Below are 50,467 nucleotides of genomic sequence, written 5' to 3'. Positions count from 1 at the left end.
GCAAAAATATTGACACTTACGTTAAGAAAATAAAACTAGAAAAAAGGCTGGTTAGCACGTAAAATAGAAATAGAGTCAAAGTCTAGTGCAACTGCGCATAAAATAAAGCAGTATCGATGGGATGCTGCTTGTTTTGGTTAAAAAATAGAGAATATGCTTGTAGCCCTTTTCGTAAATAGCGTTAATGTTGTAAAATGGAAAGTGCATTAAGTTTATTAATGAGAAAATTGATGTATTATTGCAAAAAAGGCCGTAATGGCCCTTTTTGTTGTGAAAAAACTAAAAGAATATAGGATTGGAAATGCCAGGAATAGTAGAGCAAACATTATTAGAACAACAAAATATTGATTTAAATGAAATGGTAACAATGAATCAAATGATTGATCAATTGTTGCCTAATGCAAGTAAAGAATTACAACAAAAACTAAAGATTAAAATTTATAACTTTGTGCGTACACGTAAACAACCAAGTATTACTGTGCGAAGAAGAAAATATTTTAAGCCGGCTGTTGCTAAATTAATTATTGGTAATGTACAAGATTACGCAGATGCAATTGAACGTCGTGCTAAGGAAGCCCCAGCTAAAGAGGATGCTACTGATAAGAAGCCAGTTTCTAAATCTAAGCGGGTTAAGACAATTACTAAGCGTAAGATTTTAGCTAAAGTTATAAAGAATGATAAGATTGATAAATCTATTCAAAAGAAATTAGAAGATAAGATTGCTTCAATTGTGAAGACCAACTTTATTAAGCCAGTTAACAAGCGGGGAAGTTTTTCGGTTGAAGATGGTGAAAAAGTTATAGCTGAACTTAGTCCTTTTTATCAAAATATCAAGATTGATCAAAAGTATCGCAAGAATGCTGAAAAAGCGGCTGAAAATAAGGAAACAGAAACTAAAGAAAAGCCTGAGCAACATTCTAAGGATCAGAATGAAAGTCATGAAGGTCAATCTAAGGACTTTGAGCGTAAGAATAATCAGAAGAATAGCAATAATCGAAATAATAATCAAACGCAAAATCAACGTAAGCGACAAAATAAGCATCCTTTTGAGATCAGAAGAGAAAATAATAACCGCTCACGTAATAATCAGTCTAACCGCCGCTATAATAATCGAAATAATTATGAATTTGATGAAGCTAGCGGTTTGCGTGAACGCTACAATACAGTAATCAGAAATTACAATCAACTGGAGCAAAGATATAATGCTTTGCAAGATAAATATAATCAGGCTTTAGATGATAAAGCTAGATTGATCGAAGAAATGGGTAAGAAGAACGAAGACTTACGTCGTGTATTGATCGACGTTTTGCGAAAAATATAGTTTTTGGTAAAGAAAGAGACTAGTAGTCAATTTGAATTGATTACTAGTCTTATTTTATGTTTATGAAATATGATTTAGCTTAAAAATTAAAAAAATATGTTTAAAAAATTATTTTTGTGTAGTAATATTAAAGGACGATAAATATTTTTATTAATGATTAATGGAGGAGAAGTATGAGTTTAAAAGAGCTATTTAAAAGCAATGTGTTTCGAGCCTGCATTATTATCTTATTGTATGTTTTATACGCATTATTTGGGAGTTTTAGTGAATATTTATTTAAATATGCTCTGAATTCAATTACTGCTGGTAATTTTAATACATATGTTTATTGGCAAATAATGCAGTTTGTTTTAGCATTATTCACTTCGTTGCTTTTACCAATTACTACCGTTGTTTTCACTAGGCAGACGCAAAACTATCTGCATAAAATTCGGCAAGAAATCATGCATCATTACTATGATGAAAAAAGTGATGAAAAAGTCTCTAGTATGCAGAACCGATTAACAGCCAATTTAAAAATCTTATCAGATGATTATGCTACACCTTGGATTACTATTTTAAGTGGGATTTTAGAGATTGTGATTGCTATTGTTTTACTAGCAAGCATGAACTGGATTCTAATTTTGGTTACTGCCATTTTAGCTGTGATTACACTTTTTGCTCCTAAAATTATGGAGAAGAAAACATCAGCTGCCACAGATAAAGTAAATAAAAAGAATGAAAAGCTGTTAAATACAATTGCTCATTGGCTTGGTGGATTGCAGGAACTACGTCGTTATAGTGCATACAGTCGTTTGGTTAAGCAAATTCATCGATCAAGTAGTGATTATGTGGACGCAAGTAAGGGTAGTGCAAAATTAAGAAGTGTAAGTTATTTGATTAATGCTTTTAGCAATTCAATTGCACAAATTGGTATGAGCTTTATTGCTGGAATCATGTTTTTGCTTAATATGATTTCATTCGGTGATTTTGCAGTTGCTAGTGGTTTTGCATTTACGATTTTTTCAGCAATTTGGAATATTACTCAGTCGTTAACGCAAGTTAAGTCAACTAAGGCTTTACGCGAACAGATTACCGATTTAAGAAAGCAAGTTCCTGATGAAAATAAAGATAAAGTATCAGCCTACGGTCTTAAAGTTTCAGGCTTGTCTGTAAAATACGATCAGGGGGAAACAATTTTTTATCCTGATTTTACAATAAAAAAAGGGCAGAAAGTTTTGCTTACTGGCGATTCAGGAACAGGAAAATCAACCTTGTTTAATGTTTTGTTAGGTAAGCTAAAACCTGAATCTGGTACGGTGACCTATCTAGATGAAAATGAAACTATCATTCCTGAAGGAAAAGCTAGAATTGGCAATATGCCGCAAAATCCAGTAGTTTTTCCCGCAACGATCAAAGAGAACATTACAATGTTTAACGAAAATTTGCAGGATAAGCTTCAAGATGTTGTTCAAGCAGTTCAACTCCAATCCGACTTAGCCAAAATGCCAGATGGTGTTAATACAACAATTGATCTAAAAAGTGAAAATTTGTCTGGTGGACAACGGCAAAAAGTTGTTTTAGCGCGAACGGAAATACACGAGCAATCGTTTGTTTTAATGGATGAAGTAACTAGTGCGATCGATCAAAAAGCTACCGAAAAAATCATTGATGAATTGCTCAAAACAGATCAAACTATTTTGATGATTGCTCACAACTTTACGCCAGAATTAAAAGCAAAATTTGATCAAGAAATTAAATTAAAAAGTAAGAAAGGGGATAAAGTAAGATGAATTTGAAAGCTTTTATTAAAACCAATCCAGTTCGTTTCTGGTTAACTGCAATTGGTTGGATTATTATTCCTGCTTTATCAATTACCAATACTTACGTTGTACAAGAAGAGACGAATATCCTTTTAAGTCGTAATTGGACTAAGTTTATTTTAATCGATGTTCTTGCTTTTCTGATTATGTTAGTTGACTATGGTGTGAGTGCTTTAGTTGATTATCAGCAGCAGGCTCAGGTACAAGACTTAAATAATCAAGTTAGAGATAAAATTGTTAAGCGATATTATTATGACGGGAAAAAGCATACTGTTGCACAGATGCAAAATCGTTTGACTAATGATTTACAAATGCTTAACAATAACTACTTTATTAATGTCTTCTTATTGATTTATGGTGTGTCAACGATCGTTTTTGTTTTAATTTATCTTATTTTATTGAGTTGGCAATTATTGTTGGCTATTTGTTTGATGGTAGCTATTTCTCTTTTGCTGCCAAAGTTAACAGAAAAGCCGTTACAAAAAGCAACAGAATTAATTTCTGACAGCAATCAAAAATATTTAGATACATTAAATGATTGGTTATCTGGTCTGGATCAACTTCAACAATTTTTAGCTGGAGCTAAACTATTTTCCGTAATAGAAAAAACATCAAAAAAATTAGAAGATGCTAATGTTAAGCAAACGGCTTATATTAAACTGCTTAATGCTGTAAATGGAATTGTTTCCGCGGCTTTTGGTTTAGCATTGTTTGTGCTTGCTGGTTGGTTGGTTAAAAATCATCAAATTCCAATTGGTGCCTTATTGGTAGTCGGTAATTTTCGGTATTACTTAAATGGAGGAATTGATACACTTACTAACGGGTTAGGAGCAATGAAAGGTAGTAAAAAATTACTTGCCGAAGTTGATAAATCTGCTAGTGATATTCCGATGCAAGCTGAAAAAGATGTAGTTATGCCTAATGTAATTAAAACAAAAGATCTAGTTTTAAAGTTCCCTAATGGAGAAAAATTGACTTATCCTGATCTGGAGATTAAGCAAGGCGAAAAGATTTTATTAACTGGCGATTCTGGTGCAGGTAAGTCTACTTTGTTTAAACTAATTTTAGGTGAACTTAAGCCTAGTGCAGGTAAAGTTGTTTATGAGGATAAGGCTGGTAAGAAAATTAATCCTGATTTGAGTAAGATAGGTTATTTACCGCAAGATCCAGTAGTTTTTCCAGCATCGATTGAAGAAAATATTACGATGTTTAATGAAAAACTGAATGGAAAAGTTAAACAAGTAATAAATGAAGTGAACTTTACTGATGATATCGCTAAGTTTACTGAAGGACTAGATGAAAAGATTAATCTTGATAAGCTGAATATTTCCGGAGGTCAAAGACAAAAAATTGTATTGGCTAGAGCAAAAGTTCACAATAGTGATATTATCTTGATTGATGAGGGAACTAGTGCAATTGATCAGAAAGCTACAATGTCGATTTTGAAGAATTTATTGAAAAGCAAAACGACGATTGTTTTTATTGCCCATAACTTTAATGAAGGAATGCATCAGTTGTTTGATCGAGAGATTCATTTGGTAAAAGAATAGTTGAAGAAAGACACCGCATTTTTAGGGATGCAGTGTCTTTACTTTAGTTTGGAAAGATGGCTTTAAACCTTTTATAGTTATTTCTAGGTAACTTCAAGGCACTTGAAAACGCTTTATAATATTATGTAGAAAGACAATAAGAAGGTGAGCACAATGAAAGACAGAATTATTGGTGGAACTCCTATTAAATTAAGTCACGTCTTAATTGGCATGATTGTAGTGATTTTTCTTTCACTGTTTTTAGCAGAATTTGGTTATCAACCTTGGTGGCTATTTCTTATTGTACTAATTTTAGGCGTATTTTTAACTTTACCTACCTGTTTTAGTTCATATTGGCAAATTGATAGTAAGAATATCACATCTATCACTTATGATAGCAACGATGCACTAAAATTGCTCCAGTTACTTGGTTTGCGTAAAAAAGATAAGCAAATCATTAATTTGTCAGAGATAAAGAATGCTTCTGTTGTTTATCTTAAAAATTTGCGTCTCAGTCCTATTGATTTTGATCTCGATTATCTAGATTTAATCTTAGATCTAAATAAAGGAACGAAGGTTACCTTATCACTTGGAAGTATTGAATATCACAAACTAGATTCTATTCTAACTTTGACGAAATAATTTCAGTAAAAGAATATCAATCTAAATCTCAACATTATTATCCATATAGCAAATAAGACTTCAAGTCATGATAGGTTAGAAGCCTTATTTTGAATGATACAATCTAATTTCTATGGAAGAGATTACCAAACCAACTATGGTTCTTTTTAGCCTCTTCTTTTCGTCGTTGTTCACGATCTTCTAACATTGCCTTAGCCAGCATATCAACTGTTTGAGTTAATTGTGCTTGATTGTCTCGTTGTTGCTTATCTCTAAATGAACTACTATTTTGATACTTATTCATTAACGTATCATCATCAAGCCATTTATCAAAGTTTTCCACGTCAAGGATAAAACCGGTGCTAGTTTGTTGTGATGCAATGTGATATTTTCTAGGCAAATATTTAAAGTAACGATCAAGCATAATAGAGCCGCTGTTTTTCGCCGTTTGATCAGAGATTTTATTGAAAAGCTCTTTATTGATTTGAGCTTTTAGCCGGTCATCTTGTTTAATGAATAAGATATCGCTTCCGATTTTCGCTTGATTGATTAACATTCCCCAATCATTTCGACCAACGAATAGGGAATAATCGTAATTTTCTTCAAAATACTTGCTGACTTGGTTATACATATCAAATTTATCAAGTGCAGTTTTTAAAACATGCTTGATTGGATATAAGAAGTCTTTTTCAATCTTCTGTGCGTCTTCAACACTAACGTTAGTAAAGAATTTTGCTAATTCAACTTGACAATATTTAAAAAGATCATCATTTGCACGACTAAATAAGCTAGTTAATGCTGCATTACGTTGATCACTTTCACCTGAAAAAGTAGATTCAAAGCTTAAGTACCATAAACGACGCATAATTTCAGGCTTTAGAGAAAATTGTGATTTAATAGAGCTTTCTTGTCTATTCATCGTGAAAATGAATGCTGGTGAGGGATGAGTTAAATTACGATTGTTAGTAACTTCCTTGATGAATCTTTCAAAGTAAGTACGGGTTGTAAGCTCGGGACTGACATCATCAATCATTAATGGACTTACAGGACCATTTGTATATACATAGTCACTTAGCGTGTTGGTAATTGTCATATTGATATTACTCTTGCCAAAGGCATAATTCTTTGGATCCATCATTCCACTATCTAAGAAATTATGAGCACCAATTAATTTAGCGGCTAGTCTTTTCCCTAGGGTGGACTTACCAGTTCGACCTTGTCCGATTAGTGCTGTAGCAATAGGCACGTCCTCTCTAGATACGTTGCTTCCAGATAATTCATATAAATTGCGGATTTTCCAAAGCCATGGTGATTCATACAGAAACAACATAAAGTCACAAGCTTGCCAGCCTTCACCAACTTCTTTGTAAGTATTATATTCATGAGTGATATCACAGAAAAGCTGGAGTGCATTTTTTAATTGCGCTTCAGTTAAACCAGAAGTAATAGCTTTGGAAGGGATGTTATCCCCAATTTTAGAGGCTTGGAATAATTGACCATTGTTGTAGAACTGAACAGGAGCAGGGAAGAGATCTTCTTCTTTTTCAATTTGTGATGTACCTTCTTTTTTCTTTTTGTTTTGACGAATAATGTGCTGAGTCAAACTATATAAATCTTGTCCAATTGTATCTAACTTACGTCTTTTATTGCCACCTTCACCAAATAAAGTAACTGTTTGGGAAGCAACAAGTTTTTCTTTTTCAGATAATTTCTTTAATTCATCATCTTTGCTGTAATGGTCACGATACTTTTTGATCTCTTCAGCTGGAAGAATGATGATGTCTTTACCAGTTGAATTAGGACTATTTTTAATTTCTAGAGAAGAATCCTGCATCACATGAATGCGTAGCTCTTCTTTATCTTTGTCTTTTAAATAACCAGATAATTTTTTAGCATCAATGTATGTTGCAGCTTGATCAAGGTTATCCTGAAACATTTGTTGGTAGCAATTGAACAATGGATCAGAAGTATTGCCGTAGTCCCAAACTAATTGCTCCATATTTTTATTAACAGCCGCATCGGTAAGATTCATTGAACCCGAAAAGACGGAGTACTTGCTTTGATTTCTCATTAAATAAAGCTTAGTGTGAATCAAATTCTGTTTGGTGAAGAAAAGTTGTAAACTACCATCTAAAATGCGTTTAGTGAAGGTACTATCTTGGTGCTCGTAACTATATTCAATCAAATCACGACGCTTATTTAAAATTTGGTCAATTCTTTTGCCAATTGAATTTGATCCATTATCAGTTAGTCCAAGAATTAGTGTGATCTGGTCAAAACGTGGTAGAAGATTTTTCTCAATAAATTTAATGTTGGAAACAAAGGAAATACCTTTAAACTCAGAGAATTTATTTGATTCTCTTTGAAAATCAACTAATTGCCAAAAATCGGCATTGGAAATTAATTTTTGATCAGTATGATTGAGTATTTCTAATCCCATATGAAATCCTTTCGTGAGTATACAAATATTTGCTTTTAGTGTATCGTGAAAAATTGAATTAGAGCAAGGAAAAATTAAATTATCATTGAATTTATAAATTGGATTAAGTAAAATTTGATTCAAATAACGGTAGTAAAAAAATATATAATATGTTATTGCTTGGGGACAATTATGACAACAGTATATTTTGTAAGACATGCTCAACCTGATTTATCAGTTCATGATGATTTAACACGTCCTTTGACAGAAAAGGGGTTGCAAGATAGAAAAAAAGTAACTGATTACTTTAGAGATAAACACATCGACCAAGCTTTTTCTAGTCCATTCAAGCGTGCAATTGATACAATTCAACCAGTTATAGACGAGAAGGAACTAACATTATCATCTATTTCTGACTTTAGAGAAAGAAAAATTGGTGATGAGTGGATTTCTAATTTTCATGAATATTGTAAAAGACAGTGGGAAGATTTTGATTATAAGCTAAAAAATGGCGAATCTTTAAAAGAGACGCAGAAGAGAAATGTTGCAGCTTTGAAGCTAGTTTTGTCCAAATATCAAGATCAAACTATGATTATTGGTGGACATGGTACAGCAATTGGATCAGTAATTAATTACTATGATCCAAACTTTAAATATGAAGCCTTTGCTATGATCCAGCCAAAGAACCCATTTATTGTGAAAATGAACTTTGATGGAGAAAAATATTTGGAGTATAAAGTAGTTACTTTTTAGTAAAAAGATAATCTCATAAAGTAAAAATGGTAAATCAAGGTACTAATAACCAGATTTACCATTTTTTTATTTGTTATATTATAGCTTATGTTAAATTTTATCCTGAGCAATGAAATTATCATAAATGGTTTTGATAACTACTTCTTCATCTTGCCGTCTGGTACCAATCATAATTGAGATTTGGGATGCACCCTGGTTAATCATTTGAATGGAGATGTTCTTTTTACCAAGAGGGTAAAGCAGGCTAGCACATAAAGTCAGCTTGTCCTTCATCCCTTCACCTACCACCATTGTGATCGCATAATCATCAATCCACTGCATTTGATCAGGATTTAGACTAGTTTGAATTTCATTACAGATAACATCAATTAACTGATCAGTTAGGACATCTTTTTTGAAAATAATGGTAATATCATCAATTCCAGATGGCATATGTTCATATGAAACGTGATGTTTTTGCAAAATTTCCATTAACTTCAAGGTGAAACCAGCACCTTTATTTAACATATATTTTCTTAAATAAAGGGCCGCGAAGTTTTTGCCTCCGGCAATACCTGTGATTGTGTGTTTAGGTATAAAGCCGTCCTCTGGTACGATCATTGTCCCAGGTTTTTCTGGAGCATTAGTATTTTTAACATTGACAGGAATTTCGCCTTGAATAGCAGGAATTAAGGCTTCATCGTGAAAGACGGAAAATCCCGCATAAGATAGTTCCCGCATTTCTTGATAAGTCATTCTTTTAATTGGCTTGGGCTGATCAACGATATGGGGATTGGCTGAAAAAATAGCATCGACATCGGTGAAGTTTTCATAAAGATCAGCGTTTAACCCCCTAGCTAGAATAGCACCGGTAATGTCAGAACCACCGCGAGAAAAAGTAGCAATATGTCCTGATGGTGTAATGCCATAGAAGCCAGGAAAAATGATCTTTTCATCTTTTGCAGCCTTAATTCTTTTTAAGTTCACATAAGTTTCAGGATTGACTTCAGCATTATTAGAAGTGCCAGTGACAATTAAACCTACATCTTTTGGCTCTAAAAATCGTGCTTTAATTCCTTGATGATTTAAAATTTTAGCAATCAAAATTGCATTAAGACGTTCTCCGTGTGCTTTAAAGGTTGCCATGCGGTAGTCATTATTAGGGTAACTTAGCTTCGGCAATGTAAGTAGAAGCTGCTTAATATCCTCTAATTCTGCTTCAGGCAGCTCAAAATATTGGGCAATTAATTCATAACGCTTAAAAATACGGGTAGCGATGTCTTGATAATTATTACTCCTCAAGCTCATATATGCGTAAGTGATCATTAGATCGGTTACTTTAATATCATCCTCAGTTCTTTTGCCCGGTGCTGAGACTACAACGACTTGTCTTTCGGGATCGGCATTAATAATACTTAGGGCCTTATCTACGCTATTACCTGAGGCTAGGGAAGAACCTCCAAATTTAACAACTTTCATATCTATTTTTCCTTAACTATTATTTCAAATCTAAAATTGAACTGATTTCTTTTTCCATATCATTTGGTTCAATAATTTTTTCGGTCTTGGGTTCACGATCAAAAAGGGCACGCACACCGATTGATAATTGACCGCCTAATTCATCATGCAATTCTTTAATTGCACCGACGCCAGTTTGCATACTAGGACCACCAGTGATGGCTTCATACACCGTTTCTGGGAACTTATATGGACTGGCTGTTGAAACAATGACCATTGGGGTTTGATCGCCGGTCTTCTTTTGATATTGATTTGCTACAAAAGAGCCAACAGCAGTATGTGGATCAATTACATAGCGGTCATAATTGTAGACCCGTTTGATTTCTGATTTAACCTCTTCTTCTGTTGCAAAACCAGCTGCAAAATTTTTTTGTAATTTAGTGAAAACTTCACCGCTAACTTGATAATGACCGCGTTGAGTCAATTGATTCATTAAACTAGCGACTTCATAGTTATTTTCGTCATAAAGGTCAAATAAAAGTCGTTCCAAATTGCTGGAAACTAGGATATCCATTGCTGGTGCATTGGTTAAATGGAACTTACGTCGCTTATCGTAGACACCATTATTAAAGAAATCAGTCAATACATTGTTTTCATTAGATGCACAAATCAACTTTTTAATAGGCAAACCTAATTTCTTAGCATAATATCCAGCTAGGATGTCACCAAAGTTACCTGTTGGCACAGCAAAGTTAACTTCGTCTCCTAGTTTAATTTCTTGTCTGCGTACTAATTGTCCATAGGTGTAGAGGTAGTAAGAAATTTGCGGAACCAGACGACCAATATTCATCGAATTAGCTGAAGAAAATTGATAGCCATTAGCATTAAGTCGGTTTTTGAAAGAATCATCGTTGAAGATTTTTTTAACTTCAGTTTGAGCATCGTCAAAGTTACCTTTGATTGCAATTGCACGCAAATTGTTGCCGCGTTGGCTGAGCATTTGCTTAAGTTGAACAGGACTAACGCCACCTTCAGGATAAAAGACTATGACATCGGTACCCTTTTGATTAGCAAAGCCACGCATTGATGCCGTACCAGTATCGCCAGAAGTAGCGGTTAAAATAATAATATCTTTAGCAATCTTTTCAATTTGAACAGCTCTGGTCATTAATTGTGGCAACATTTGCAAAGCTATATCTTTGAAGGCAAGGGTAGGACCGTGAAAAAGCTCCATGTAAAAACGGTTATCGTGCTTTTCGATTGGAACAATGCTGCGATCATCCCATTGTTCACTATAAGCGCTTTGAACTGCAGTGGTGATTTGCTCCTTAGTAAAGTCATCAAAGAATAAGCTAATAACCATGGCAGCGATTTGCTTGTAGGAAAGTTTGAATAAATCTTCTAACTTAAAATTAGCTTGAGGAAAGGCAACAGGCACGTAAAGCCCACCGTCTTGAGCTAAGCCTTGAATAATTGCTTGAGGTGCAGTTAAAGTGTTTTCTTTTGAACCTCTAGTACTACGATATTGCATAAACAATCTTCCTATCTTGTGAAATATTAATATTATAACTATTGTACCTTGATTAGCAGCTATGATACAATCGTAAAAATAAGAAAATCATTAAAAAGAGGATAAGATCAAATGGCCATCAAAATTGCATTGCTTGGATTAGGAACAGTTGGTTCAGGTGTTTTAAAAATAATTAAAAATAATAAAAAGAAGATTAGACAAACAAGTGGTGAAGAAATCATCATTGAAAAAGCTCTAGTACGTAATCCAGAAAAACATCGTAATTTAGCTAACGAAGTGATGCTAACTACAGATTTCGATTCGATTTTGCAAGATCCCGAAATTAAAATTGTAGTTGAATTAATAGGTGGGCTTCATCCTGCTAAGGAATATATTACTGCAGCAATCAATGCTGGAAAAAATGTAGTTACGGCCAATAAAGACTTAATGGCAACTTTTGGTTCAGAATTGATTAATTTAGCTGCAAGTAAAAAGTGTGATTTAATGTATGATGCTAGCGTTGCAGGCGGGATCCCTATTTTGCGGACCTTGGCTACCTCTTATTCCAGTGACATTATTTCCGAAATTCAAGGAATTATTAATGGTACGACGAATTATATTTTGTCACAAATGGGGGAAAAGGGACTAAGCTACGAGGAAGCGCTGAAAAATGCTCAAGAGCTGGGCTTTGCGGAGGCTGATCCCACTAACGATGTTACAGGTAAGGATGCAGCATACAAGATTGTAATTTTAAGCAAGTTTGCTTTTGGTACTAAGATTAGTATTGATGATTTTACTATTCAAGGGATTAATAATCTAAAGGATTTTGACATTAAACAGGCTCAGAAGTTAGGCTATGTCATTAAGCTGACTGGGATTGCCAAAAATATTAATGGTAAATTATTTGTAGAAGTTGCTCCATGTTTGTTGCCAGAAAATGCGATTATGGCGCATATTAAAAATGAACTAAATGCTTTACAAATTAAGAGCCAAAGCCTAGGAACAGCAGTATTCACAGGCCCTGGTGCGGGTAGCTCTGCAACGGCTAATTCAGTCATGAGTGATGTGATTACTGAAATAAAAAACGTAGTGAAAAAGACCACCGGTCAGCCATTTAGTAATTTCTCCCATGTTATGCAATTAACAAGTTCGGAGGATGTGAAGTATTCCTATTATTTATCTTTCGAAGCAGAAGAGACCTTGTTTGATTTGAGTAAATTACTCTCTGATTTGGAAATTCCGGTTCGTGAGATTAAACAAGTACAATCAAGAATTGTAGTTGTAACCGAAAATATTAGTCGACAACAGCTCCAAGATTTAGCAATTCAAGATCAATATTTAAAAGCTAGCTATAAGATTTTACAGTAAAGGAAGGGAGAAAAAATGATTATTAAAGCACCAGCTTCAACGGCAAATTTGGGCCCTGGCTTTGATTCACTTGGCATGGCTGTTTCACTTTATTTGGAAGTAGAAGTTTTAAGCTTAGCCGATCGCTTTCAGGTGGATCATGTGATGAAAGGAATTCCACATGATGAGAATAATTTAATTGTTAAGACTGCACTAACAGTTTATCCAGGTTTACAACCGCTTCATTTACGCGTCAAAAGCAATATTCCGTTGGCTCATGGTTTAGGCAGCAGTTCAAGTGCTATTGCTGCCGGAATTGAATTGGCTAATCAAATTGGTAAGCTGGGACTATCAGATGAAGAAAAGGTTCAATTAGGAGCTAAAATCGAGGGACATCCTGATAATATTGCACCGACTATTTTGGGCGGCTTGGTTGTTGGGGCTGAAGTTAACCATCATTTTGATGCAGTTGAAGCACCACTTCCTCCATATGCGTTGGTGGCTTATGTACCCGATTATAATTTGGAAACTAAGACAGCTAGAGCAGTTTTGCCTAAAGAATTAGCTTTTGGCGTAGCTACGCATGGCTCAGCAGTTGCTAATACTTTAATTGCTAGTTTGTTTGCTCAAGACTACCCTAAAGCAGGAGAATTAATGGAACAAGATGTATTCCATGAAGTTTACCGAGAAAAACTAGTGCCAGAACTTGTAAAAGTGCGGGAGGTAGCTCATTCAAAACATGCCTTGGCAACTTATTTGAGCGGCGCAGGTTCAACTATTATGACGTGGATTGAAGATAAACATGTAGCTGGATTTTTGTCGGGCTTACGTAAACATGATTTAAAAGATGAGACATTGATCTTACATCCTGATGAACAAGGTGTCCAAGTTATCCAATAAAAAAGACTGACCAAACGGTCAGTTTTTTAGTCATCAAAGGTTGCGGCAAAACTATCACCATCAACTAGCATTCTTTTAGCATTGACAGCATACCAATAAGGAATAACCTCAGTGCCATTTTCTTGCTCGAATTCGCAGTCGGCCATTTTTAAAATTTGATCTAAATTTTTAGCACTGACGTTAGGGTAGAGCTTCAGCAAAGCTTCTTGAGTAATGCCACTTTGCGTAAAGCCACTAGCGGGATAGTTGGCAGAAAAAATATCAGAAAAATCATCTAAGTCATATCTAGGCTTAAATTCTTCATCAAAGTATTTGATTTCGATGTTTTCAATTTCCATAAAGGCACCAAGCTGTTTTGCCATGTAAGGGAACTTATTAGCTAGTTGTTCAACAGTAAACCCATTATTTGCTTTAGCTTGTGCATTTGGATGCAATTTAAGCCAAGCTTCACGTATATTATGACTATCTTTTCTTTCAGTAAGAAGGTCTTTGACTTTTTGAATAGCTGCATTGTGTCTGTTCAAGGCTTTTTGCCAGTCTAGTCGATTAGGATATAGTTGTCTATAGCGTACAGACAAAGGATGGTTGATTGCGTTGTAGATAAAATTCAGCTTGTCAGTGGTATAAGAGGTTAGCTCATCGTCACGCCACATTAATTCATAGTAAGAACTCATGGAAAGACCCCTTTCTATCTGGTTAGACTAATTAATAATTTAACTGAATAGTATCATTTTTGGCTCCATTTAACAAAAGTGATAAAAATGTCTATTTAGATTGGTCAGAAGCAAAACTTTTGTTAAAATTAATGTGTTTATTATTAGTATTCGCTCAAAGGACTTGACAAACTATGGATCAACTTGATAAGTTCAATCGACGCTACAATTTTCTTTCAAAATTGTCAGCTGCCTTCTTTTATTCAATTGCGGTTGCAGTTGCCCTGAACTTTTTTTGGACGCCGGGACATATGTACTCGTCAGGAATCACGGGTTTTGCGCAATTAATTAATACTGTAAGTGAAAGATATCTACCGTTTACATTATCAACATCAATGATGTACTTTCTTTTGAACTTTCCTTTATTTATATTGGCTTGGTTCAAGATAGGACATAAATTTACTTTCTTCACCATCGTTGCTGTTGTTCTAGGTTCTATCATGATGCACGCTATTCAACTTTGGCAGATGCACCTGGATCCACTGGTTTGTGCGATTTTTGGTGCTTCGATCAACGGTGTTGGAACTGGGATGGCATTAAAGAACGGTATTTCAACTGGTGGACTGGACATTATTGGTATTGTAATTAGGCAAAAAACGGGCATTAGTTACGGAAAATTTAATATTTTTATTAATTTGATTATTATCGCTGCTGCGGGATACATGTTTGGTTGGACACGTGCTCTTTATTCCGCTTTAACTATTTTTATTAATGGGCGAGTAATCGATGCGGTTTACACCCAACACCAGAAGATGCAAGTAATGATTGTTACTCAGCACCCACAGCATATTATCGATGGAATTCAGAATCGAATGCATCGTGGAATCACTATTTTGCACGATGCTGAAGGTGCATATAGTCATATTGAAAAGACAGTTTTGATTACCATTATTGATCGATATGATATGTATGATATTCGCCAAATCGTGCAAGGAGCAGATCCGTATGCTTTCATGAGTGTTAGTGAAGTTGAAAAAGTATATGGCCGCTTCAAGGAGCAAGAAATCGTTTAATGGATAGCCCTTAAACCTTGATATATAAGGATTTATAAATGAAATTTGAATCCTAGGGGCACTTTGGGAGCAAAACTATTCAAAAAGAAGCAGAAATGCTTCTTTTTTATTTGGAGTGGCTTTTTGTAATTATGGCTTTATTATTGGTCTTTGTTAAAAGTGATTAAAAATGATATTATTTCGATTGAGCGATGCTGATATATTGTGGATCATTTAGTATTCTCCACGTATGTGGAGGTCATCCCAGTTTAGGTACCATTTTTTGACGATCAAAATCGTATTCTCCACGAGTGTGGAGGTGATCCTGACAAGGTTGACCAAGCCGTTAAGACCATGCAAGTATTCTCCACGAGTGTGGAGGTGATCCTTAAAATAATTAAGGAGGGAACTCCAAATATCGGTATTCTCCACGAGTGTGGAGGTGATCCCAATTTCTTCCTTCGACATGTCCTTAAGAGCATGTATTCTCCACACATGTGGAGGTGATCCTGACAGCTCTGCTGTAGTGATCGAATCAGACAAGTATTCTCCACACATGTGGAGGTGATCCTCCGACGGGGTACCCCGCGGCTGTCCATCATCGTATTCTCCACACATGTGGAGGCTAAATAGCTGCTCTGAAAAATATGTTCTATAGAGTGACTGTTTTTGTATATTATTTAAAAATATTGTTGATGGTGCACGGAGATTGCGTTCACTTATATAGTGAAAAGATGCTAAGAAATCTAAAATAGAATCGAGATGAATTGGTAATCTGGTAATCGTAAGAAGGACTTAGCTACTAATCGTTGTATTCAATTTTGATAACAAATTAGTTAAAGAGCAAAAAATATGAAGAATTATAAATTTAATAAGTTTATGTAAAAACAGTGTCATTAAGTTAGGCTATTGATTTTGGTGAAAAAACAATTAAAGCATCATTTGGCTTTAGACGGCCAGATTGATGCCTTTTTGGCATATTTTTCTAAATATCATTCGCGTTACACGTAAAAGCGTGTGTTGTATATAGTGAAAGGAGGCTAAGAGAATCGGAGCTAAGAGGTGACAAATATGCCGAAAGCCCAATTGCAAAGTGCAAAATAAAAAACCACAAATCAAAGTTTACTTCAAGTTAAACCTTTGGATCCTGGTTTTTGAAATTTCCATTAATTTGGAATGAATAATTGAAGAGGGGGACCGGAACTCCCTTCCTTTTCTATATTTTCATTTTAGTAAATTGAAAGTATTTTTACAAATGAAAAATATAAAATTAACTCATACTGGCAAAAATACTAAATGGTCATTAAAGTTCTATCCTAAAAGAGCTTTGTTAACTGGTGTTTTGATTGTGATTGCTATAGCATTATGGAAAGTGATTTTTAATGGCTAAATATACAGAAGTAAATAAAAAGTGGAATGATAAAAATGAGGCCTGTAAGCTTTACATTAATAAGAGGTCAACGACGAAAAACTTTATTTTAAATCTTGCTATCGAAGATGATTTAGAACAGATTGAAAAGTATATTGAAGAAAGACACAATAATTTGTAAAGAAATAAAATGGGATGCATCAGGTAATAAAAAGTGCATCTCATTTTTATTTGTATATAATACTAGTTAACTTAAAAAAACAATAAAATTCAAATAAAATGGAGGTATTTCAAAGAATGACAGAGAATAATAAACAAGCCGAAGGCACTGATACCAAGGCAAAAACCAATTACGACACAGCAATCTTCGCTGGCGGTTGTTTTTGGTGCATGGTCGAACCTTTCGATACAGTTGACGGAGTAGAAAAAGTAGTTTCTGGTTATACTGGTGGTCATGTTGCTAATCCAACATATGAGCAAGTCTGTTCAGGTACGACTGGCCATACTGAAGCTGTTGAGATTACCTTTGATCCAGCAAAAATATCGTATGATCAATTGCTAAACTATTATTGGCAAGTAACTGATCCAACAGATGCGATGGGGCAATTCCAAGACCGTGGTGATAATTATCGACCAGTAATTTTTTATAATTCACCTGCTCAAAAAGAAGCAGCTGAAAAATCTAAGCAAAGATTACAAGCTAGTGGCAGATTTGATAAACCAATCGTAACTAAAATTGAACCAGCTAAGCCATTTTATCCAGCTGAGGAATATCACCAAGATTTTTATAAAAAAGATCCACTTAGATATGCAATGGAAGAAGCTGGTGGAAGAGCTAAGTTTATCAAGGAACATTGGGATTAATAAAAAGCAGATCATAACTGTTATAAGCTGTGACCTGCTTTTTTACTTTCAATATTTTAGATTATGTTAACTATTTCTTTAAGTTGCTTTTGATAACCTCGATTGGATTGAGCCAAGTTCCGTTGTTAACGTTCCAATTCTTACATGGAAAACCATATTTGTTTATGTAATCTTTATTTGTTTGAGTAACGCCAAGGTGTAAGTGTGAGCCAGTTAGCTTACCGATCTTTTGACCTAATTTAATCTTTTGACCAGTCTTAACATAAATGTCTTTTTTCTTATTAAAGCCTTCTTGGTAAACTTCAACGTAATTATCAGGACTAATAACCCAGATGAACCAGCCAAGGCCGTTGCCATAAGCAACCTTTTTAACAGTACCTTGATGAATTGCATATACGTTAGAATGCCCAACTTCTGAAAAACCAAAATCCCAACCATCATGGAAGTAGGAAGGGGGTGTAGTAGAACGCATATAGTTAGTTATGCCAAAAGTTTGTGCATTATACATTGGACGAACACCATTTTTCTTGTTGGCTTTAAACGGATAAGCCCACTTGAGATTCTTGGGTTGAACTTCAGTTGTATTTTGTGAGTCATCAAGCGTATCAGCAGAAGCAGTGGTAGTTGATAAACCAACGCTTGAAGTTAATAATGCAGTACCTAACAAAGAAATTATTAATTTACGAAATTTCATTATAAAAACAAACCAGATAAGATCTGATTTTGTCTCCTCTCTTAATTCACCTAAGCTATTGTAGCTCAGCAGTTTTACGAGAAAGTTACAATTAAATTTCGATTAATAACAAAAAGTTAGTATGAGTATATGTGAATATGCTTTTGATTAGGCTAGTTAAAAGCGGATGATAAAGCAGTGTCATGGCTAAAGTGTTTGGGTGAAATTCTTAATTGTGAGTAAGAAAGATTGGCAGACAAATAATATTTTTGTTTATTTGTTTAGGAGGAATCATAGCAGAATGATATTATGATTCCTCTTTTTATTTGAATATTATGTCCAGCAGATATTGTCTATTTAATAAAAATCGATATACTTGGTAGTAGGATCAAAGTGATGAAAAAATGGTGTTTGCGTATTTTCATTTGGCGCTATAAAGGGATTTGTTTACTGTATTCTCCACGTATGTGGAGGTGATCCCATACGGGATTCCTCTTTTCCATTTATCTTTAGGTATTCTCCACGTATGTGGAGGTGATCCGTAAAACCACGTGCGCCAGATAAGCCAGCTATTGTATTCTCCACGTATGTGGAGGTGATCCCTAGACGTTTCTTGCATAGATCTAAAAAATCGTGTATTCTCCACGTATGTGGAGGTGATCCTTAACAGGTGGTGCGTCTTATTTTTGGAAAGAAGTATTCTCCACGTATGTGGAGGTGATCCTAAAATAGACGTTAACCTAGTCCCAAACATTTGGTATTCTCCACGTATGTGGAGGTGATCCTAAGACAGTTATCACAAAAGCATCTTCTTATTAGTATTCTCCACGTATGTGGAGGTGATCCTATTTTGGGATTTAGCTTTACATTTTCCATATAGTATTCTCCACGTATGTGGAGGTGATCCTCTTCGCCAGCATAAACGTTTAATCCTAGTCCGGTATTCTCCACGTATGTGGAGGTGATCCCATAGCGCCTTACTCGACCAGTATTGGTCAAAGGTATTCTCCACGTATGTGGAGGTGATCCTCACTCATTTTTTGTTGTTGATAAATCATGAGTAGTATTCTCCACGTATGTGGAGGTGATCCCTTTCTGAGTTCCACAGTGTCGTAATTATCATAGTATTCTCCACGTATGTGGAGGTGATCCTGTCCTAAGCCGTTTGCTCTGGTGTCTTCTGCAGTATTCTCCACGTATGTGGAGGTGATCCCATCTGGGTCGATTCAATCGGCTTAGTAGCAGGGTATTCTCCACGTATGTGGAGGTGATCCTGTTGGTGCTGTTCGTGCTGGTAAAACTTACATGTATTCTCCACGTATGTGGAGGTGATCCTATCCGTCATGACAAGCTTATGGAAGAAATAGTGTATTCTCCACGTATGTGGAGGTGATCCCACGCCAAAGCAACAAGAGCAACCAACGCAACAGTATTCTCCACGTATGTGGAGGTGATCCTTTGGGTGCTATTAATGTAAACCCAGAAAATAGGTATTCTCCACGTATGTGGAGGTGATCCCATAACGCCTTACTCGACCAGTATTGGTCAAAGGTATTCTCCACGTATGTGGAGGTGATCCCCACTTTGACCTTTAGAAAGCCCTGCGGCTAACGTATTCTCCACGTATGTGGAGGTGATCCCATACATTGCGTTGGCTCTATGAATGTCTCCAAGTATTCTCCACGTATGTGGAGGTGATCCCCACAACCAGTCCAACCAGAAACTAAAAAATTTGTATTCTCCACGTATGTGGAGGTGATCCTCAGCACTTAGTAGTATTATCTGACTTTGCAAGGTATTCTCCACGTATGTGGAGGTGATCCTGTCCCAGCACTTAATTTTAATCAAACACTTACGTATTCTCCACGTATGTGGAGGTGATCCTATTTATTTATGGGATTAATTTAAAGAATTGTTGTATTCTCCACGTATGTGGAGGTGATCCTATCTTTCTTTTGTTTTTTAGTTACGTGTGTGTAGTATTCTCCACACATGTGGAGGTGATCCTTGTTGCCAAGCAAACGTCAGCAGATTTTCAATGTATTCTCCACACATGTGGAGGTGATCCCAATCTAGTTTATGATACAATAAACACAGATATGTATTCTCCACACATGTTGAGAGTGTTACTGTCCTTGAGCGCACAGATAAATAGCCTGTAAACGCCGGTATGCCAGTATTTTTGATAGATGAAAAGTGTACTAATTCCTCTTTTGGTGATTGGAATTAGTACACTTTTTGCTTGTTGAGCTAGAGGGTCGAGTGGATAACGTGCTGGATTTTTAGGTTGTATAGATAAGTGTCCGTTTTGGGGAGTTGAGTTGGTTAAGTTGATGAGAGAAGCAGTAATGGTTGATATGACGATAAGATAATGGATGTTAATTATTAAAGATATTTATAATCAAAGATTTAATCAATTTTTGTAAAATGCTTTTATGCTAGATTTATATCGCAATAATCAAATGGAAGGATTAGAAATATGGTTGACTATATTGCAAAAATTAAACCAATAAATGCGGATAAAATTGAAACACAGGCGCATGGAATAGCAACATTCAGTGAAAATGGTAATAGCCTTCATATTCATGTGGAAATGTTTGATACGCCTGCCAATATTAAACATTGGGAACATTTCCATGGATTTCCAGATGGGAAACAAGCTCATGTTCCGACGCTAATGCAGGACGTGAATCATGATGGCTTTATTGATTTACTTGAAACAAAGGCAGTATCTGGGACAACGATGGTTCCTTTTGATGATGCACCACAAGAAATGAACATTCCCCATGATGGCTACCCAGTTGCAGATAAATACGGTCATTATGAATATGATAAGGATGTCCCATTAAAAGATTTACAAGCAAAATTTAAGCAAGCATTTGGTAGTGACGATCTTCAATTGGATAAACGAGTAGTTTATGTTCACGGCGTACCAGCGGATCTTAAATTACCATCTAGCGTTGCCGGTAATGTTATGAGTTATGATGCACATACAACTTTGCCAATTGCTGCTGGAGAGATTAAATTGGCACATTAATTTTTATAGAACTGAAATTTGAAAGCTAGAGTCTATGCTTTTTGCATGGTTTCTAGTCTTTTTTGTATATTCTCTCTTTTATTAAACGAAATTTACACGATAAAACTGTGATTTTTTGCTTAAAAGATAAATATAAAAAGACACTAGTATCTTGATAACAGTCAAGTCACCTAAATTGTTTTTTACCTATAATGTGTAGTGTCAAGAAAGGAAGAGATGAAAAATGATTAAGTTACAACAATTTTTTATGAGGTACAAAAAGCAGCTTTTGCTTGTTAATACTATTCTGCTGTTGCTTGCTGAAGGATCTAAATGGCTATTGCAAATGAATTTACCATACCAGGCTTTAATGCTTATCGTGGGGATTGTCGGAGTGCTTCCAATTGCTTTGACGGCTATTTCATCTTTAAGGGTTAAATTAATTCCTATTGATGTTTTAGTATCGCTGGCGGTAATCGGTGCCTTCATTATTGGTGAATTTAATGAAGCAGCCATTGTTACTTGGCTATTCATGTTAGGAGATGTACTGGAAGAATTAACCCTAAAGAAAACGCGGTCAGCCGTTGCTGATTTAACCAAAATGGCACCACAGACTGCGTTAGTTGTTCAAGATGATGGCTCAACTGAGAAAGAAGACGTCGATTTCATTGATCCTGGTGAGAAGATTTTAGTTAAAACTGGTGATCAGGTTCCAGTCGATGGCAAGGTTATTTCAGGTTCTGGCTATCTTAATGAAGCCAGTGTTAACGGTGAATCTAAATTAGTTAATAAAAAAGCCGGTAATGAAGTATATGCAGGAACTATCCTTGAAAACGGTACATTGACTGTCGAAACTACCGCAGTCGGTGAAGATACGACTTTCGGTAAAATTATTGAAATGGTTGAAGAAGCACAAGATACAAAGTCACATACAGAAAAGTTAATTAACCGGTTTTCCAAATATTACACTCCTGCCGTACTTGTAATTGCGATTGCTGTGGGCCTAATTACTAAAGATCTTAAGTTAGCTATTACGGTCATGGTGCTGGGCTGCCCAGGTGCTTTAGTTATTGGTGTGCCAGTATCTACAGTTGCTGGTATCGGTAATGGTGCTAAAAATGGCATTATGTTTAAAGGGTCGCAAGTAATGGATCAAACTCACCGGATTGATGAAATTGCTTTTGATAAAACCGGCACTTTGACTGTTGGACATCCAGAAGTTAGTGCAATTGAGGTATTAAATGGGCCCAAAGATGAAATTATTAAATTAGCTGCTCAAATTGAGCGTCAAAGTAACCACCCCTTAGCTCAGGCAATTGCCAAATTAAATAAACAAAAGCCAGCTTCAATTAAAGTGGAAACTGTTAAGGGTAAGGGAATCATCGCCACTTTAAATAATCAAAAATATTATTTAGGTAACCAAGACTTAATTGTTGAAAATACCCGTACCAATGCAAAATTAGATAAGACAATTAATCATTTGAGTCAATTAGGTACTTCAATTGTCGCTTTTGCTAATGAAGACCAAAGTCAATTAGCTGTTTTTGGCATTAAAGATCAATTGCGCCCAGAAGCTAATGATGCTTTAACCCGCTTAAAAGAATTAGGGGTTAAAAAGTTAGTTATGCTTTCTGGGGACAATCAAGAAACTGCTGAACGAATTGCGGCGAAGTTGCCAATCGATGAAGTTCATGGTCAAATGTTGCCACAAGACAAGGCTGCTTTTGTTAAAAAAGAAAGAGCCAAGGGACACCATATTGCTTTTATTGGTGATGGGATCAATGATAGTCCGGCCTTAGCTAATGCTAATGTTGCAATTGCCGTTGGTAGTGGGACGGATGTTGCCATTGAAGTTTCAGACATAGTTTTAGTTAAAAATGACTTGCGGAAGATCGCTTATGCCCTTGGCTTATCCAAGAAGACAATTTTGAACATGAATGAAAATATTGTGATGGCTTTACTGACAGTCTTATTGTTGTTCATCGGTTTGTTTGCGGGTTATGTTGAAATGGCAAGTGGGATGTTTATTCATGAATTTAGTATTTTAATTGTTATCTTGAACGGGATGAGATTAATCAAATTCCAGCAAAAAAATTGACGATCATCAAGTTTATAATCAACAAAACAAAGTAGCATTAGATATGTAAATTAATAAGGAAGGGTGAATTTAATCATGAAAAAAGTAATGATGAAATTATCTGGTATGACCTGTCCTTCATGCTTAAGCAAAATTGAAAGGGCGGTTGGTAGTTTGGATGGAACCGACCAAATAAAAGTTTTATTCAATGCAGGAAAGCTAAAATTTACGCTGGATCCTGATAAGACTAAAACTGTTGACGTCAAGACAGCTATTGAAAAAATGGGTTATGAAGTACAAGGAATCAAGGAAAAGGAGCTTAACTGATGAATGCAGAAGAAAAATACCAGGCGGAATTGAAGAAAAGCGACCTTGATCACCATCAGCCAACTGCAGCTGCCATGACTGGTCACATTATTTCTAACTTGTTAATCCATTCTTTAAAGATTAACCAAGCTAACTTATTTGCTAAAGGATCTGCTAGTCTTTTTTTAGCCGAAAAAGCTGCTGGTTGGATTGCTTATGAACGTCAGGAATTTGACCAATTGAATCACTTATTGGTTAATAATGGTGAAAGTATTCCAACAATTACAGCTCAATTTAAGGAATATACTATGCTAGAAGAAGATGGCAGTAGTAAATATTTAGCAGGTGATAAGCAATTATTTGCTTTGGTAAAAGATTTTGATACGCAAACGCTCTTCATTACTAAGGCAATTGCTTTAGCTAATAATGAAAGTTGGCCAGAATTATCTGCTAATTTAACTAATTTAATGGCTTGGATTAAGGAGCAAATTCGGGTAACTCAAGACTTCTTGGGTCATGAACTAAAAGAAGGATTGTATGTCGAAGACGACGATGATGATGATGACTTTTAATTAAAGGACGATGAATTTAATGGCTGATTTATGTGTTAACTTAGTACCACTATTTAATGCTTTACCTCAGGATGAGAAGATGCAAATCGAAAAATTAGTTCAGCATAAAAACTATCAAAAGGGTGAAGTAATAATTGATCCAACGATAAATGATAATTTAGTAATTATCGCTGATGGTAACGCTAAGCAGTACACCTTAGATGAAAACGGCTATGAGAATGTTTTGCAAATCTTGCATACGGGTGATTATATTGGTGAGGATTGGCTTTTTGGTCAAAAAAATATCAATAATTACCTCGAGGCTACGGAACACAGTGAAATTTGTTTATTAAAACGGCAGGATCTACTGAAGTTGATGCATAAACAGCCAGAATTAAGTATTCGATTATTGGAACTAAATATTGTTAAAGTTTCGGAAATGCAAAAACAAATTCACTTGTTGGCTTTGCCGAAGGTTGAAGACCGGTTATTAAAGTATTTACAAACATATGCAGATGAAATTGGTAAAAATAATTTTACCTTACCCTTAAAAATGAAGGACTTAGCCTTATACCTTGGAACAACACCTGAGACCCTGTCTCGTAAATTTGCTTTATTAGAAAAGCAAGGTCAACTGAAGCGTCAATTACGTCGAATTGAATTATTCGAAAATTAGTTTAATTAGGCAATGATTGCTTAGTTGATAATATACACGTTATATCATTATGTTAATTTTGGGATGCATGTTTCCACTAATTCAAGGTAGTGATATTTGGTCATCGATAGTGGGGATGTTATGGATTGGCGCTTGGATACTAATGGGACCGTTGAAAAAGGGATTAACTATTAAATTTGTTACTCCTAAACTCGATAAGAAATACCAATTAACAATCAACCCCATTGATAAGAATTGAGAATAACGGAAATTTTCAGGAAGTTTAAATACCAGCAATTAATTGTGATTAGGGGCAACGGCTCTTTGTCAAATCATATTGATGGATAAGTTTAATGAGGAATTAAGCAGCGAAGAAAAAGTTGCTTGATTCCTTTTCTTGTGTGTCGGGCATGACATTTCATCTAGTCTAGTGAAAGTCTAGACCACGGGTAGTTGTCGCCAAGTGTAGTGAACCACAAGCTGATAGCGGTGACGCTATGGGTGAAGGAAGTGGCTAGCGAGTTTTCCGAGCCTACGTACAGAAATCTGGTCAGGCCAAATGGTGGATAAGACTGCAAGACAAGTCGAAGTCCAAAAGACAACCGTAAAACCAAGACGGTAAACCAGGAGGCAGTGGAAAATAAGAGATGAATGTCTTACCCCGAGAGATCTCGTGGACAGGCAAGCCGAGCAAGCTTTAATAACAGCGATCGTAAGCCTGGTCGAAAAAGGTTAGCCACGAGAAGTCAGCTGAGGTCATAGTAGCGATGAAGGCTCTGTAATAGAGCTGGATGCGAAGGACCTAATGTTTGTAAGAGAATATCCTGCTATAAGCAATGTTCAGACAGTCCGAATAAGAGGATAGCCTAGCACAAAGAGAACGTAACTCTTTGATGGTGAAAGCAATTGGGACGATTCCGAATAGATTTACAAATAGAAATGGAGATATCACGAGATGGAATTGATAGAGCAGATTTTAAGCCAAGGCAATCTCAAAGAAGCAATTCACAGAGTCAAAATCAATAAGGGCGCTCCTGGAGTGGACAATAAAACGGTCGATGAGCTTGACGGCTACTTTAAGAAGCACCAAGCGGAAATCAAGGATTCGATCATGAAAATGAAATATCGTCCGCAAGCCGTACGTAGAGTCTACATACCTAAAGCCAATGGCAAGAAGCGTCCGCTGGGAATCCCAACCGTCGTGGATCGGGTAATCCAACAGGCAATCGCCCAAGTCTTGATGAAGATATATGATCCCCGCTTCAGCGACCATAGCTATGGCTTTAGACCAAAACGCAGTGCTCACGATGCCATAGAGCAAGTCTTGGAATACCTAGATGAAGGCTACCAATGGGTAATTGATTTAGACATTGAGAAATACTTTGACACGGTCAATCATGATAAATTAATTTCAATAATCAGAGAGCAGGTAAACGACAAAACCACCCTCCACTTGATCCGGGCATTCCTAAAAGCCGGAATCATGGAAGATGGCTTGGTTAAGCCCAATAAGCTTGGCGTGCCACAAGGCGGACCTCTTTCGCCGATTCTATCGAATATCTATTTAGATAAAATGGATAAGGAATTAGAACAAAGAAGCGTGCACTTCGTGCGCTATGCCGATGACTGCAATATCTTCGTTAAAAGCAAAAAGTCGGCTGATCGGGTCATGAAGTCAATCTCGTCATGGCTAGAAAGGAAACTGTTCTTAAAGGTCAACGCAACTAAAACTAAAGTCGTGCGACCAACCAAGAGCAATTTTCTAGGATTTACCTTCTGGAAAAACGGCGAACGCTGGCAGACAAAGCCAGGAGACGACCGCAAAGCCAAGCTCTACGACAAGATTAGAGAACTGTTGAGTCGCCGTAAAGCAGCTGCCCAGCCCTTATCAGTGGTTTTTACTAAGATAAATCAAGTAGTCAGAGGCTGGATCAACTACTTCAAAATTGGCGATATGAAACACTTTCTGTTTAAATTCAGTCAATGGATGCGCCATAAGATACGAGTAGTAATCATTAAGCAATGGAAGCGCTCCAAAAGAATATATACCAACCTGATGCGAATAAACAAGGCGCTAAAGTGCAACTTTAGCGACGAAGATATCCGCAAAGTAGCCAATGCGCGATTAGGATGGTATAAGCGCAGTGCAGGACAAGTCGTAAATTTCCTGCTCAGTCCCCAAGTCTTAGGGATAAAGAAAGCAGATCGCCCAGGATTGGTCGATCCGCTAGAATATTATATATCTCGTAAAGAATTACAAATGTAGCGCCGGATACGGAACCGTACGTCCGGTGCAATGAGAGGGGCGAGAATTAAACTCCCTCTACTCTATTTACAATATTTTCTTCAAGTCTAATTAAGAGATGACTAAAATTTCTATAGCCATAAGCAGTACGTTCAATTTGTTTAATCTTACGGTTAACTCCTTCAAGACAACCATAAAGTCTTGCATCACCCAATAAGTATTTTCTAAGGTTTGGTCACAATCTAAACCATCTAAGACAATATGTTCCTGAGTTAGATAGTCTTTAAAGTGCCAATCGTAATATGGAGTAGTCCTATTAAGCTTGTCATGCTTCATGAGATAAAGCATCCAAGGAGACTTTAAGAGCTTATATTCACGGCTGCTCTTATTAAATTGCTTCATGATTTGAACTCTAAAAATATTAAACGATCTAGTAAGCATTTGAACCATGTGAAAACGATCAATACTAGCGATGCCGGTCATTGAGCAATCTTCAGTAAGAGCAGAAAGTATTTTTCTCTTAGAAGTGTTAGAGATATAGCAACCTTTATTAATAAGCTTAGATTGAGCCATCGATCTTTTAAGGCAATCATTGCATAAAACGCGCTGCTTTTTAAGTCTGATTGTAACTGGATGGCTAGCATCAGCAGTTCCCAAGCGACAGAATATCTTATACACAGCGCTTTTGGAAGATTTGCTACAGATGGCCACTAATGGTAAAATATGAGTGCATAGAAAAAGCGAGCCGCTTTAAAGGCGGTCGCTTGGTTACATGTTATCTAATAAAAGATCGTCCGCAACCTGCCAAAGTTAATTGGACGGTCTTTTATTATGCACAGAACGTGAAAATAAAAATCAGCAAAGCAATTATGAAGGTTGCGAATGCCAACATTAGCATGAGTGCCTGGTAGACGTTCACGGGCTGTAATCCTTAGTCATTGGAACCCCCCATTTCAAGAAGACAGCCACAGCCCATAAAACTTCTCGCAACGAAGATTATACTATACGGAGACTATTGATTGGGTTCTTTTTTAGCTAACTCTTCTCGGCGTTTCTTGATGACTTCTTCAATTTTGATTAGATCTTCCTCTTTAGCAAAAGTAAGGATGAATTGCCGAGTGCGAAAGAGCTCACCAGCTTTATTCCACTTGGATACAAAACTAAACATTCCCATTAAATTCCCTCCACGATGTTCGATAACTAAATTATAGCACCGATTTTTGAACCATTGTTGTAGCGCATCGACAGACGCCAAGTACGCTATAACATAGTGAGTTCCCGTTAGTTAATAAAATGCTAAAATAGTGAGACTGGGTATGATAAGCAAGCACTCATCTTAGTCAAATTGCTGTAGAAATTAATCCTTAGAAAGCAGCAACAAACCGCACTGTCTCAGTGTTTGAGGCAATGTGTGATTGGGATGAGTCGGACAACACATGTTGTAAACAAGTATACGAATTCTAATATGTATGAATTAAAGATTATAAATTATACGAGAGAAAAGAATGATGAAATTAAAATATATAGGTGAAACTTTAGGGGTAACTGGCTTAACAAATGGCAAAATCTATGAATGTATAGCTGAAGAAGGACCTTTTTATAGAGTCATTGATGACAGTGATGAAGATTATTTATATTCCCAAAACAATCCAGCACCACTTGATGGTTCATCTAAGGGCGGAAAATGGGAAGATTTTAGCATTTGGTATTATGACAAATATGATCAAGTAATAAAAGACATCGATTATTCTATGTATATAAATGGAAATAGGCTGTAAAATAAAAAGTAATTATAAATATTAAATTAAGCAGATAATATAAATTGAGGAAAACATGACAAATTTATCAAATACGACCTTGTCTTTATGGGGTAAAAAGAATATTAGTGAAGATAGCGAAGAAGTATGGTTACCCTTAATTGCTCACTTAATTGACACAAAAAATGTTATTGGATGGTTATATAATCATTGGCTTAATGACGGCCAAAGACGCATTTTGAGTCAGGGATTTGAAAACTCAAATGAAGTTCAGAATCTTGTTGAATTTATTGGATACATTCATGATATTGGTAAGGCTACGCCTGCTTTTCAAATTAAGCAATCGTTTATCCATAATGAAGATTTAGACCAGGATCTGTTAGAGAGATTATTACAAAATGGATTTGATAATTTAGAAGAATTAAAGGCAAATATGGATACTAGACACTGGCTCCACGCTCTGGCTGGTGAAGTGATCTTAGAAAATAGTGGGCTAAATGAAAGTATTGGCGCTATAGTTGGCGGGCACCATGGTAAACCACAAAATAAGTATTTTGACTATGAAGATCAACTGATGGATGATACTTCTAAATATTATCAATCAGATTCTTGGGCCGAAAATCCAACTAGAGAAAAATGGGAAAATGTACAAAAAGAGATCATCAATTATGGTTTAGATTTGTGTAATTTTAAAAATTTAGAAGATATACCTACAGTTACTGACTCACAAGCAGTAATTTTAGAAGGCCTAGTCATTATGGCCGACTGGTTGGCATCTAGTGAATATACAATTAAAGATGGTAAGCGTGTTAGCATGTTTCCATTAATCTCGATGGATCAAGGTTTTAGCGATATTGATATGACATCAAGATATCAGCAAGGAATTTTAAATTGGCTTAAAACAGATTCCTGGACGCCTCAATTGATAGTCGATACTAAAGAGCAATATCAAAAACGCTGGAATTTTGATCCAAGACAAGTTCAGGAACAAATGTCTCAAGCAATCGGAGATAGTGTGGATCCTAGCATGATTATCGTTGAAGCCCCGATGGGTATTGGTAAAACTGAAATAGCTCTAACCGCTGTTGAGCAATTAGCTGCTAAGACCGGTATCAATGGCCTGTTTTTTGGCTTGCCAACTCAGGCTACTGCAAATGCAATGTTTGATAGAGTAGATAACTGGCTGGGGAATATTGCCAAAGAACAGAGCGAAAATCTTTCTATTAAATTGATGCATGGAAAGGCACAGTTTAATCAAAAATATCACAATATTCCTGATGCTGATGATATTGAAACCGATGAAGGTGCAGTTGTTGTTAATCAGTGGTTTAATGGTAAAAAGTCAATATTAACTGACTTTGTAATTGGAACTATTGATCAATTGCTTTTGATGGGCTTGAAGCAAAAGCATCTGGCCTTAAGACATTTAGGGCTAAGCGGAAAAATAGTTGTAATTGACGAGGTTCATGCTTATGACGTATATATGAGTTCCTATCTTGAAAAGGCAATAGAGTGGTTGGGGGCATATCATGTACCAGTTGTTGCTTTGTCGGCTACGCTTCCAGTTGATAAAAGAAATGAACTTCTTACAGCATATTGTAGAGGAAAATATGGCAGTGAAAAATTTAAAGCTCAAAATACTAATTGGCAAACTTGTCAAGCATATCCCTTATTAAGTATTTTGGATGGCAAAATTTTAAAACAAAAGTCAGATTTTTCTACTCAAGCTGATGATACTACAGTTAAAGTTACTCGCTTAAACATTGAAAATTACGATTTAATTGAAAAGATTAATGATCAAATTGAAGATGGCGGTGTCGCAGGTGTCATAGTTAATACGGTAAAGCGAGCACAAGAACTGGCAAAAATTGCTGAAAAAGAGTGCTCTGAAGATACGCAAATTTTGGTGCTTCATTCCGCATTTTTGGCTAATGATCGTAGTAATTTAGAGTCCAAATTGGAAAAGTCAATTGGAAATCACCAAAAACGTCCAAAGAAAATGATAGTAATTGGTACACAAGTACTAGAGCAATCTTTGGATATCGATTTTGATGTTATGTATACGGATATTGCACCAATAGACTTGATTTTACAAAGAGCGGGGCGTTTGCATCGTCATCAAATTAAGCGTCCAGACAAATTAATTGAGCCTCAACTATTCATTATGGGTATTAATTCTAATGGGGACTATGGGGATGCAAATCAAGCAATATATGAGAAATATCTTTTAATTAAGACGGATCATTTCTTAAAAGACAATATCAAATTACCTAGTGATATTTCTAATTTGGTTCAAAAGGTATATTCAGCGGATACTGATAATGAAGTACAAGATCTTCAGGAAGCGGAAGTTAAGAAATTCAACATTGATCAAGAAAAGGCAGAACAAAAATCGAAAGGGTATCAAATTAGAGCCCCAAGAGTTGAAAAAACTTTACACGGTTGGCTTGATAATGATAGTGACACTGATCTAAATGATGTTAAAGCAGAGGCTGCTGTCAGAGATACGAATGAAACAATCGAGGTTCTTTTGCTAAAAAAAGATGCCGATGGATTTTATTTAATGGATGGGCGAAAAGTGGATGAAGAAGTTCCTGATAGCGTTGTTGCTCAGCAGTTGATTAGGCTGCCCCATGCATTAACGATGGATATAAACCAATCTATACGAAATTTGGAACGAGATACTATTAGTAATTTTCCTGAATGGCAGAACAGTTCCTGGTTAAAGGGCTCGGTAGCTTTAATTCTTGATGCCAATAATGAGACAGAATTTAATGGATATAAAATTAAGTATTCATCTGACTTGGGGTTATCGTACGAAAAATAGTAAACTGTATTAAGTGTATTCCTCACTTAGGTGAGGGTGATCCTGTTAATTATTTATTTATTGAAGTAATCCCCATCAAAGTGGGGTTTAGCGGTTTCAGTATATGAAACCGCTTTTTATTTTATTGAAAAAGTATTGTAAATAAAATAAATAAGCTTTAATATAAATATGAATGTTAAATATTTATTTAATGAGGAAAGAAACGGTGATATATGAATAATGATTTAAGCTTCAATCTGGTTACTGATCCTTGGATTAAAGTCCTGAAAAAGGATTATACCGAAAGTGAGGTCTCTTTGAATGAACTTTTTAGTAATTCTGAAGAGTATCTTCAGCTTGCTGGTGATATGAAATCACAAGACTTAGCGATTCTCAGATTATTGTTGGCTATTTTACTGTCAGTTTATACTAGATTCGATGCAGATGATACGCCATACTCATGGCTGGATTTAGATGACAAATGGCGAGTGACTCGGACAGATAATGATGGCTTCAACTCTCAAAAACTAAAACTGGAAAACACTTGGAGAAGTCTATATGATCAAAAAGCTTTTTCAAAAAAATTATTTGATTATCTAAATCTTTATCAGACTAAATTTGATTTATTTGGTGAAGATCCTTTTTATCAAGTTAATCGTCAAGTCTATGACCAAAATGTGCCGGAAAATAAAAAGGTAGCTAAAGGTGCGGGTACAGTATCAGTTAAACAAATTAATCGACTTATTTCTGAAAGCAATAACAGCCCGGCACTGTTTTCACCTAAATCAGGTATTGAAAAAGATAGTGTTAATAATGCGGAATTAGTTCGCTGGTTAATTACTTACCAAAACTTCACAGGTGTTACTGATAAGACCAAAGTTAAGTCAAAGGATAAGTTCTCTGTTTCTCCTGGTTGGTTGTATTCAATTAATCCTGTTTATATTAAAGGTAAAACTTTATTTGACACGTTGATGTTAAATCTAAGCTTAGTTACCAATGATTCTGCAGATGGAACAAACTGGCTAAACTCACAAAGACCAGTGTGGGAATACGATGATATTAATGATTATCTTCAACAAAGATTGAATGGAGTATATCCTGACAATTTATCTGAATTGTACACTGTCTGGTCTAGAATGATTCATATTGATTGGCAAAATGGTCAGCCAGTTATATTTAGCGCAGGGCTGCCTAAGTTAGATAGTGAAAAACAATTCCTAGAGCCAATGACGACTTGGCGTAAAAATAAAGATGGTGTTGTATATCCAGCCGCCAAGAATAAAAATAATATAAATGTCGCTATGTGGCGTAATTTTGGTCAGTATATAAGAACTAAAGCTAACGAAGATGAAAAAAGAATTCCAGGAATTGTTAGTTGGATTCAGGAATTGAAAAAAGAAAAATACATTTCTAAGCATACTAACATCAATATAGCTACAGTAGCTATGATAAGTGATGGAAATGCTACATCTCAATCACCTTATGCGGAAATCACTGATAATATGCAAGCTAAGGCAGGGATCCTTTTTGATGATGAGCCTATGTTTGAAAATCGGTGGCAAGATAAGATTGAAGAAGAAGTATTATTAGCACAAAAGGTTGTGGCTTATTTCTATTGGTTTGCAAAAGATATATCGAACATTCAAACCCATAGCGAGAAGAAAAAAAGTAATGATGATTGGGCAAGTCGAAAGGTAGCGCAACTTTATGACGAACTGAATCAGCCATTTTACACTTGGCTTTCTGGATTAGATATAAATCAAGACCGTAATGTCAAAATTAAAGAATGGCGTGAAACTTTAAATCGTCTTGTTGCAACGCAAGCTAAAAATATTTTTATCAATGCAACTGCTGATGAAATCATTGGCGGGAAGGAAGTCAATATTTTTACAATTTATAATAAACTACGCAGAAACGTCTATGTTTGTCTCGGATTAAAATAAGGAGAAAAAGATGAGTGATGCTTATACTGCTACGGCACGAATAATTAATCAGCTGTATGGTGATGGAACTCCTGATAAAGGTGCTTTGGCTGAACTTAGAAGGACAACAGCTATCACCGATAAAGGCGCTGAAAAAATCTGGCCTTTAATTTTTTCAGTCGTGCCTAAATTAAGTACAAATGGAAAGCCTACAAAGCTTGAAACAGCAGTTTATACTGCTCTTCACTGTTATGCTGCATTTCAACAAGGGAATGATTCATTTGTCTTTGGTCAAATTCCTAGATCAAAAGATAAGGAAGAATCTGGAGAAAATGGTGTATCTCTTTTTACTGCACTGAGGAAAATGAAAATAAACGACTCTAACGAAAAGAAGGCTTTAGATAGGCGAGTAACAGCTTTATTAGCAACTACAAATATCAGCAGTGCCACCAATTCAATTAATCATCTAGTAAGTATTCTTAAAGGAAAGAAATTGGGTGAAAAGATTGACTTTGCTCAATTGGCGGAAGACTTGTATAACTTTCAGTGGAGTACGAAAAATGCAAGATTCGTTGCCTTGAAGTGGGGAAAAGATTACTACTGGAACGTTTATAAGCTGGCATCAGACAACGATTAGTGAACAAAAAGCAAGGAGAAAATCAAAATGAATAAGAATCTTTATATGGACATTAATGTATTGCAAACTGTACCATCATCAAATATCAATAGAGATGACACTGGTTCACCTAAAACAGCTATTTATGGTGGCGTGACTCGGTCAAGAGTTTCTTCACAAAGCTGGAAGAGAGCAATGCGTTTAGCCTTTAAACAAGACTCAGAAAATGAAGAATGGCTTAAGAGCTATAGAACTTTGAAAACAGCTAGTCTTTTGGCGAATAAGTTACAAGAACTAGATTCAAATTTAAGTGAAGAAGATGCTTTAAAGAAAGTTGAAGAAGTCTTTAAAGTAGCTGGAATCAAATTAAAAAAGGACAAGAAAACGGGCGAAATGTTAACTGGAGCACTACTACTAGTAAGTGAAGGGCAACTCGAAAAGATCGCTAAACTTGCTTTGTCTGTTGATCAAATAGATAAAGATACAGCTAAAGAAATTAAGAAAAATTTGATGGAAGATCAATCTCTAGATTTAGCTTTATTTGGAAGAATGGTGGCAGATAATCCAGAATTGAATGTGGATGCTTCTAGTCAAGTGGCTCATGCAATTTCCACTCATGAAGTTACTCCAGAATTTGATTATTACACTGCAGTTGATGATGCAAATGCGAAAAGCCAAACAGGTTCTGCAATGCTTGGTACGATTGAATATAATTCATCTACTTTATACAGATATGCCAATGTTAACATTCTTGATTTATTGCACAATCTTGGTAATAAAGCTTTGACTATTGAAGGAATTAAGCTCTTTATCAAAGAATTTGTTTTGACAATGCCGACTGGTAAGGAAAATACTTTTGCTAATAAAACACTCCCTCAATACGTTATGATTAATGTTCGTACTGATACACCCGTTAACCTAGTATCTGCATTTGAAACACCAGTTAGATCTGAAGGTGGCTACGTTGATAAATCTATCGATCGATTAGAGGATGAATATAAAAATTCCTTGAAATTTGTAGATAAGCCTGTGTTTAATGTCGAATTGACGAATAGTGAGAATATAGTCGACAATCAGGCTGAAAATATTGATGATTTAATTAATCAAACTGCTGAATTCGTAAAACAGGAGTTAGAAAATGAAGACAGCAACGATTAGATTGACTGCGCCACTTCAGTCTTATGGTAATTCTGCATCTTTTAATCAAAGAACTAGTGATAGTTATCCAACCAAAAGTGCTATTGTAGGTATGATTGCAGCTGCATTGGGCTACTCAAGAGAAGATAATGAAAAAATTTTGGAGCTAAATAATTTATTATTTGCTGTTCGAATTGAGCAATCAGGCAAAATGTTGACAGAGTTTCAAACAGTGGAATACAGAAAGAGTGCAAGCAAGACTGCTCGAAAGTTAACGTATCGTGATTTTATTCAAGATGGAGTTTTCATGGTAGCGATTGGCAGCGATGATGATCAATTGATCGAAAACATCAAAGAAGCACTTGAACATCCAAAATTTCAGCTTTATTTAGGAAGACGGTCTAATCCGCCAGCTGGTCCACTTAAAATTGATATTTTTGATGGAAAAAATCCCTTACAAGTACTAGAAGATATGCCCTGGCAAGCTTCAGATTGGTATAAGAGGAGCTTTAAGTCGTCACAATTTCTAACTAGAATAATTGCTGATGCTAGTTTAGATTCTGAAAGTACCCCCTTAATGAAAAAAGATAAAGTGGGCTCTTTTGATCAAAAAGATAGATATTATCAATATCGTCCTATCGTAATCAAAAAAGCAGTTAAACTTAAAAATTCAGAAAATAATCAGACAGCAGATAATACTAATTGGGATTTTTGGTCATTTGTGTAGGAGGGTAGAATGTATATTTCGAGAGTTGAAATTGATACTAACAACCGACAAAAAATTAGGGATTTGTATCATTTAGGTGCATATCATAATTGGGTTGAGAATTGCTTTCCGAATGAATTAAAGAAAAAAGTAAGATTACGCCATTTATGGAGAATTGATGAATTAAATGGTAAAAAGTATTTACTTGTTTTAAGTGAAGAAAAGCCAAAATTAGATAAGCTTGAAAGATATGGTGTTGCCAATACGGCAGAGACGAAAGACTATGATCATTTTTTAAGTAGTTTAAATCAAGGAAAAAAATATCGCTTTAAACTAACGGCTAATCCTTCATATAGAATTACAGATGCAAAAACCGGTAAATCAAAAGTAGTACCGCATATTACTGTTTTGCAGCAAACTAAGTGGTTATTAGATCGATCAGAAAAATATGGTTTTGATTTAGTTAAATCAGAAGATGACGAAGAAACATATGAAATGAATATTACGTCAAGAGATTGGCCACGATTACGCCGCAAGGGCAATAAAATAGTAAAATTAAGTCGTGTTACTTTTGAAGGCTTATTAGAGATTAAGGATTTGCAACAATTTAAGCAGGCAATGGTAACTGGTATAGGGCGTGAAAAAGCTTTTGGGATGGGACTACTCACTGTAATTCCAATGGAATAATATAATGAAAAATAATTATGGTGCTAAGAAACCAGAACGTCAGGAATTAGGACGAGTTTCGGATAGAATAAGTTTTATATATGTAGAACATGCCAGAATAAATAGACAAGATAGTGCAATTCAAGTAGTTGATTACCGTGGAATTATTAATATTCCGGTTGCTTTAGTAAGTGTGCTTTTACTGGGACCAGGAGTTGATGTTACACATCGTGCGATGGAACTAATGGGAGATTCCAGTTTAGCTGTTGTTTGGGTTGGAGAATGTGGTGTACGTCAATATGCACATGGTAGATCGCTGAATCATTCTTCCAGATTATTAGAAGCACAAGCTAAGTTAGTATCTAATCGAAGAAGTAGATTGGCTACAGCTCGACAGATGTATGAGATGCGCTTCCCAAATGAAGATTTTTCTAATTTAACGATGGAAGAATTGCGTGGTAAAGAAGGTTCTCGAGTTAGGCGGATATATCGTGAACAATCTAAATTAACTGGTGTTAGCTGGAATAAGAGAGAATATAAAGTTGATAATTTTGAGGATGGAACTCCTATCAATAAGGCATTGACAGCAGCACACCAGGCTTTGTATGGCTTAAGTTATAGTGTTATCGTAGCTTTAGGTGCTTCACCAGGTTTAGGATTCATTCATACAGGTCATGACTTAGCCTTTGTTTATGATTTTGCAGATCTATACAAGGCTAAGTATTCAATTCCAATTGCTTTTAAAATGACTGCTAAATATGGAAATCAAGATATTGCCACACATACTCGGATTGCAATGAGAGATGAGTTTAAGAAAGGTAAACTATTGGCTAAAATGGTAAAAGATTTGAAAAGTCTTTTATTAAAAGATAGTACTGCCGATATTGAATCTCCTCAAGTAATAATGAGTTTGTGGGATAATCGTGAAGGCCTACAGAAATTTGGCGTTCAGTATCATGAGGCACAGTCATGATTGTGATTACTTTAAGCAAAACTCCACAATCTTTACGTGGAGACCTAACTAAATGGTGTCAAGAAGTTCAAACGGGCGTTTATGTTGGAAACTTTAGTGCACGTATTCGTGATCTTATATGGCAAAGAATCATATCTAATATTGGACAGGGTGAAGCAACGCTAATATATAGTACTAATAATGAATTAGGCTTCGACTTTAAAACTACGCGTCAAGATAAAATGGTGGCTGATTTTGATGGCATACCGCTGATGGTGCATTTAAATAGTCAAAATAAGTTATCTAGCAAAAAGAAATTAGGGTTTAGTAAAGCAGCACAGCATCATAAAGTAAATACTTTTCGATCCCAAGTCCAGGATAAAGCAGATAGTTTAACTTCACTAGCGGTTCTTGATATAGAAACAACAGGACTTAATCTTGAAAAAGATAAGATTATATCAATTGGTGCTATAAAATATCTTGAAAATAATGATTGTGAGAAATTTTATCGATTAATCAAAGTTGATACTGAAGTGCCTGTTAATATAGAAAAAATAACCCAGTTAAATAAGGGAGTATTAGCTAATAAAGGAATCGATATCAAAACTGCTTTGCTAGATTTGAGAAAGTTCTTAGCCGATAGGATTGTTGTTGGTTATAACTTACCATTCGATATTAATTTCTTGAATAGAGATTTCAAAAAGTATTGTCATTATTCGTTATTGAATGAATGTGTTGATTTGCTTTCTGCAGTTAAAAAGAAAAATGTCTTTTTAGATAATTATCATTTGAGTACTGTGCTAGAAAATTACAATATTAAAAATTCAAATCCACATAATTCGTTAGATGATGCTGTGGCCACAATGGAATTATTGAAAAAGCTAATTAAAAATGATAATTATAAGATAAAATAATCATTACAAAGTGAAAAAACGGTGCTAACCTTAATGGCTAGTACCGTTTTAATTATGCCTATTGAAAGTATCTATTATTACTTAGCGTAATCATCAATGCCCAAGTGCTCCAAAATAAGTGCGGCAGTTTCTTCAATGGAGCGGTGAGCAACATTAATTACATAGCAACCTAATTTTTTATAAAGTGCTTGTGCTGATTCAAGCTCCTTGTTGATTGAATCCATATTAGAATAAGTAGTATCAGGATTCAAACCATAAGCGATCATTCTTTGACGTCTGATTTCGTTCAATACAGATGGATCGTTAGTCAAGCCAATAATTTTCTTAGGATCAATTTCATAGATTTCTTTTGGAATGTGAGTTTCAGGAACAAGTGGTAAATTAGCTACCTTTAAGTTCTTATTGGCCAAGAACAAAGATAGTGGAGTCTTAGAAGTTCTTGATACCCCAAGTAAAACAACGTCAGCTTCCAAGAAACCTTTCGGATCTTTACCATCATCATACATTACAGCGAATTCCATTGCAGAAATTCTATCAAAGTACTTTTGATTTAAGCTATGCTGTGCACCAATTTTTTGATCTGGTGTCATATGAGTAGTTTGTTGAATTGCTTCAACTACAGGTGAAAAGATGTCAACACATTCAACATTATGCTCACGGGCAAATTTGATAACTGGCATTTGCATTTCATCTTTAACCAAACTATAGATAATTACCAAGTTTGGATATTTTTCAATTTCTGTTAAAACTTCGTCCAACTTCTTTTGGTTAGTGATAAAGGGGTAACGACGATAGTTGATATTGCAGTTAGGAAATTCTGCAGCTGCAGCTGTGGCGTTACTAAAAGCAGTGTCACCAGCCGCATCAGAAATAATAATAATGTTTAATTCATTTTGGTCTTTTGTTTCTACCATATTAAGCTCCTCGTGTATTATTAAATATCTTTCTGAAAATAATTATACTATTAATGAAAGCGGATTAACAATAAAAACTCAGCTCTTTTATTAAGGTAAAGTAGTCGGTTTATTTAACTTAAAAATTTATCAAAAAGTTTTTGAATTGTATTGACCCTAAAGATTAGTTTGGTATAATTTAAGTAAATGTATGGCGTAACGCCAAGAAATGGAAGGAGGGATCACACATGGCTAAGACAATCGTTCACGAAAACGAGTCTATTGATGATGCTCTTCGTCGTTTCAAGCGTTCCGTTTCAAGAAGTGGTACCTTACAAGAATACCGCAAGCGCGAATTCTACGAAAAACCTAGTGTTCGTAGAAAGTTGAAGTCTGAAGCTGCACGTAAGCGTAGACATTATTAATAAACTACTGAGAAAGCTACCTGTTTTTGGGTAGCTTTTATTTTTGACTTCTTGAAGCATAATTTTGATTATGTTAAGTAAATATTTGTTAGTTTTATTTTAGTTAAGAACATAGTTTGTTATAATACTATTGGGTTTTTAATAGAAAGAAGGATATTAGATGAGTTTGTCAGATCAAATCATGGCTGATATGAAATCAGCTATGAAGAATCACGACAAGACAACTCTTAATACTGTCCGGATGATCAAATCGGCCTTAATGAATGAAAAAATTAAAGCAGGACACGATTTAACTCCAGATGAAGAATTAACTGTTCTTAATCGTGAAAAGAAGCAAAGAGAAGAATCGATTGACGAATTTATTAAGGCTAATCGTGATGATTTAGCTGAAGAAACCAAAAAAGAATTAGCAGTTGTAGAAAAGTACATGCCTAAGCAAATGAATCAGGATGAACTTAGAGCAGCTGTTAAGGAAACAATTGATGAAGTTGGTGCTAAAGGTAAGTCTGACTTTGGTAAGGTAATGAAAGCTTTAATGCCAAAGATTAAGGGACGTGCCGATGGCAAGGCTGCTTCGCAAGCAGTTCGTGATCAGCTAAATTAGTAGTAACAAGAAGGAGCGGGTCTATTTGGCTCAAACAACTTTTACACCTCAAAGACCAGAAAATATTCAAAAACTAGTTGGAGTTAATGACGGAAATTTAAAGCTTCTTTCTGAAGGTTATGATCTTTCTGTGTCAGATGTCGGTAATGAGATTGTCATTGCAGGAGACGATGAAGAGAAGATCAAGAAGGTAGTTGCTGTTCTAAAGGCACTCGATAGTGTTGTGAATACTGGTGTTAACATCGGTGCGCCCGACACAGTAAGTGCGATGAAGATGGCTGACAAGGGTACCACAGAGTACTTTGCAGACCTATATAAAAAGGTTTTGATTAGGGATGCTAAAGGTAGACCTATCAGAGTCAAGAATATGGGACAAAAGCGTTATGTTGAAGCTATTGATAAATCTGATGTTGTCTTTGGAATAGGACCAGCTGGAACGGGGAAAACATTCTTAGCCGTAGTTTGTGCAATTGCCGCCTTTAAGAAGGGAGAAGTTTCTCGAATCATTTTGACTAGGCCAGCTGTTGAAGCTGGTGAATCACTTGGATTTTTACCTGGTGACTTGAAAGAAAAAGTTGATCCATATTTGAGACCAATTTATGACTCCTTGTATGCTATTCTTGGGACTAATACGACTGACCGTTTGATGGAACGAGGCGTAATTGAAGTTGCTCCACTTGCTTATATGCGTGGACGAACTTTAGATGACGCTTTTGTAATTCTTGATGAAGCCCAGAACACTACAGATGCCCAGATGAAGATGTTTTTAACTAGACTTGGATTTAATTCTAAGATGGTCGTAAACGGTGATATGACACAGGTCGATTTACCTGGTCGACAGCATAGCGGGTTAATTGATGCTAGACATATCTTGAAGAATATCGACCAAATTAAATTTATCAACTTTTCTGCTAATGATGTTGTTCGTCACCCTGTAGTTGCGAAAATTATTACTGCTTATGAAAAAGAGGACATTAAACACTAAAAATGGATCCAATTGATATTACTTATAATGATGAAGTTGGCTTTTTAGATGATGAAAAGCGTAACTGGCAAGACTGGATTATGAAACTTTTGCTGCTAGCTAAGAAGGAAATTGGCAAAGATAACAACTTAGAGATGAGTATTAACTTTGTTGACGAAGATCGTAGTCATGAAATTAATTTAAAGTATCGTGACAAAGACCGTCCTACTGATGTAATTTCCTTTGCAATTGAAGATGGTGAGGATTCAATTGATCTTGCAGCATTTGCAGATGATCCAGACTTTCAAGAGGATATCGGTGATCTATTTATGTGTCCTAGTGTGATTAAGCGTCACAGTAAAGAGTATGGTACAGGTTTTGATCGAGAATTTGGATATACAATAGTCCATGGCTTTTTACATTTAAACGGCTACGACCACATTAAGCCGGATGAGGCCAAAGAAATGTTTGGTATTCAAGGAAAAGTGTTAGAAGATTATGGTTTGCCATTGTATCCTGATCAATTAGATGAAGGCAGAGGTAAATAATGGAAGAAAAAGAGTTTAAGTCTGGCTTTGTTGCTTTAGTTGGTCGTCCCAATGTTGGAAAATCAACTTTAATGAACTATTTAGTTGGTCAAAAAGTTGCCATTACGTCTAATAAACCACAAACGACTCGTAATCGCATTTCGGGTATTTATACTTCAGATGAAATGCAAGTTGTTTTTGTAGATACGCCAGGTATTTTTAAGCCTCATTCAAAACTTGACGACTATATGGATAAGGCTAGTGTATCTAGTTTGAATGACGTTGATTTAGTTTTATTCATGGTTGAACCTGAGGAAATGGGTAAGGGCGATCAATACATTGCCAACTTGTTAAAAGAAGTAAAAGTTCCTGTTCTTTTAGTAATTAATAAAGTTGATGAAATTCATCCTAATAAGCTTTTGCCAATTATGGATTCATATCACAAACTTGAGGGCTTTAAAGAAATACTACCGATTTCTGCTACTCAAGGAATTGGGATTGAAGATCTGCTTAAAACGATTAAGGAATATTTGCCAGTAGGCCCACAATATTATGGTGCTGATCAGATCACAGATCGGCCTGAATATTTTGTGGTAGCCGAGTTAATTCGTGAACAAATTCTGCGACTGACTTCACAAGAAGTACCACATGCTACTGCTGTCGCAGTTGATCATATGAATACTCATCAAAATGGCAAGCTCTTGATTGAAGCGACTATCTATGTTGAGAAAGACGGTCAAAAAGGCATTATTATTGGTAAGGGCGGTAAGATGCTCAAGCAGATTGGGATTAATTCACGTCAAGAGATTGAAAGATTGCTTGGTGAAAAGGTCAACTTGCGTCTTTGGGTTAAGGTCCAACATAACTGGCGTTCTGACCCTAACTTTTTAAAGCGGATAGGCTATGACAAAAAAGAACTTTAGTTGAATTACTGTTGTATAAGCGTTGTCGAAAGATGACGTCTTTTTTGTATGTTTAGGGAGACAAGAAAATTCTATTCGTTGGATGACTAATGAGACAGAAATAGATACAATAGTAATTGACAAAGTGATGAAATTTTGGGATCTATTGTTTTGTGATTGTTGTTATATTGGGATTTGTTTACTGTATTCTCCACGTGTGTGGAGGTGATCCCAAACGTTTGATTGTTCGGATTTTTTGGGAAATGTATTCTCCACGTGTGTGGAGGTGATCCTTACAGATGACTATGATTTGCTCAAAGCCGGTGGGTATTCTCCACGTGTGTGGAGGTGATCCTCAGCAAGATCACCAGAAATATGTCTAAGTTCAGTATTCTCCACGTGTGTGGAGGTGATCCTACGATGGGGACATTATCATTTATAAATTAACAGTATTCTCCACGTGTGTGGAGGTGATCCTACAGCGATGAAAAAGCCGAGAACGTGATTCTGGTATTCTCCACGTGTGTGGAGGTGATCCTTAATGTTTATTGGACATTACATTAATAATTGTGTATTCTCCACGTGTGTGGAGGTGATCCTAACTACTATTTTGCGTTTGATAACCCGAAGTTAGTTTTCTCCACGTGTGTGGAGGTGATCCTATAACCACAAGTCGTGCATCTGCAGTAGGGATGGTATTCTCCACGTGTGTGGAGGTGATCCTGGTTACGTGCTTAACGATGGCACTGTAATTACGTATTCTCCACGTGTGTGGAGGTGATCCCCCTTGAACTTGTTTCCATTGTTCAAAAGTATAGTATTCTCCACGTGTGTGGAGGTGATCCTGATCTAAGCATTTTTCTAATTTCTTAACAATAGTATTCTCCACGTGTGTGGAGGTGATCCCCATCACAAAACATAGTGAAGCAGTTACACCCAGTATTCTCCACGTATGTGGAGGTGATCCTGTTTCCACATACCTTGCATTCAGCTGATTTAAGTATTCTCCACGTATGTGGAGGTGATCCTATCTCTAGTAGCTCCTACAAAAACATCAATATGTATTCTCCACGTATGTGGAGGTATTGCTATATTGGGATTCCTGAAGAAATCATGAATGTAATTATACGAGACCACAAGGAAAAATTTTAAAATCTCAGGCTTCTAAAAAGCAAAAAGAAATTTTTAATAGTTGGCAGGAAAAATGAAAGAAAATATGTAAAGACAACTAAAATAATCAACAGAGCTGCTCTTGGAATATTTATTGTTGCAGTAGTAATTTTTTATTATAGGGTTAGTGAAGTAAAATGACAGTTAGTGAAGCACAAAAAAAGACGACTAAAAAGTGGGATACCAAAAACAAAACTCGAAAACAGTATTTAAATCGGTTACTAAAAATTTTATTTTGAAAGAAGCCACCACAGAGGACCTTGAACAAATTAAAAAGTATTTTGGGCAAAGAAAACACGGAAAAGATTGATTGTGGTAGAAAACGCTGCATGAATAATTGTAATTTTTAGTAAAAAGTTTTGGAGGCACTTTTTAATGATTGATTTAAATAGTTCAGATATTATGGACGCACAAGAAGCTTCGAAAATTTGGTAAGCAATGGGTGAAGGCATGGAAGCTATTACAGGTGTTAAAGATCTAAGAAAAAATAAATAATTCATTAACCATTGCCTTTGGTTTATATTAAGTCATTAGTCTTCTTCCATAATTATGTGAATATGGGTAATGCGCTATTTTTCATTAAGAACGCTAGTAGAAAAGTTTTAATGAAAAACGCCCGAAAATCCCCGTATTTTAATGCGGGGATGGATAGGGCCAAGCTGACCTAGCAGTCAGCTTTTTTTATTAAAAAATAGAGACATACGTTCGACTTTCCTGTAAAATATAAATATCTAATCTATGAGGAGGCGAAATCATGAAAAGAATGAGCAGTTTAGCCTATCATTTTGGCGTTAAGCTTCGCTTTTATCCTAGTTCTAAGCAAAAGAAAATCATTAAACTAAACTATGATGCTCAACGCTTTGTTTACAACTCTTATGTAGGACGCAATCGAAGTAATTATCATGCTAAGCACTACTTAGCTGTTAGACAATGTCAAGCAATGCCTTTTGCCTTTTCTATTCTTAATAATTATGAGACTAGGCTGGCAGAAGAAGTAGTCACTAATAGCGAACTATTGGATAAGCCAAGGAATATTCGTGATACTTATAGCTTTTTGCGTGTTAAAGAAATTGATAGCCTCGCTATTGCCAACGCTATTCAGAACTACCAGAAAGCTTGGAATAACTATCGTAAGATTGGTCATGGAATCCCAACTTTTCATAAAAAACGCAGCGACTGGTCATATCAGACCAACTGTCAATATCCTAAGCAGCCAGAAGCTTTTCTTGATAACGGGACGGCTAGGTTTATTGATGCTAAACATATTAAACTGCCTAAGCTGGGAATTGTCCGCATTGCTGGTTTTAGAAAACTGATTAAAGAGCGCTTGCTTAACCATATTCCAACTCGAATCGGCACAGTCACGATAAAAAAGACCGCTGACGAGCAATTCTACTTATCAATGCAATTAGGCAGCGATACTGCTTTTATTAAGGAATTGCCTAAGACGCAGAGTCAAATTGGCATTGACCTTACCTTGATAATTTTCTGACGGGATCGAACGGCACAATGGTTGCTAATCCACGCTTTTACCGCAAAGCTGAAAAGAAGCTCGCCCATGCCCAACGCATACTCTCACGCAGACAAAGACGTGCCAAAAAAGACGGGCGTAATTTGCGGACAGCTAAGAATTATCAAAAGCAACGCTTATCAGTTGCCAGACTGCACGACAAGATTCGCAGACAGCGTAATGAATTTTTACAAGTACTCTCAACTGCACTAATCAAAAACCACGATTTAGTAGTTGCCGAGGAACTAAGAAGCAGAAACCTGTTAAAGAATCATGCCTTATCTCAAGCTATTTCAGATGTTGGCTGGCGTAGTTTCCTGAACATGCTGGCTTATAAGGCAGATCTATATGGCAAAGAATTTCTAACAATTGATCCTAACTACACCACCCAAAGATGCCATCAATGTGGCAGTATTATGGGCCAAAACGGTTATAAGAAATTAACCCTTAAGGATCGAGAGTGGACTTGCCCAATCTGTCGAACGCACCATATTCGTGATTGGAATGCCGCCGTGAACATCTTAGAAAAAGGATTAGGCAAGTGGCAAAATCCTAAAATAAAAAAAGCAGCCTAAGCTAGGCTGCAGTCCGCTAGCAACTCGCGGACTCAAAAGGCTTTGGTAATTAGACGACCTCTATCGGCAATAGTCAAAAGATTATTGCTGGTAAGTCAAATCCGTATCTAAGCAAGTTGGTGTTCTGGTTAGCGCAAGCTAACGAGCCACCAAGCCCTAGACTTCAGTCTAGGGTAGTTGACATACTAAAGGAGTCATGATATGGCACGTGAACTAAAAGAAGTTCAGGGTATTATCTTTAAAAGGCAGAAATATAAAGAAGCAGATTTATTAGCCAAAATTATGACTAAACAAGATGGAATTATGACTCTGATTGTTAAAGGAGCCCTGAGGCCTAAATCAAGATTAAGTGCAGCAACATTAAATTTTTCTATTGGTACTTACGTAATTTATACGAGCGGAAAGGGCTTAAGTAATTTACGCACATATAAAGAGGCAAGGCAGTTTGATGGCTTATATAATGATTTAACCAAGAACGCTTATATTTCTTTTATTTTTGATTTAATTGATCACGCCTTTGTAGAATATCAGCCAATTGGTAAATATTATGATTTAGCTTTATTTGCTTTAAAAAAAATAGATAGTGGCGTTGATGCAGAAATGATTACACAAATTGTGCAGATGAAAATATTAGCAGCATATGGTGTTGAGCCACAGCTAAAGCATTGTGTTATTTGTGGTAAGGAAAAAGGCGTTTTTGATTACTCGATTAAAATGGGTGGAGTTATTTGTAGCGATCATTTTAGTACAGTCACTAGCCGAATGCATTTAAAGCCAAAAGAAACTGCTGTAATTAGAACAATTGGCTTATTACCGATTGAGCGATTAGGCGATATTAAAATTAATGAAGAAACGAAGAGGGCTACTAGAAAAGCAATTGATCGTATTTATCATGAAACGATAGGCCTAAATTTAAAGACTAAGAAATTTTTAGATGAATTAAAACTTTTTAGTTAGTAAAAATCTGGTTTTACCATGACCCATGTGTTAAAATAAAAACGTATTTGACGATGATGAGGATTTAAGAAAAGTACTAGTTCAGCGAATGTCGGTCGGTGTGAGGACATCTAGGAAAAGGCACCTCTAGTCATATTGTTCAATTAAGAGCAGGAAGGATACTTCCTGAATTAGGGTGGAACCGCGATAATATTTCGTCCCTATGCAAAATTTTGCATAGGCTTTTTTTATGGCCTAGCGCAGGAGGAGATTAAAGGAAATGGCAGATAAGAAATTAAATATTCAGAATATGATCTTTAAGCTGGAACAATTCTGGTCCTCCAAAGGTTGTATGATTATGCCTTCATACGATGTTGAAAAGGGTGCGGGTACAATGAGTCCTTACACTTTTCTTCGTGCAGTTGGTCCAGAACCATGGGCAGCTTGTTATGTAGAGCCTTCTAGAAGACCTGCAGATGGTCGTTATGGTGAAAACCCTAATCGGTTATTCCAACACCACCAATTCCAAGTTGTTATTAAGCCAGCTCCTAAGGATATTCAACAATATTACCTAGACAGTTTGAAAGTTTTAGGTATCGATCCTTTGGAACACGATATTCGTTTCGTTGAAGATAACTGGGCTAACCCATCTATGGGTTGTGCTGGTGTTGGTTGGGAAGTATGGCTTGACGGTATGGAAGTTAGCCAATTCACATACTTCCAAGTTGTTGGTGAATTAGATGTTAAGCCAACTATGAGTGAAATCACTTACGGTGTTGAACGCCTTGCGTCATATATTCAGGATGTTAACTCAGTATTTGATCTTGAATGGGGTAATGGCATTCTTTATCGTGATATCTTCAAGCAACCAGAATATGAACATTCTAAATATGCATTTGAAGAATCAAATCAAGAACAATTGCTTCAGTTCTTTGATATTTATGAAGCAACTGCTAAGCGTTTATTAGATAAGAATTTGGTTCACCCAGCATACGATTATATTTTGAAGTGTTCACATACTTTTAACTTGCTTGATGCTCGTGGTGCTGTTTCAGTTACTGAACGTGCTGGTTATTTATCAAGAATTAGAAATCTTGCGCATGAAGTTGCTGTCAAATTTGTCGAAGAACGTGAAAAACGTGGCTTCCCATTGCTTAAAAGTGCAGAAGACAAAAAGGCGGGGGTAGAAAATGGCTAAAGATTATTTATTTGAAATTGGTACTGAAGAAATGCCAGCTCACGTTGTACCACGCAGCGTTAAGCAATTAGCTGACAGAACAAGAAAATTTTTAAAAGAAAATGGCTTGAAATTTAAAGATATTAAGACTTTTTCAACTCCACGTCGTTTGACTATTTTGGTTGAAGATTTGGCTGAAAAGCAAGACGATATTGATGAAGTTAAAAAAGGTCCAGCTAAGAAGATTGCTCAAGATCAAGATGGTAATTGGACTAAGGCTGCTCAAGGATTTGCTCGTGGCCAAGGAATGACTACAGACGATATCTATTTTGAAGAACTTAAGGGTACTGAATACGCTTATGTTCACGTTCAAAAGGAAGGTAAGAAAGCTAGTGATATCTTACTTGGTATGAGCGATATCATTAAGGCGATGACTTTCCCTACTAAGATGCGGTGGGATTCAAATGATTTTGAGTTTGTTCGTCCAATTCACTGGCTTGTTTCATTATTTGGCAGTGATGTAATTCCCGTTAAGATTTTGGATATTACTGCAGGTCGTAAGACTCAAGGCCATCGTTTCTTAGGCGATTCAGTTGTTTTGGCCAATGCTGATGACTATGAAGATGCATTAAAAGATCAATTTGTAATTGCTGATGCAGATGAACGTAAAGATATGATCGTTCGTCAAATGAATGAATTAGTTAAGAAGAACAACTGGCAAGTTAAACCAGATCGTGATTTACTCGAAGAAGTTACTTATTTAGTAGAATATCCGACTGTATTTGCTGGTTCATTTGATGAAAAGTATTTGAAGATTCCTGATGAAGTGCTGATTACTTCAATGAAAGACAATCAAAGATACTTTGAAGTCTATGATGAAAATGGTAAGTTAATTAATCACTTTATTGCTGTTCGTAACGGAAATAAAGATTACCTTGATAATGTTATTTCAGGTAATGAAAAAGTTTTAGTTGCTCGTTTGGACGATGCTCAATTCTTCTATGATGAAGACCGCAAGTATCCACTTAGTCATTTTGTTGATCGTCTTAAGAATGTTTCATTCCACGATAAGATTGGTTCAATGGCTGAAAAGATGCAACGTGTTCGCATGATTGGTGATTACTTAGCTAAGCGTTGGGATTTACCAGAGAATGTAGTCAAGGATTTCGACCGTGCTAGTGAACTTTACAAGTTTGACTTAGTTACCCAAATGGTTGGTGAGTTTGCAGAACTTCAAGGTGTAATGGGCATGCATTATGCTCGTCTTGCAGGTGAGGACGAAGAAGTTTCAGTTGCAATCAAGGAACACTACATGCCTGCCACTGCTGAAGGTCCACTTCCTGAAACTACGGTTGGTTCATTATTATCAATTGCTGATAAAATTGATACAATTGTAACCTTCTTTGGTGCAGGAATGATTCCTACATCATCTAATGACCCATACGCACTTCGTCGTTATGCATATGGTATTGTAAGAATCTTACTTAATGAGAAGTGGTCATTACCATTTAACGAAGTTTTACCAGAAATCATTAGTATGCTTAATGGTGTAACTCCAGCTAAGCTACCTAAGAGTGATGCTGACCAGGAAATTGCAGACTTCATTCGTGATCGTGTCAAGCAATACTTACAAAAGAATGACTTCAAGTATGATATTATTGATGCTGTTCTTGCTTCAAGTCAACAAGATCCAAGTCAAATTTTAGCAGCAGCTACTGTATTGCAACTTCACCATGATGATGAAGAATTCAAGCCAGTAGTTGAGAGTTTGACTAGAATTGATAACATCTTAAAGAAGGCTAAATTTAAGAGTAATACTGCTGTTGATGAAAGTCTCTTTGATGATAACAGTGAAAAAGAACTTTACGCTGGCGTTCAAAACTTGCAAGATATTGAAAGTTTGGCTGATCTCTACCAAGGTTTTGTTCAACTGCAACCAGTGATTGATCAATACTTTGAAACTAATATGATCATGGCTAAGGACGAAAAGGTCAAGAATAACCGCTTAGCACAATTATATGCAGTTAATGAATTAGCAGATCGTTTAGGTGACTTAAGCAAGTTAGTTATTAAGTAGTTAATTTAGATAGAAAAAGGGTGATTCATATGGCTGGACGGATTCCTGAAGATTTTATTTCAGAGGTTCGCAGTAACGTCAATATTGTTGATGTTATCAGTCAGTACGTTTCGCTTGAGAAAAAAGGCAAA

At 35.9% G+C, this 50,467-nt stretch carries 43 protein-coding genes, 2 pseudogenes and 2 CRISPR repeat arrays (1 of these 47 running past the window's edge); of the genes and pseudogenes, 36 read left to right on the top strand and 9 right to left on the bottom strand.

The genetic code is table 11. The annotated features are described in order from the left end of the window. Positions 1-301: 301 nt before the first annotated feature. The 4 genes from CP367_RS02675 to CP367_RS02660 all read left to right on the top strand — a co-directional run bounded on the left by CP367_RS02675 (position 302) and on the right by CP367_RS02660 (position 5,294). A complete protein-coding gene (locus tag CP367_RS02675; RefSeq protein WP_089145803.1) occupies positions 302-1,321 on the top strand; it encodes a hypothetical protein in 1,020 nt (339 codons plus the stop codon). 173 nt (positions 1,322-1,494) lie between these two features. Further along, the gene (locus tag CP367_RS02670) at positions 1,495-3,093 is read left to right on the top strand and encodes an ABC transporter ATP-binding protein (protein WP_180707106.1); all 1,599 of its coding nucleotides are present in this window, start codon (positions 1,495-1,497) and stop codon (positions 3,091-3,093) included. After that, a complete protein-coding gene (locus tag CP367_RS02665) occupies positions 3,090-4,673 on the top strand; it encodes an ABC transporter ATP-binding protein (protein ID WP_089145784.1) in 1,584 nt (527 codons plus the stop codon). The genes CP367_RS02670 and CP367_RS02665 overlap by 4 nt, the downstream gene beginning before the upstream one ends. A 153-nt stretch (positions 4,674-4,826) precedes the next feature. Then, a complete protein-coding gene (locus CP367_RS02660; protein ID WP_013086461.1) occupies positions 4,827-5,294 on the top strand; it encodes a hypothetical protein in 468 nt (155 codons plus the stop codon). A gap of 103 nt (positions 5,295-5,397) precedes the next feature. On the opposite strand, the gene CP367_RS02655 is transcribed toward CP367_RS02660, so the two are convergent. Further along, on the bottom strand, positions 5,398-7,713 hold the full coding sequence (locus CP367_RS02655; protein ID WP_089145783.1) for a phospholipase D family protein: 2,316 nt from the start codon (positions 7,711-7,713) through the stop codon (positions 5,398-5,400). 171 nt (positions 7,714-7,884) lie between these two features. On the opposite strand from CP367_RS02655, the gene CP367_RS02650 reads away from it, so the two are divergent. Next, on the top strand, positions 7,885-8,445 hold the full coding sequence (locus tag CP367_RS02650; RefSeq protein ID WP_057726997.1) for a histidine phosphatase family protein: 561 nt from the start codon (positions 7,885-7,887) through the stop codon (positions 8,443-8,445). A 90-nt stretch (positions 8,446-8,535) separates the two neighbouring features. Here the strand turns inward: CP367_RS02650 and CP367_RS02645 are convergent, their stop codons facing one another. Together CP367_RS02645 and thrC are read right to left on the bottom strand one after the other, a co-directional pair. Next, on the bottom strand, positions 8,536-9,903 hold the full coding sequence (locus CP367_RS02645; RefSeq protein ID WP_054833014.1) for an aspartate kinase: 1,368 nt from the start codon (positions 9,901-9,903) through the stop codon (positions 8,536-8,538). Between the two features lie 19 nt (positions 9,904-9,922). Beyond that, positions 9,923-11,413 carry a threonine synthase gene (gene thrC / locus CP367_RS02640; RefSeq protein WP_089145782.1) on the bottom strand — a complete coding sequence of 497 codons (1,491 nt, stop codon included), beginning with the start codon at positions 11,411-11,413 and terminating at the stop codon, positions 9,923-9,925. A 111-nt stretch (positions 11,414-11,524) separates the two neighbouring features. Here thrC and CP367_RS02635 point away from each other — a divergent pair, with 111 nt between their 5' ends. Both CP367_RS02635 and thrB read left to right on the top strand, forming a co-directional pair. Further along, positions 11,525-12,760, top strand: coding sequence for a homoserine dehydrogenase (locus tag CP367_RS02635; RefSeq protein ID WP_089145781.1), 1,236 nt, complete (start codon positions 11,525-11,527; stop codon positions 12,758-12,760). A gap of 15 nt (positions 12,761-12,775) precedes the next feature. After that, positions 12,776-13,639 carry a homoserine kinase gene (gene thrB, locus CP367_RS02630; protein WP_089145780.1) on the top strand — a complete coding sequence of 288 codons (864 nt, stop codon included), beginning with the start codon at positions 12,776-12,778 and terminating at the stop codon, positions 13,637-13,639. A 26-nt stretch (positions 13,640-13,665) separates the two neighbouring features. On the opposite strand, the gene CP367_RS02625 is transcribed toward thrB, so the two are convergent. Continuing rightward, entirely contained in the window at positions 13,666-14,313 is a 648-nt protein-coding gene (locus CP367_RS02625; RefSeq protein ID WP_089143274.1) for a temperature-sensitive replication protein, read from the bottom strand. A gap of 173 nt (positions 14,314-14,486) precedes the next feature. Between CP367_RS02625 and CP367_RS02620 the strand changes: the two genes are divergently transcribed. The 3 genes from CP367_RS02620 (at position 14,487) to msrA (ending at position 17,577) form a co-directional block, all read left to right on the top strand. Further along, a complete protein-coding gene (locus CP367_RS02620) occupies positions 14,487-15,365 on the top strand; it encodes a YitT family protein (protein ID WP_061204761.1) in 879 nt (292 codons plus the stop codon). A gap of 1,361 nt (positions 15,366-16,726) precedes the next feature. Then, entirely contained in the window at positions 16,727-16,894 is a 168-nt protein-coding gene (locus CP367_RS10835) for a hypothetical protein (RefSeq protein WP_180707107.1), read from the top strand. A gap of 116 nt (positions 16,895-17,010) precedes the next feature. Next, the gene (msrA, locus tag CP367_RS02610) at positions 17,011-17,577 is read left to right on the top strand and encodes a peptide-methionine (S)-S-oxide reductase MsrA (protein ID WP_089145778.1); all 567 of its coding nucleotides are present in this window, start codon (positions 17,011-17,013) and stop codon (positions 17,575-17,577) included. A 70-nt stretch (positions 17,578-17,647) separates the two neighbouring features. On the opposite strand, the gene CP367_RS02605 is transcribed toward msrA, so the two are convergent. Next, the gene (locus tag CP367_RS02605; protein WP_005719132.1) at positions 17,648-18,271 is read right to left on the bottom strand and encodes a M23 family metallopeptidase; all 624 of its coding nucleotides are present in this window, start codon (positions 18,269-18,271) and stop codon (positions 17,648-17,650) included. Positions 18,272-18,702: 431 nt separating this feature from the next. Further along, positions 18,703-20,379: a CRISPR direct-repeat array (repeat unit 28 nt; unit sequence GTATTCTCCACGTATGTGGAGGTGATCC). 350 nt (positions 20,380-20,729) lie between these two features. Between CP367_RS02605 and CP367_RS02600 the strand changes: the two genes are divergently transcribed. From CP367_RS02600 to ltrA, 6 genes are all read left to right on the top strand, one after another. Then, a complete protein-coding gene (locus tag CP367_RS02600) occupies positions 20,730-21,287 on the top strand; it encodes a hypothetical protein (RefSeq protein ID WP_089145777.1) in 558 nt (185 codons plus the stop codon). A 223-nt stretch (positions 21,288-21,510) separates the two neighbouring features. Next, positions 21,511-23,364 (top strand): heavy metal translocating P-type ATPase, encoded by a 1,854-nt coding sequence (locus tag CP367_RS02595; protein WP_089145776.1) that lies wholly within the window; start codon positions 21,511-21,513, stop codon positions 23,362-23,364. Between the two features lie 75 nt (positions 23,365-23,439). Then, entirely contained in the window at positions 23,440-23,670 is a 231-nt protein-coding gene (locus CP367_RS02590) for a heavy-metal-associated domain-containing protein (RefSeq protein WP_057726630.1), read from the top strand. After that, positions 23,670-24,221 (top strand): DNA-binding protein, encoded by a 552-nt coding sequence (locus CP367_RS02585; protein ID WP_098043527.1) that lies wholly within the window; start codon positions 23,670-23,672, stop codon positions 24,219-24,221. Before CP367_RS02590 ends, CP367_RS02585 begins: the two co-directional genes overlap by 1 nt. 19 nt (positions 24,222-24,240) lie before the next feature. Continuing rightward, on the top strand, positions 24,241-24,876 hold the full coding sequence (locus CP367_RS02580; protein WP_061204756.1) for a Crp/Fnr family transcriptional regulator: 636 nt from the start codon (positions 24,241-24,243) through the stop codon (positions 24,874-24,876). A gap of 934 nt (positions 24,877-25,810) precedes the next feature. Beyond that, complete coding sequence (ltrA, locus tag CP367_RS02575; RefSeq protein WP_089145775.1) at positions 25,811-27,121, top strand: group II intron reverse transcriptase/maturase; 1,311 nt, start codon at positions 25,811-25,813, stop codon at positions 27,119-27,121. Positions 27,122-27,167: 46 nt separating this feature from the next. Here ltrA and CP367_RS02570 read toward each other — a convergent pair. The 3 genes and pseudogenes from CP367_RS02570 to CP367_RS10830 form a co-directional block, all read right to left on the bottom strand. Then, a pseudogene (locus tag CP367_RS02570) lies at positions 27,168-27,841 on the bottom strand (transposase); the annotation flags it as partial. A gap of 88 nt (positions 27,842-27,929) precedes the next feature. After that, complete coding sequence (locus CP367_RS11175; RefSeq protein WP_353479492.1) at positions 27,930-27,992, bottom strand: hypothetical protein; 63 nt, start codon at positions 27,990-27,992, stop codon at positions 27,930-27,932. 120 nt (positions 27,993-28,112) lie between these two features. Next, on the bottom strand, positions 28,113-28,274 hold the full coding sequence (locus tag CP367_RS10830; RefSeq protein ID WP_013086441.1) for a hypothetical protein: 162 nt from the start codon (positions 28,272-28,274) through the stop codon (positions 28,113-28,115). A 331-nt stretch (positions 28,275-28,605) separates the two neighbouring features. Between CP367_RS10830 and CP367_RS02560 the strand changes: the two genes are divergently transcribed. From CP367_RS02560 to cas2e, 9 genes are all read left to right on the top strand, one after another. After that, positions 28,606-28,878 carry a hypothetical protein gene (locus CP367_RS02560; protein ID WP_013086440.1) on the top strand — a complete coding sequence of 91 codons (273 nt, stop codon included), beginning with the start codon at positions 28,606-28,608 and terminating at the stop codon, positions 28,876-28,878. Between the two features lie 55 nt (positions 28,879-28,933). After that, positions 28,934-31,684, top strand: coding sequence for a CRISPR-associated helicase/endonuclease Cas3 (locus CP367_RS02555; RefSeq protein WP_089145774.1), 2,751 nt, complete (start codon positions 28,934-28,936; stop codon positions 31,682-31,684). A gap of 212 nt (positions 31,685-31,896) precedes the next feature. Further along, positions 31,897-33,606, top strand: a complete 1,710-nt coding sequence (locus tag CP367_RS02550; protein ID WP_089145773.1) for a type I-E CRISPR-associated protein Cse1/CasA — start codon at positions 31,897-31,899, stop codon at positions 33,604-33,606. Positions 33,607-33,616: 10 nt separating this feature from the next. Further along, the gene (gene casB / locus CP367_RS02545) at positions 33,617-34,222 is read left to right on the top strand and encodes a type I-E CRISPR-associated protein Cse2/CasB (RefSeq protein ID WP_089145772.1); all 606 of its coding nucleotides are present in this window, start codon (positions 33,617-33,619) and stop codon (positions 34,220-34,222) included. A gap of 27 nt (positions 34,223-34,249) precedes the next feature. Further along, positions 34,250-35,359 carry a type I-E CRISPR-associated protein Cas7/Cse4/CasC gene (gene cas7e, locus CP367_RS02540; protein WP_013086436.1) on the top strand — a complete coding sequence of 370 codons (1,110 nt, stop codon included), beginning with the start codon at positions 34,250-34,252 and terminating at the stop codon, positions 35,357-35,359. Beyond that, positions 35,340-36,065, top strand: coding sequence for a type I-E CRISPR-associated protein Cas5/CasD (gene cas5e, locus CP367_RS02535; protein WP_089145771.1), 726 nt, complete (start codon positions 35,340-35,342; stop codon positions 36,063-36,065). Before cas7e ends, cas5e begins: the two co-directional genes overlap by 20 nt. A gap of 9 nt (positions 36,066-36,074) precedes the next feature. Then, entirely contained in the window at positions 36,075-36,731 is a 657-nt protein-coding gene (cas6e, locus tag CP367_RS02530) for a type I-E CRISPR-associated protein Cas6/Cse3/CasE (RefSeq protein ID WP_013086434.1), read from the top strand. Positions 36,732-36,735: 4 nt separating this feature from the next. Continuing rightward, a complete protein-coding gene (gene cas1e / locus CP367_RS02525; protein ID WP_089143286.1) occupies positions 36,736-37,683 on the top strand; it encodes a type I-E CRISPR-associated endonuclease Cas1e in 948 nt (315 codons plus the stop codon). After that, positions 37,680-38,576, top strand: a complete 897-nt coding sequence (gene cas2e / locus CP367_RS02520) for a type I-E CRISPR-associated endoribonuclease Cas2e (protein ID WP_089143287.1) — start codon at positions 37,680-37,682, stop codon at positions 38,574-38,576. Before cas1e ends, cas2e begins: the two co-directional genes overlap by 4 nt. Before the next feature lie 77 nt (positions 38,577-38,653). On the opposite strand, the gene CP367_RS02515 is transcribed toward cas2e, so the two are convergent. Continuing rightward, entirely contained in the window at positions 38,654-39,490 is an 837-nt protein-coding gene (locus tag CP367_RS02515; RefSeq protein ID WP_005719759.1) for a pyruvate, water dikinase regulatory protein, read from the bottom strand. Positions 39,491-39,717: 227 nt separating this feature from the next. Here CP367_RS02515 and rpsU point away from each other — a divergent pair, with 227 nt between their 5' ends. The 11 genes and pseudogenes from rpsU to dnaG all read left to right on the top strand — a co-directional run. Further along, entirely contained in the window at positions 39,718-39,894 is a 177-nt protein-coding gene (gene rpsU, locus CP367_RS02510) for a 30S ribosomal protein S21 (protein ID WP_002880182.1), read from the top strand. A 160-nt stretch (positions 39,895-40,054) separates the two neighbouring features. After that, complete coding sequence (locus CP367_RS02505; protein ID WP_013086431.1) at positions 40,055-40,498, top strand: GatB/YqeY domain-containing protein; 444 nt, start codon at positions 40,055-40,057, stop codon at positions 40,496-40,498. A 25-nt stretch (positions 40,499-40,523) separates the two neighbouring features. Then, entirely contained in the window at positions 40,524-41,483 is a 960-nt protein-coding gene (locus CP367_RS02500) for a PhoH family protein (protein WP_005723097.1), read from the top strand. Between the two features lie 2 nt (positions 41,484-41,485). Beyond that, positions 41,486-42,010 carry an rRNA maturation RNase YbeY gene (gene ybeY, locus CP367_RS02495; protein ID WP_005719727.1) on the top strand — a complete coding sequence of 175 codons (525 nt, stop codon included), beginning with the start codon at positions 41,486-41,488 and terminating at the stop codon, positions 42,008-42,010. Further along, positions 42,010-42,912: a GTPase Era gene (gene era / locus CP367_RS02490; RefSeq protein ID WP_005719725.1), complete on the top strand. Its 903-nt coding sequence runs from the start codon at positions 42,010-42,012 to the stop codon at positions 42,910-42,912. The genes ybeY and era overlap by 1 nt, the downstream gene beginning before the upstream one ends. 183 nt (positions 42,913-43,095) lie before the next feature. Further along, a CRISPR array of direct repeats spans positions 43,096-43,981; the repeat unit is 28 nt; unit sequence GTATTCTCCACGTGTGTGGAGGTGATCC. 468 nt (positions 43,982-44,449) lie between these two features. Continuing rightward, positions 44,450-44,542: a KxYKxGKxW signal peptide domain-containing protein gene (locus CP367_RS11170; RefSeq protein WP_131501341.1), complete on the top strand. Its 93-nt coding sequence runs from the start codon at positions 44,450-44,452 to the stop codon at positions 44,540-44,542. Between the two features lie 273 nt (positions 44,543-44,815). Then, positions 44,816-46,146, top strand: a pseudogene (locus CP367_RS02485) (RNA-guided endonuclease TnpB family protein). 201 nt (positions 46,147-46,347) lie between these two features. Next, on the top strand, positions 46,348-47,103 hold the full coding sequence (recO, locus tag CP367_RS02480; RefSeq protein WP_060462357.1) for a DNA repair protein RecO: 756 nt from the start codon (positions 46,348-46,350) through the stop codon (positions 47,101-47,103). A gap of 259 nt (positions 47,104-47,362) precedes the next feature. Next, positions 47,363-48,280, top strand: a complete 918-nt coding sequence (gene glyQ, locus CP367_RS02475; protein ID WP_005719721.1) for a glycine--tRNA ligase subunit alpha — start codon at positions 47,363-47,365, stop codon at positions 48,278-48,280. Then, the gene (glyS, locus tag CP367_RS02470; protein ID WP_068812882.1) at positions 48,273-50,336 is read left to right on the top strand and encodes a glycine--tRNA ligase subunit beta; all 2,064 of its coding nucleotides are present in this window, start codon (positions 48,273-48,275) and stop codon (positions 50,334-50,336) included. Before glyQ ends, glyS begins: the two co-directional genes overlap by 8 nt. A gap of 29 nt (positions 50,337-50,365) precedes the next feature. Further along, on the top strand, positions 50,366-50,467 hold the beginning of the coding sequence (gene dnaG, locus CP367_RS02465; RefSeq protein WP_013086426.1) for a DNA primase. The gene runs 1,719 nt beyond the window's last position; 102 of the gene's 1,821 nt are visible here — the first part of the coding sequence; the start codon lies at positions 50,366-50,368; its stop codon lies off the right edge, out of view.

It is taken from the genome of Lactobacillus sp. UMNPBX16, from assembly GCF_002553775.1.
In the GTDB taxonomy this organism is placed as follows: Bacteria; Bacillota; Bacilli; order Lactobacillales; family Lactobacillaceae; genus Lactobacillus; species Lactobacillus crispatus.
Note: the sequence above shows the minus strand (reverse complement) of the source record. Positions and strands in the feature narration are given on the sequence as shown.

Bases quoted from the DNA above. Each gene is read 5' to 3' on its own strand.
- CP367_RS02590 (WP_057726630.1), top strand. From the start codon at position 23,440: ATGAAAAAAGTAATGATGAAATTATCTGGTATGACCTGTCCTTCATGC.
- glyS (WP_068812882.1), top strand. From the start codon at position 48,273: ATGGCTAAAGATTATTTATTTGAAATTGGTACTGAAGAAATGCCAGCT.
- CP367_RS02655 (WP_089145783.1), bottom strand. From the start codon at position 7,713: ATGGGATTAGAAATACTCAATCATACTGATCAAAAATTAATTTCCAAT.
- CP367_RS02665 (WP_089145784.1), top strand. From the start codon at position 3,090: ATGAATTTGAAAGCTTTTATTAAAACCAATCCAGTTCGTTTCTGGTTA.
- CP367_RS02515 (WP_005719759.1), bottom strand. From the start codon at position 39,490: ATGGTAGAAACAAAAGACCAAAATGAATTAAACATTATTATTATTTCT.
- rpsU (WP_002880182.1), top strand. From the start codon at position 39,718: ATGGCTAAGACAATCGTTCACGAAAACGAGTCTATTGATGATGCTCTT.
- era (WP_005719725.1), top strand. From the start codon at position 42,010: ATGGAAGAAAAAGAGTTTAAGTCTGGCTTTGTTGCTTTAGTTGGTCGT.
- CP367_RS02650 (WP_057726997.1), top strand. From the start codon at position 7,885: ATGACAACAGTATATTTTGTAAGACATGCTCAACCTGATTTATCAGTT.
- CP367_RS02635 (WP_089145781.1), top strand. From the start codon at position 11,525: ATGGCCATCAAAATTGCATTGCTTGGATTAGGAACAGTTGGTTCAGGT.
- recO (WP_060462357.1), top strand. From the start codon at position 46,348: ATGGCACGTGAACTAAAAGAAGTTCAGGGTATTATCTTTAAAAGGCAG.
- CP367_RS02645 (WP_054833014.1), bottom strand. From the start codon at position 9,903: ATGAAAGTTGTTAAATTTGGAGGTTCTTCCCTAGCCTCAGGTAATAGC.
- msrA (WP_089145778.1), top strand. From the start codon at position 17,011: ATGACAGAGAATAATAAACAAGCCGAAGGCACTGATACCAAGGCAAAA.
- cas2e (WP_089143287.1), top strand. From the start codon at position 37,680: ATGATTGTGATTACTTTAAGCAAAACTCCACAATCTTTACGTGGAGAC.
- CP367_RS02625 (WP_089143274.1), bottom strand. From the start codon at position 14,313: ATGAGTTCTTACTATGAATTAATGTGGCGTGACGATGAGCTAACCTCT.
- CP367_RS10830 (WP_013086441.1), bottom strand. From the start codon at position 28,274: ATGGGAATGTTTAGTTTTGTATCCAAGTGGAATAAAGCTGGTGAGCTC.
- CP367_RS02555 (WP_089145774.1), top strand. From the start codon at position 28,934: ATGACAAATTTATCAAATACGACCTTGTCTTTATGGGGTAAAAAGAAT.
- cas5e (WP_089145771.1), top strand. From the start codon at position 35,340: ATGAAGACAGCAACGATTAGATTGACTGCGCCACTTCAGTCTTATGGT.
- CP367_RS02620 (WP_061204761.1), top strand. From the start codon at position 14,487: ATGGATCAACTTGATAAGTTCAATCGACGCTACAATTTTCTTTCAAAA.
- glyQ (WP_005719721.1), top strand. From the start codon at position 47,363: ATGGCAGATAAGAAATTAAATATTCAGAATATGATCTTTAAGCTGGAA.
- thrB (WP_089145780.1), top strand. From the start codon at position 12,776: ATGATTATTAAAGCACCAGCTTCAACGGCAAATTTGGGCCCTGGCTTT.
- CP367_RS02580 (WP_061204756.1), top strand. From the start codon at position 24,241: ATGGCTGATTTATGTGTTAACTTAGTACCACTATTTAATGCTTTACCT.
- CP367_RS02600 (WP_089145777.1), top strand. From the start codon at position 20,730: ATGGTTGACTATATTGCAAAAATTAAACCAATAAATGCGGATAAAATT.
- thrC (WP_089145782.1), bottom strand. From the start codon at position 11,413: ATGCAATATCGTAGTACTAGAGGTTCAAAAGAAAACACTTTAACTGCA.
- CP367_RS10835 (WP_180707107.1), top strand. From the start codon at position 16,727: ATGGCTAAATATACAGAAGTAAATAAAAAGTGGAATGATAAAAATGAG.
- casB (WP_089145772.1), top strand. From the start codon at position 33,617: ATGAGTGATGCTTATACTGCTACGGCACGAATAATTAATCAGCTGTAT.
- CP367_RS02670 (WP_180707106.1), top strand. From the start codon at position 1,495: ATGAGTTTAAAAGAGCTATTTAAAAGCAATGTGTTTCGAGCCTGCATT.
- cas7e (WP_013086436.1), top strand. From the start codon at position 34,250: ATGAATAAGAATCTTTATATGGACATTAATGTATTGCAAACTGTACCA.
- ybeY (WP_005719727.1), top strand. From the start codon at position 41,486: ATGGATCCAATTGATATTACTTATAATGATGAAGTTGGCTTTTTAGAT.
- CP367_RS02550 (WP_089145773.1), top strand. From the start codon at position 31,897: ATGAATAATGATTTAAGCTTCAATCTGGTTACTGATCCTTGGATTAAA.
- CP367_RS02660 (WP_013086461.1), top strand. From the start codon at position 4,827: ATGAAAGACAGAATTATTGGTGGAACTCCTATTAAATTAAGTCACGTC.
- CP367_RS02595 (WP_089145776.1), top strand. From the start codon at position 21,511: ATGATTAAGTTACAACAATTTTTTATGAGGTACAAAAAGCAGCTTTTG.
- CP367_RS02605 (WP_005719132.1), bottom strand. From the start codon at position 18,271: ATGAAATTTCGTAAATTAATAATTTCTTTGTTAGGTACTGCATTATTA.
- CP367_RS02505 (WP_013086431.1), top strand. From the start codon at position 40,055: ATGAGTTTGTCAGATCAAATCATGGCTGATATGAAATCAGCTATGAAG.
- cas1e (WP_089143286.1), top strand. From the start codon at position 36,736: ATGAAAAATAATTATGGTGCTAAGAAACCAGAACGTCAGGAATTAGGA.
- cas6e (WP_013086434.1), top strand. From the start codon at position 36,075: ATGTATATTTCGAGAGTTGAAATTGATACTAACAACCGACAAAAAATT.
- CP367_RS02675 (WP_089145803.1), top strand. From the start codon at position 302: ATGCCAGGAATAGTAGAGCAAACATTATTAGAACAACAAAATATTGAT.
- CP367_RS02585 (WP_098043527.1), top strand. From the start codon at position 23,670: ATGAATGCAGAAGAAAAATACCAGGCGGAATTGAAGAAAAGCGACCTT.
- CP367_RS02560 (WP_013086440.1), top strand. From the start codon at position 28,606: ATGATGAAATTAAAATATATAGGTGAAACTTTAGGGGTAACTGGCTTA.
- ltrA (WP_089145775.1), top strand. From the start codon at position 25,811: ATGGAATTGATAGAGCAGATTTTAAGCCAAGGCAATCTCAAAGAAGCA.